Below are 57,671 nucleotides of genomic sequence, written 5' to 3'. Positions count from 1 at the left end.
CACCTGCAACTCCCGCCCCCGCAACGGCAACAACTGCCCCGGCATATCCTCCAGCAACCGCCGTGTGTAATCGCTCGCCGGCCGTTCGAAGACCTGCTCGGTCGGCCCGTGATCCACCAGCCGGCCCTGGCTCATCACCAGCACCTGATCGCTGATGCCGCGCACGGTGGCGAGGTCGTGGGAGATGAACAGGTAGGTCAGACCCAGATCCCGTTGCAGGTTTTGCAAGAGATCCAGCACTTGCGCCTGGACTGGCGCATCCAGCGCTGACAGCGGCTCATCCAGCACCAGCAATTCAGGTTCCGCAGCCAGCGCGCGGGCGATGGCGACGCGCTGGCGCTGGCCACCCGAAAGCTGACCGGGACGCCGATGCAGCAGGTTGCCCGGCAGGCCGACCCGTTCCAGCAATTCCAGCACGCGCTCGCGGTCGTTGCGGCGCTGGCCGATGGCGAAGGCGCGCAAGGGCTCGCTGATGATGTCGAGCAAATCGTGCCGTGGATCGAGGGCCGCCCAGGGGTTCTGGTAGACCAGTTGCACCCGCCGTCGATAGCCATGCAGTTGCTTGCGCCCGGCGCCGAGGATTTCCTCGCCGTCGAAACGCACGCTACCGGCGCTGGCCTGCTCCAGGGCAAGGATGATTCGTGCCGTGGTCGATTTGCCCGAGCCGGACTCGCCCACCAGGCTGGTGGTGGTGCCCCGTTGCAGGCTGAAACTCACGTCTTCGACCGCTGCCGGTCCATGACGGTTGAAGCGCCGTTGCAGGCTGCTGACCTGCAACAGCGCTTCGCCTTGTGCCACGGCCGGCGCTGACCGTCGTTGTTGCAGCCGCGCCAAGGGCGAAGCCTGGAGCAACTGGCGGGTATAGGGGTGTTCCGGCGTATGCCACAACTGGCTCGGCGTGCCGCTTTCCAGCAGGCGGCCATGGCGCATCACCAGGATGCGGTCGGCGCGGTCGAGCGCCACCGCCAGGTCATGGGTGATCAGCAGCAAGCTGCCGCCGCGTTCGCGCACCAGTTGTTGCAGGCGGTCGAGAATCTGCCGCTGCACGCTGACGTCGAGGGCGCTGGTGGGTTCGTCGGCGATCAGCAGTGGTGGGTCGTTGGCCAGGGCGATGGCGATCAGCACCCGCTGGCACATGCCGCCAGACAATTGATGGGGGTAGCGCTTGAGCAATTGCTCGGGATCTTTCAGGCCGACCTGATGCAGCAGCGCCACACCGCGCAGCCGTGCTTCAGTCTTGGCCACGCCGTGCACGGTCATGGCTTCGACAAGCTGGGCGCCGATGGTCTTGACCGGGTCCAGCGAGGTGCCCGGGTCTTGCGGGACGAAGCCGACCAGGCGGCCGCGACGCTCGCGCCAGTCGCGTTCGTCGAGCTGATCGAGGGCCTGGCCTTGCAGCCATAGCTGGCCGGTCTGCTGCACACCGGGCGGCAGCAAACCGGCCAGGGCCGCGGCGGTGGTGGATTTGCCCGAGCCGGACTCGCCCACCAGACAGACGATTTCGCCGGCGGCGATTTCCAGGTCCAGACCTGCCACGGCGGCTTGCGGACTGCCGGGGTATTCCACGCCGAACTGGTGGATACGAACCAGTGGTGCGCTCATGAGGCTTCTCCCTGAAGACGTTGCAGGCCGCGGGCCAGTTGCTGGGTGGCGAGGACCACGGTGGCCACCACCAGCCCCGGCAGGGTGGTGTACCACCAGGCCACCACCATGTAGTTGCGCCCTTCGGCGATCAGCAGGCCCCATTCCGGTTGCGGCGGCGGTGCGCCGAAACCGAGGAAGCTCAGCGCCGACACCGCCAGCACGGCGCTGGCAAATTCCAGCGCGGCCAAGGCCAGCAGCGGCCCGGCGGCGTGGGGCAGCACATGTCGGCGCAGGTTGGTCCAGGAACCGACGCCGGCTACCTGCGCCGCCTCGACAAAGGTGCGGCTGCGCCAGCGCAGCACTTCGCCACGGGCCAGGCGGGCGAAGATCGCCACGGATGACAGCCCCACCGCCAGGGCGATTTCCAGGGTGCCGAAGCCCAGTGCGGTGACGATGGCCATCGCCAGCAGCAGCGCCGGGATCGCCATCAGCACTTCGACGATGACCGCCAGAATGCGGTCGGCAACCCCGCCAAACCAGCCGGCAATACCGCCCAGCAGGCTGCCGGCGACCAGCGCGATCAGCACGGCGATGCTGGTCGCCTGCAACGACAGCGCCGCGCCGTGCACGCAGCGGGCGTAGAGGTCGCGACCGAGGTGGTCGGTGCCGAACCAGTGGCGGGCGGACGGGGCTTGCAGGGTCTGGGTCGGGTCGGCCAGCAGCGGGTCGGCGCTGCTGAACAGGCCGGGCCAGAAGGCCCAGCCGAGGACCACCACAAACAGCGCCAGGCTCAGCGCCACGGACAGTCCGGGCCAGCGCAGCGGGCGGCTGGCGGCGTAGGCGGGTTGCAGGATCATGAACGGCTCCCTTGGCGGATGCGCGGGTCGAGCAGCGGGTAGAGCAGGTCGGTGGCGAGGTTAGTCAGCACATACAAGGTCGCGGCCAGCAGCACCACGCCCTGGACCACGGCAATGTCCTGGCTGGCGACGGCGGCCTGGGCCAGACGGCCGACGCCGTCGCGGGAGAACACCGTTTCGGTGACCACCGCGCCGGCCAGCAGGTTGCCGAGCAAGGTGCCGGCGAGGCTCAGCATCGGAATCGACGCGTTGTGCAGGATGTGCCCGCAGAGCAGGCGCCAGGGCCCGACGCCTTTGCTGCGCAGCGCCTGAACGAACGGTTGCTGGCTGACGCTGGCGATCGAGCGACCGAGCACCTGGGCGATCATCGCCGCGCAGGGCAGGGCCAGGGTCAGCGCGGGCAACACCAGGCTGGCAAGGCCGTGATCGCCCATCGCCGGCAGCCAGTGCAATTTGAAGGAGAACAGTTGCAGCAGCACCAGCCCGACCCAGAAGGTCGGCAGCGAGACAACCACCGCCGGCGCATTGTGCAGCGCGCTCTGCAATGGCTGCCGCCGCACCTGATGCGCCGCCAGTGCCAGGCCGATGCCCAGCGGCACCGCCAGCAGCAACGCGGCGAACGCCAGCGACAGGGTCGCCGGCAGCGCTGCGGCGAGTGTCAGCGTCACGGGCTTGCCGGTTTGCAGCGAGGTGCCGAGGTCCAGGTGCAGCAACCGCCACAGCGCGCCGCCGTACTGCTGCCAGAGACTGCCGTCGAGGTGATAGCGGGCGCGCAGTTCGGCGACCTTGGCCGGGTCCACCGCGCCCGGCTCGCCGCTCTGGGCCAGGAGGATCGCCACCGGATCACCCGGCAGTGCGTAGAGGATGGCGAACGACAGGGTGAATGCGGCCCACAGCACCAGCGCGGCCTGGGCCACGCGCCAGAGCAGTGCGCGGTGGTTGGTCTGGAGGGTCATCGGTCAGTGGCTCCCCGGTTGTGCCAGCCAGGTGTCGTAGAACTGCAGGCGGGTCGAGGCCTCGTAATGCAGGCCGTGAACGACGTCGCGGAACGCCGTCACTGTGGCCGCTTCCACCAGCGGAATCACATGGCCCTGATCGAGCAGCTCGGCGCTGGCCTGCTGGATCAGTGCGCTGCGCTTCTGCTGATCGAGGCTGGCCGCCGACGCCTGCAGCGTCTGGTCCAGCGGCGCCGGACCGCGGACGTTGACGTTGCGCCCGCTGGAGAGGAACACGGTGCGCAGCACGTCCGGGTCGGCGCGGGTCAGGTTGAAGAACCACAGTTCGTAGTTGAGCGAGGTCTGCAACAGGCTGACCTGGCCGATGGTGGACTTGTTCAGGCGCAGCTCGACGCCGGCCTGACGGAGTTGCTGCTGCGCCAGTTCCAGCACCGGAGTGGTCGCCTGCCAGTAGTCGAGGGCGAAGCTCAGGCGTTTGCCGTCACGCTGGCGCCAGCCATCGGCGCCCTTGTTCCAGCCGGCGGCGTCGAGCAGTTGGCCGGCGCCTTGCGGGTCATAGGCGAGCTGGGCGCTGAGGTCCTGGTAGTACGGCGTGCTGCTGGCCAGCACCGAACTGGCCGGTTTCTGGTAGCGGGAAATCACGCCCTTGAACTGGCTGCGGTCGATGGCCTTGTTCAGCGCGCGGCGCACATTCACGTCGTCCAGCGGCGGGCGCGATTCGTTGGGCGTCAGGCTGAAGACGATGCCGGGATTGGGCCGGGCAATGGACGGAATGCCCTGGCTGTCCAGCACGGCTTCGTCCTGCACCGGCACGCTGGTGTTCACGTCGATCTGCCCGGAAACCAGGCTGCCCAGGCGCACGCCGGACTCCGGCAGGATGTGGAACTCGATGGCGTCCAGCCAGGCGCGGCCCTTGTGTTCGGCCAGGGACGACGGCCAGGCATAGTCGGCGCGGGCCTCGATGCGCACCAGTTTGTTGTGCTCGAAACTCTTCACCGTGAACGGCCCGGAACCGACCAGCGCACCCTGGCAACGTTCCTCGGCGCTGCGCTTGAGGGTGGCGGGCGACAGCAGCCCCAGGCTCATGGTCGAGCTGGCTTGAAGAAACTGCGCGTTGGCCTGTTTGAAGTTGATCTGCACGCTGAGCGGCCCGGTCACTTCGACCGATTCCAGCCCGGCCAGGTAAGTCCCGGCCAGTTGCGCCAGGGCGCCGAGGGCGACGATGGCCTCGATGTTGGCTTTTACTGCCGCCGCGTCGAGCACGCTGCCATCGGCGAAGGTCGCGCCCTCGCGCAGGTGGAAGGTGAACTGCCGCGAGTCGTCGCTGACCTCCCAGCGCTCCGCCAGCCAGGGCACGATCTCGGCGGTTTGCGGGTCCTGGTCGGTCAGCGAGTCCACCAGTTGCCGGCCGACATTGAGCGCGGTGTTGTTGCCCGCCTGTTGTGGGTCGATGCAGTTTGGATCGCCGTCGAAAGCCACCCGCAACACGCCGCCCACCTTGGGCTGCGCGGGGGCGCCGGAGTTGGCCTGCTGCCCGGATGGGTTATCGCAGCCGGCGAGGGCCAGGGCGATCGCCAGGCTTAGTGAAGCCAAAGGTCGAGTCATGGGCGTTCCTTAGAAAAAGCGGTTGGTGCGGTACGGCAAACCGAGGTTTTCCCGCAGCGTGGTGCCGGCGTATTCGCGCTGGAACAGGCCGCGGCGTTGCAGCTCCGGGACCACGCCGTCGACGAAGTCGTCGATGGCCGAGTGCAGGCCGCTGAACATGATGTTGAAGCCATCGGCGGCGCCGGCTTCGTACCAGGCCTGGAGGTCGTCGGCGATGCTTTGCGGGGTGCCGATCAGGATGCGATGGCCGCCGGAGGTGAGCTGGTTGAACAGTTGGCGGACGGTTGGCCGCTCGCGGCGGATCAGATCGAACACCAGTTTTTGCCGGCTCTGGTGGGTGTTGGTGGTGAAGGATTCCGGGGGCAGCGGCACCACTTCGTCGAACGGCAGTTCGGAGAGGTCGTAGCCGAGGCTGACGAATTTCGAGATGGAACTGAGAAACGCCTTGGGCTCCAGCAGTTCTTGCTGGCGGTCGTATTTGGCCTGGGCTTCGGCGAGGGTCTTGCCGACCACCGGCGACACGCCGGGAAGGATTTTCAGTTCGTTGGCGCCGCGCCCGAAGCCAGCGGCGGCGAGCTTGGTTTCCTGGTAGAAGGCCTGGCCCTGCTCGATGGTGTGCTGGGCGGTGAAGATCAGTTCGCCAACCCGCGCGGCGAGGCGCTTGCCGGAGGTCGAGGCGCCGGCCTGGGCCACCACCGGGTGGCCTTGCGGCGAGCGCGAGACGTTGAGCGGACCGCGTACCTGGAAGTGCTCGCCCTGATAGTCGAGGACATGCAGCTTGTCGATGTCCAGCCAGGTGCCGCTGGCCTTGTCCTGGATGAAGGCGTCGTCGGCCCAGCTATCCCACAGGCCGCTGACCACGTCGTAAAACTCTTCGGCGCGGGCGTAGCGGTCTTCGTGATCGACGTGGTCCTGGCGGTTGAAATTCTCGCCGCCGCCCAGCGAGGTGACCAGGTTCCAGCCGGCGCGGCCGCCGCTGAGGTGGTCCAGCGCGGCGTATTTGCGCGCTACGTTGTAGGGCTCGTTGTAGGTGGTGCTGGCGGTGGCGATCAGGCCGATATGGCGGGTGCTGGCGGCCAGCGCCGGGGCCAGGATCAGCGGGTCCCAGCGCACGCTGTTGGGGCCGCGCTGCAAGGCCAGGTCGATCTTCACGTCGAGGGTATCGTTGAAGAACAGCGAGTGAAAACGCCCGGCTTCCAGCTTGCGGGCGATGTACTGGTAGTGCTCCAGGCTCTTGAAGGTGTCCAGCGGCGCTTCCGGCAGACGCCAGGCGCTGCCGCTGAGGGTGCCGGGGATAAAGGCGCCGAGGACGAAGGGTGCTTGAGTCATGGGGTGTTCCTCCGGGCGCCCGCGCCACTGCGCGAGCGCCGCTTGCGTGGGCTCAGAAGTTGTAGGCGATGCGCGTGTACCAGAAGCCGCCGTAGGGATCGAACGGCGAGATCGAGCCGAATTTGGCGAATCCATTGACGTCGCCTGCCGGGAACGCGTTGTTGTCGGCGCGCACGTCGAACAGGTTGTTGGCGCCCACGGCGATATCGAAGTTGTCGGTCAGGGCGTAGGCCACTTCCAGGTCTGTCAGCCACTTGGCGCCGTAGGTCACGTCGTAGTTGGGGTTGGCGTCGAGGGCGGTGACCTTGTCGTAGCGGGTCAGGCCCGCGTTGACGGTGAAGCGGTCGATCTGCCAGTTGGCACTAAGGATGACCTTGGTCTTGGGGTTGGCCACGGTGAGGTAGCCCTGGGCGACGCGGTCGAACAGTTCCAGGTTGTTGCCCGCGGCCCTGAGCGAGCCCGGGGTTTCCTTGATGCCATCGATTTCGGTCTTGTTGTAGTTGACGCCCACGCCGTACTTGACCTTGCCAAACTGGCCGTAATCGACGCGGTAATCGGCCACCAGGTCGACGCCACGGGTGGTGGTGTCGGCGGCGTTGGTGAAGTACTTGATGCGGTAGCCGGGCTTGAAGCCGTTGGCGATCAGTTGCTGGTCGACGCCGTTGCCGTAGAGGAAGCCGGTGAGGGCGATGCGGTCGCGGATTTCGATCTGGTAGGCATCGAGGGTCACGCTGGCCTGGGGCAGCGGCTGCCAGGTCAGGCCGAGGCTGAAGTTGCGCGATTTCTCCGGGCTCAGGTCTTCGGCGCCAAGGGCCTTGGCCAGCGGTGAGTCGACCCGCACGGTCTTGGCTTCGACGAACTGCGCGATGCCGTTGACGGTGGTGTACTGGTTGGCGGTCTGGGCGTACACCGACTGCGACAGCGACGGTGCGCGGAAGCCGTTGCTGATGGTGCCGCGCAGGGCGAAGGTCGGGGTGAAGTCATAGCGCGCGGAGAACTTGCCGCTGCGGGTGTTGCCGCTGCTGTCGTCGTATTTCTCGAAGCGCGCGGCGACCCCCAGCCAGAGTTTTTCCGTGGGGTTCACGCCGAAGTCGACATAGCTGGCGTAGCTGTTGCGGCTGAGCTGGCCGGCGTCCTCGGGGGTGAGGGTGATCGCGCCCTGGGCGCCCACCGAGCCGGGCTGCCCGGCCAGCGGACCGCTGGGATAGATGTAGCCGCCGTTGATGTACGAAAGCGGGTCGTCGGACTCGGTCTTGTAGCGTTCGTGCCGGTGTTCCAGGCCCCAGGACACTTGCAGCGGCTTGCTCAGGCCGACGTCGAAGGCTCGGGTCAGGTCGAGGTTGTTGGTCCACTGGTCGAAGTAGTTGGTGTAGGTGTCGAAGCGCGTCGGGCTGGTCGGGCCAAGGGAGGCGTTGAGGGTTTCGTCGGCGCCGGCCTGGCCCTTGTCGCGGCCGAAGGTGGAGCTGAGATCCCAGTGCCAGTCGGCGATCTCGCCCTTGCCGCCGGCGGCGGCCTGGTAGTCGGTTTCTTCGAGGGTGTAGAACGGTGCGGTGCCGTCCGGGTAAATCTCGGGAATGATATTGGTGGAGTTGGGCCGACGGTAGTTCTGGCCGCCACGGGCGTCACGTTTGCTGAAGGTGGAGAACGAGTACAGGGTCAGGTCGTCGTTGACCGGCAGTTCGGCGTTGTACGACAGGTTGATGGCCTTGATCTTCGGCAGGCCGTTTTTCTGCACTTCGCGGTCGGCGGTGGCGTTGCGCGGGTCGCCGGCGAAGTACAGGTTGCCGGTGGCTTCACGCGAGCGGGTGGCGGTCTGCACCGATTTTGCGTCCAGCGCGTAGTTGAAGAAGCCGCCGTCGCTGCCCAGGGGCAGGCCCTGGTTGAGGGTCTGGCGCAGGTTGCCGCCGTCGCCGTTCTCGTAGTATTCGCCGTACTGGGTGCTGACCGAGCCGCCGTTGTCCTTCTGCTTGAGGATGATGTTGATCACCCCGGCGATGGCGTCGGAGCCGTATTGCGCCGAGGCGCCATCGCGCAGCACTTCGACGTGGTCGATGGCGCTGATCGGGATCAGGTCCAGGTCCACCGGGTTGGTGCCGTAGGCGGCGGTGGAGTCGAGGTTGATCACCGCGCTGTTGTGGCGGCGCTTGCCGTTGACCAGCACCAGCACGTTGGAACCGTTCAGGCCGCGCAGGCTGTAGGGGCGGGCGATGCTGTCGTTGGAGGTGCCGGAAGGCCGCTGCGAGAACGACGGCAGGGTTTTCTGCAGGGCGCCGCGCAGGCTGGATTCGCCGGTCTTTTCCAGTTGTGCGCTGTCGATCACGTCGATCGGCGCCGGGCTGCTGGTGACGGTGCGCACTTCGCTGCCGCGTGAGCCGGTGACGATCACCGTGTCGAGTGCGGTGTCTTTGTCGGCGGCGACGGCCAGCGGGGTGAGCAGATAGCCGGCGAGCAACGCCGGCGCCATGGACAAGTGGGTGAACACAGACTTCATGATTGTTCCTTGGGTTCGATTGGCAGATCAGGCCCTGGATGTGCGATCGAACGGGCTCTCATAGGTTTTTCACGCATCACGGGCGCGGCCGGGCTCGCGCAAGGTCCATTGCTTGCGTGGCTGGCGTGCCTGTTGGTCGTCCGGCGCGCGCCGGTGCGTTGTGCTGCGGCAGGTCCCTAGCCGCTGAGCAGGAGGTTGAAGCGCTCATCCCAGAAACCGCGTACGTCCAGCGACTGACGGATCAGCCCGCTGTCATGGAACAGGTCGGCGATGCGCTGCTGGGCGAGGATGTCGGCCTCGCTCACAGGCAACAGCCGGCTGGGGCGCTGGCGCTGGTTGAACTGTTGCAGGTACAGCTCGCGGGATATCCCGGTGAGTTTTTCGTTGCGCTCGGCCCAGGCCTGGGGGTTGTGCTCGACCCAGTCCCAGGTGGCTTTTTCCCGGCGCAGGAAGTCGCTGATGGCGGCCTGTTTGCCGGGTTGTTGCAGGACCCGCTCGGTGGTGGCGATCAGGTAGTTGCCGCAGTGGTACTGGCTGGCCTGCGCGAGGATCACCCCATCCATGCCGGTCTGCGCCTGGAGCGCGCCGATCCCGCCGGCGACGATGGCGTCGACATGGCCGTTCTGGAACGCCACCAGCGCATCCCGCGCCGGCATGGGCCGGGCCTGGATATCGGCGAGGGTCAGCTGGTTGTCGCGCAGCAGGTTGAGGATCAGGTAATGGGTGTCGGTAGCGCGGACAAAACTCACGCGCTTGCCCTTGAGGTCGGCGATCGACGCAATGCCGCTGTCGCGCTTGACGATCAGGCTGCTGCGGTTCTGCTCGCCCTGGTAACTGGCGATCAACACCAACGGGTTGCCGGCGGCACTGGCGAACAGCGGCAGCACCGGGCTCATGAAGGCGTAATCCAGGCTGCTGCTGGCGAAGGCTTCGAGCACCATGCTGCCGCCGGGCACGTCCACCCACTCCAGTGGATAAGGCGTTGTGGCCTGGCCGGCGTCGGCGAGAAAACTCGCGGCCTGGCCTTTGTAGCGCCAGACCCGCAGTGCTTCGCTGGCGTTGGCCAGGACGGGAGCGAGCCCGGCGGCCAGGCCGGCGACGGCACTGTGCTGGAGGAACGCGCGGCGGCTGATGCGGATCGCCATGACCGACTCCTCAGTCCAGCAGGTCAGGTTGCTGCTGGACGATGCGGTCCCACAGCGGCAGGAAGTTCAGCCAGCCGAACAGCTCGCGCTGCGCCGGGTTGAAACTGTCCTCGCCCAGTTCGGGGATCCGTGGCTGGCCGGCCGAATACGCCAGCAGATGGGCGCGGGCGGTGTCGTCGGCGAGGATGAAGCGCCACGCGGCGCTTTCCACGGTCTGGCCGGTGACCCACAGGCCGTGGTTCTGCCAGACCAGCAGGTTGTTGTCGGCGAAGGTTTCGACAAAGGCTTGCGCGACCAGATCGCGGTCTTGCAGCAAGCCGCCTTCGGCCGTGCGCAGGGCGTGCCGATCGAACAGCACCTGCTCGCCGACAAAGGCCGACGACTCGGCGGTAATCGGTTGGAACAACTGCGCCAGCGACGACCAGACGCGGCCATGGAAACCGTGCAGATGGGCGATGCCGACCACCTCCGGGCGGGCCCGTTGCAGTTCGTAGTGCAGTTCCAGGGCGCTGGTGTTGAGCAGGCCGTCGCCTTCCACCACCTGGCCTTCGCCGTTGACCCGCAGCAGGTCGCTGGTGCGGATCTGCGAGAAGGGCACGCCCAGCGGGTTGATCCAGTAATGGTCGGTCTCGATCGGGTCACGGGCGGTGAAATGCCCGGCCAGGCCCACTTCGAAACCCAGTTCGGCGAACAGCCGGTACGAGGCGGCGAGGCGTTGCTTGCGGTGCAGGCGTTCGGCGAGCGGGTCGGCGTGGACGGGCGGGGCGCTGAGTTGCAGGCGGTGGTTGTGGTTGGGCAGGGTGGTGATGCTGTGGCTCATCGGGCGGTACCTCACGGGAGATCAGGATGTGTTATCCCGGGCATCCGTTCTGCCGTGAGCGACCCGTTTCGGGAAGGCTCGCAGGTGGGATGATCGGGGCCTCCACCATGCGAGGGTCGGGTCTGAGGGGACTGTAACAAGGGGCGGGGAAGGGAAGAAATACCGTTTCGATCTATTTTTATTATTATTTTTCAGAATAAAAATTCTGCTGATTATTTAACAATTGCATTTTTAAGGGTGTGGCGGTCGTAGTCCTTCAGGTGCTTTCCCTGACAACCAGATTGAACCCCACATCCTCCGCCTGCTCGCCGCGTCCGAGACTGCCCTCGATCCGCTGCAGCAGCAGTTCCGCCGTTCTCAAGCCGATCCGCCCGCCATCCACATTCACCGTGCTCAGCCGTGGGTGAGTGTGGGCGGCGAACTCCAGATTGCCGAAGCCCATCACCGCCAGGTCCTGCGGCACTCGCAAACCCTGGGACTGGGCTTCGGCCATGACGCCCTGGGCGAGCAGGTCGATGCTGCAGATCACCGCGTCCATCGCCACCCCGCTGGCCAGCAGCCGGGCCATGGCTTCGCGGCCATGGCCCATGTTCACCGGCACCGCTTCCAGCTCGCAGCCAACGATTTCCAGTCCGGCCTGTTCCAGTGTTTCGATACAGGCCTGGCGCCGGCGGGTGGCACGGTCGTCGTCGCTCCACACCAGGCCGATGCGGCGATGCCCGCGTTCGATGATGTGCCGGGCCATGGCCTGACCTACCGCCTCGTGGGAGAAACCGACCACCGTGTCGATCGGCTCCGGCGCCAGTTCCCAGGTTTCGATCACCGGCACGCCGCGGGCCACCAGCTTTTCCCGCGCTGCAGCGCTGTGCAGGCGGCGGGTGAGGACGATGCCGTCGGGGCGGCGGGCGAGGATGCCATCTATCAGTTCGGATTCCCGCGCAGGGGAGAGGTCGGACTGGCTCAGCAGCAACTGGTAGCGCGCCGCCGCGAGGCGCTGGCCCAACTGGGTGATGGTGTCGACAAAGGCGCGGTTGGCGATGTTGGGTACAACCACGATGACCAGCCGGCTGCGCTGGGACACCAGGGCACCGGCCAGCAGGTTCGGTACATAACCGGTCTTGCGGATGGCGTTGCGCACCTTTTTCGCAGTTTTTTCCGACACCAGTTCGGGCCGGTTGATCACCCGCGACACGGTGATGGGCGAAACCTTGGCCACCTTCGCCACGTCATCGAGGGTAGCGAGTGCGGCGCGTTCGGGTTTCGGGCCGGCGGTTTCGGTGAGCGTTTCCAGCATGCGAAGCCTCAAGGCGGGAGGGTGGAGCGGATCGGCGGATTCTACCGCAACGGCGGCCATTTTCCTCTGCTTGAGAGGCTGTCCCAATGGATGGGAATTCGGCCTGTTTTCCAATTTGCAAAGGCGCAACCACGGCGCCTAGGATTAATGACAGCGCTGTCATTTGATAACGCTGTCATTGGTCGGGAACAGGTCGCTGCCGTGACCTGCGAGCCGCCAGAAGAAAGCGGGCGCCGTCCGGAAGGCCCTGCGCGAACCCTATAAAAACAATGAGGCACTCGCGATGAACAATCCTGACACCTTCGCCACCGGCCCCGCCGTCGGTGCCGTTGCCGCGTCGGCCAGCGCCACCCGTTACCGCTATCTGATCCTGGCCCTGATCACCCTGGTGCTGGCCCTGTCCAGCGGCGACCGCGCCGCACTGTCGGTGGCCGGCTCCGACATGAGCAAGGAACTGGGCGTCAGTTCGGTGGAGATGGGCTACCTGTTTTCGATCTTCAGTTGGGCTTATGTGATCTGCCTGATTCCGTCCGGCTGGCTCAGCGACCGCTTCGGCTCGAAGAAGACCATGGCCCTGGCCATTTGCATCTGGTCGGTCTTCACCGTGTGCATGGGCCTGGTGCACTTCGTCGGCATGATCGTGCCGCTGCTGCTGGCCCTGCGTTTTCTGCTCGGGGTCGCCGAATCACCGGTGGGGCCGGCGTCTACCCGGGTGATCGCCTCCTGGTTCCCGTCTTCGGAGCGGGGTATGGCCGGGGCCATCTTCAACAGTGCGCAGTACATTTCCCTGGCGTTCTTCACCCCGTTCATGGGCTGGCTCTGCTACGCCTTCGGCTGGGAATGGGTGTTCATCGTCATGGGCATCGTCGGCCTGGGCGTCGCCGCCGTCTGGTGGAAGCACTACTACCTGCCGATCAACCACCCGAAGATGAACGCCGAAGAACTGGACTACCTGCGCAAGGGCGAGGCCCTGGTCGATCTGGAAGGCCAGGCCGCGCTGCCCCGTGACAAGCGCCGCAGCTCGCTGGCCGAAATCGGCGTGCTGTTCAAGAGTCGCATGCTGCTGGGCATGTTCATCAGTCAGTACTGCGTCAGCGCGGTGACCTGGTTCTACGTCACCTGGTTCCCGATCTACCTGGTCAAGGAGCGTGGCTTCGACATCCTCCAGGCTGGCCTGGTGGCCTCGATCCCGGCGCTGTGCGGGCTGATCGGCGCGGTGTCCTCGGGCTTCTTCTCCGACTATCTGCTGCGCCGTACCCAATCCCTGAGCATCGCCCGCAAGACGCCGATCATCACCGGTGTGCTGCTCAGCTCGACCATGATGCTGTGCAACTACGTCGACGCCCAATGGCTGGTGATCGCGGTGATGAGCCTGGCGTTCTTCGGCAAGGGCTTCGGCAACCTCGGCTTCAGCGTGGTGGCCGACACCGCGCCGCGGGAAATGGTCGGCATGACCGGTGGCGTGTTCAACGCCCTGGGCAACACCGCAGGCATCGTCACCCCTGTGGTCATCGGCTACCTGCTGCACTCCAGCGGCTCCTTCACCAGCGCGCTGTTCTACGTCGGCGCCCATGGCCTGCTCGCCGCGTTCTCCTACCTGTTCATCGTCGGCAAGATCCAGCGCCTGCAGCTCTCTGATCTGACCGGCAAGAAAACCTCCAACGCCCAGTGATTCGAAAGGACTGTTCCTATGATCGAAAGCAACGTCTACATCGACCCGAAGATTGCCGCCCTGCAACCCGGCGCAGCCACGACCGACAGCATCGCCTGGATCAAACTGTCGTACACCGTGCTACCGCTGGGGGCGCCGATCAGTGACGCCAAGGTGCTCACCGGGCGGCAGAAACCGCTGACCGAAATCGCCTTTATCTTCGCCGAGATCCGCACCCGCGAAGGCTATGAAGGCATCGGCTTCGGCTACTCCAAGCGCGCCGGTGGCCCGGGCATGTACGCCCACGCCCAGGAAATCGCCCCGGTGCTGCTGGGCGAAGACCCCAACGACATTGCCAAGCTGTTCAACAAGCTGCTGTGGGCCGGCGCCTCCATGGGTCGCAGCGGCCTGACCACCCAGGCCATCGCGCCGTTCGATATTGCCCTGTGGGACCTCAAGGCCAAACGCGCCGGACTGCCGCTGGCCAAGCTGCTTGGCGCCCACCGCGATTCGGTGCAGTGCTACAACACCTCCGGCGGCTACCTGTCGACGCCGCTGGAGGCGGTGCTGGACAACGTCGACAGCTCCCGCGCCAACGGTATCGGCGGGATCAAGATCAAGGTCGGCCAGCCCGACACCGCCATCGATTTCAAGCGCGTGCAGGCCGTGCGCGAACGCCTTGGCGAAGGCTTCCCGCTGATGGTCGATGCCAACCAGCAATGGGACCGGGTCACCGCCCAGCGGTTCTGCCGCAAGCTGGAGCAGTTCGACCTGACCTGGATCGAGGAGCCGCTGGACAGCGCCGACGTCGAAGGCCACGCCGCCCTGGCCGCGTCGCTGGACACCGCCATCGCCACCGGCGAGATGCTCACCAGCTTCAACGAGCACGCCCAACTGATCCGCGCCAACGGCTGCGACTTCGTCCAGCCGGATGCGCCGCGGGTCGGGGGTATCACGCCGTTCCTGCAGATCATGAGCCTGGCCAGCTTCCAGGGCCTGAAGCTGGCGCCGCATTTCGCCATGGAAATCCACCTGCACCTGGCGGCGGCTTACCCCGAGGAGCCATGGCTGGAGCATTTCGAATGGCTGGAGCCGATGTTCAACGAGCGCCTGGAACTGCGTAACGGCCGCATGTGGGTGCCCAACCGTCCGGGCCTCGGCTTCAGCCTCAGCGAGCAGGCACTGGCCTGGACCCAGCACAGCGTCGAATTCGGCAAGCGTCCCTGAGTCATCCGTGGCGGCGGTGCTTCTGCCATCGCCGCCACGCGAGTTACCCCCACAGGAAAACAGATCATGAGTCACCGTGAAGTCAGCCCCGTCATTCGCCTCGATGCCGCCGACAATATCGTCGTCGCGCGCCTCGAGATTCCCGCCGGCACCGCCATCCCCGGTGAAGGCGTCACCACGCAGCAACCGGTGCCCCTGGGACACAAGATCGCCGCCCGCCACATCGCCAGGGGCGAAGCCGTGCTCAAGTACAACACGGTGATCGGCTACGCCGCCGAGGACCTGGCGCCGGGCACCTGGATGCACAGCCACAACATCGCTTTTGGCGACACCGAGCGCGACTACCGTCACGGCCTCGACTATCAGCCCACTGAGCTGCTGCCGGCGGCGCAGCGTGCGACCTTCCAGGGCATCGTGCGTGACGATGGCCGCGTCGCCACCCGCAACTACCTCGGCGTATTCGTGGTGGGCAACTGCGGCGCCACGGTGGCGCGCAAGATTGCCAACCACTTCGATGCCTCGCGCCTGGCCGGTTTTGCGCATATCGACGGCGTGGTGCCCTATGTCCACGAAATCGGCTGCGGCATGGAAATGACCGGCGAGCCCATGGACCTGCTGCGCCGCACCATTGCCGGCTACATCAAGCACGCCAATACCGTCGGTGCGGTGGTCATCGCCCTCGGTTGCGAGCGCAATAACATCCACGGCTTCTTCGAGCAGGAAGGGCTGGTGGAAGGCGAGATGCTGAAAAAGCTGGTGATCCAGGATGTCGGCGGGGTCAAGAGCGCCACCGAGCAGGGCATCGCGCTGATCGAAGGCATGCTGCCCCGGGCCGACGAGGCGCGTCGCCAGCCGGTGTCGGCCGAGCACCTGATGATCGGCATGCAGTGTGGCGGCAGCGATGGTTTCTCCGGACTGTCGGCCAATCCGGCGCTGGGCGCGGCGGTGGACATCCTGGTGCGCCATGGCGGCACGGCGATCCTGTCCGAGACCTCGGAAATCTTCGGCGTCGAACACACTCTGACCGCCCGCGCCGTCACCCCGGAGGTCGGGCGCAAGCTGGTCGCACGCATCGACTGGTGGCTGGAGTACAACCGCGGTCGCGACACCCAGATCAACGGCCGGGTCAGCCCCGGCAACAACGCTGGCGGCCTGGCCAACGTGTTGGAAAAATCCCTTGGCGGGGCCAAGAAGGGTGGCAACGCGCCGCTGATGGACGTGTACGAATACGCGCACCCCGTCACCGCCCGGGGGCTGGTGTTCATGGACACTCCGGGTTACGACCCGGTCTCGGCCACCGGCCAGATTGCCGGCGGCGCCAACATGATCGCCTTCACCACCGGCCGCGGTTCGTGCTTCGGCTCGGTGCCGGCGCCCACCTTCAAGCTCGCCAGCAACTCGCCCATGTACCAGCGCATGAGCGACGACATGGACATCAACTGCGGACAGATCATCGACGGCGACAAGACCATCGCCGAGATGGGGCAGGAGATCTTCGAGCGGCTGCTGGCCCATGCCTCGGGGGAGCAGACCCGAAGCGAGTTCAATGGGCTGGGGGAGGATGAGTTCTGCCCCTGGCAGATAGGTGTTCTCGCCTGATTTTTCAGTACCGCTGACGGCATCAGCGTCGGCAAGCGGTTCCGATCAACACCACCAACAGAAAAGGCCGGGCTCCGATCCGGCCCAACGGACAAGTCATGCACAACAAAAACAACATCCTGTCTGCCGTCACCCTGCTGTCCCTTTCGGTCCAGGCCCATGCCGCCGGCTTCCTGGACGACAGCCAGGCCACGTTCAAGGCCCAGAATTTCTACCTCAACCGCGATTTTCGCGAAGGGGCCGGCGTGTCCAAACGCGATGAGTGGGCCCAGGGCTTCGTCCTCGATTTTCGCTCCGGCTACACCCAGGGCACGGTCGGCTTGGGCCTCGACGCCATCGGCATGCTCGGCATCAAACTCGACTCCGGCCCTGATCGCAGCGGCACCGGCCTGTTGCCGGTGGGCGGCGACGGGCGTGCTCCAGACAGCTACAGCAAGTTCGGGGTTGCCGCCAAAGCGCGCGTGTCGAAGACCGAAGTGAAAATCGGCACCCAGTTGCTCAAGTACCCGACCATCGCCTCGAGCACCGGCCGCATCCTGCCGCAGACCTTTGAGGGCGGCGTGCTGACCTCGAAGGAACTGGACGGCCTGACCTTCACCTACGCCCAGATCGACCGCACCACCAAGCGCGATTACTCCCATAGCGAGGCCATGAGCCTGGTCAACAAGAACCGTCGTTTCAGCGGCGTGCCCGAGGCCGATGATTTCCGCATGGGCGGCCTGGATTACGCGGTCAGCCCGGACCTGATGCTCAGCTACCAGTACGGCGAACTGGACGAGGTGTACGGCCAGCACTACCTCGGCCTGCTCGGCAGCCGAGCGCTGGGGCCGGGCAAGCTGGCGCTGGATGCGCGCTATTTCGTCAGCGACGACACCGGCCAGGCACTGGCGGGGCGGGTGGATAACCGGACGCTGAACCTGCTGCTCAGCTACAGCCTTGGCGGGCACAACGTCGGCGTTGCCTGGCAGCGCTTATCGGGTTCCACCGCGATGCCGTACCTGCTCGGTACCGACGCCTACCTGACCAACTACATGATGGCCGCCGACTTCATGGAGCCCGGTGAGCGGACCTGGCAAGTGCGCTATGCCTACGATTTCGCCGCTGCCGGCTTGCCGGGGCTGACCTTCTCCACCCGCTACAACCATGGCGACCACGCCAACCCGGCGACATTCGCCGGCGAGGGCCGGGAATGGGAGCGCGATACCGACCTGGGCTACACCCTGCAGTCCGGGCCGTTGAAGAACGTCAATCTGCTGTGGCGCAACGCGGCGCTGCGCTCGAACTACCAGCGGGATATCGACGAGAACCGCCTGATCATCAGCTACAGCGTGCCGCTGCGCTGAGGGCGAGCTGAAACAGTCATGTACGAGGAATGACCGCTGATCATTGGTGGTAGAGCCGGCAAAGGTTTTTGCCGGCTTTGTTTTGCCTGGGGCTCTTGGGCGATCACGCCACCTCGGCCGCCTTCACACTGTGCCGATTCACCGGCACATCCAGCCCCAGATGATCGCGCAGCGTCCGCCCCTGGTATTCACTGCGGAACAGTCCGCGCTCGCGTAGAATCGGCACCACTTCGTCGGTAAACCGGGCAAACGCCGCCGGTGCACCGACGTGCACGTTGAAGCCGTCCACCGCGCCTTCCGTGAACCAGCGCTCGATCTCGTTCGCCACGGTCTGTGCCGAACCGGCAAAACCGGTAAATGGCCGGGCAAAGCGCAGCGCCGTTTGACGCAGGGTCAGGCCCTGTTCCCGCGCCACGCGCTTGATCTTCTCGGCATGCCCGCGATAACCGTTGCTGCCCAGTTCGCCGAGGTCCGGGAAAGGTGCATCGAGGTCGTACTGGCTGAAGTCGTGGTAGTTGAACGGCCGGCCCAGTTGCACCAGGGCCTTTTTCAGGTCCAGCTCGCCGGTGCGTTGCAGCAGCAGCGCCTGGGCCTCTTCGTCGGTGTCGGCAATGATCGGCGAGATACCGGGGAATACCAGCACCTGGTTCGGGTCACGCCCGGCCTCGGCGGCGCGGCGCTTGATGTCGGCGTAGTACTCGCGGGCGTCTTCGAAGTTGTCGACGCCGGCGAAAATCCCTTCGGCGATCCGTGCCGCCAGACCGCGCCCGGACTCGGACACGCCAGCCTGGAAGATCACCGGCTGGCCCTGCTCTGAGCGGGAGATGTTCAGCGGCCCGGTGACCGAGAAGAACTCGCCGCGATGGTCGAGGCGGTGTTGCTTGGCCGGATCGAGGAAGCGCTTGCTGGCGCGGTCGCGGGGGAAGGCATCGTCCTCGTAGGAGTCCCATAGCCCCTGGACCACCGCGACATGTTCGTGGGCGCGGCGGTAGCGCTCGCCGTGATCGATATGGTGCTCGCGGCCGAAGTTGCCGGCGGCGCCTTCAAGGCCGGTGGTGACCACGTTCCAGCCGGCGCGGCCATGGCTGATCTGGTCCAGCGAGGCGAACTGGCGGGCGACGTTGAAAGGCTCGGTGTAGGAGGTGGTCAGGGTCGCCACCAGGCCGATCTTGTCGGTGGCGCCGGCCAGCGCCGAGAGCAGGGTCAGCGGCTCCAGGCGGTTGAGGAAGTGCGGCGCCGAGTCCGGGGTGATGTAGGGGCTGTCGACGATGAACACCAGGTCGAATTTCGCCGCTTCGGCAGCGCGGGCCTGTTGTTTGTACCAGTCGATATCGATGCTGGCGGTGCCGGGGATCTGTGGGTCCAGCCATTCCTGTGGATCGGTGCCGACGCCGGTAAGGATGGCGCCGAGGTGCAACTGCCGTGTGCTCATGGTTCAGGTCCTGTCGGGGTTTGAAGGGGAGGGGCTCAGGCCCAGGCGTGCCGTACCAGCAGGCTGTCGGCATCCAGCGCGGCGTCCACCGCGTCGATGATCGGTTGTGCTTCGCTGCGCACCAGCCAGTCCGGGCTGACCTGGGCGAAGTGCACGCGCTGGTCGCGGCCGATCACCACCACGGTGGGTTGCGGCAACTCCCAGGTGCCGGTGCCGGTGATGGCGCCGATGCCCGGGCCTTTCGCCAGCGCCGCCTGGCGCGAGGCTTCGTCGAAGCTGTAGAGAATGCCGAGGCGCTGGCCGAGGGCGTTGTCCTTGTCGCTGGCCACTTGCAAGGTCAGGTGGTGCTTGTCCTTGATTTCTTTCAGGCGCTCCGGCACCTGCGGACTGATCGCCACCAGCGGCACGCCGCGCCGTTTCAACGCCGGTTGCAGGTTGCGTTCGTAATAGGGAATGGCGATGTTGCACGCCGGGCAGCCGGCGAAGCGGAAGAACACCAGCACCGCCGGGCCTTTGCTCACCAGTTGCTCCAGGCTGAGGCTGCCGCCCTCGACCTTGAGCAACTCGAACGGCGCGACGATATCGCCGGCGCTGACGAAGCGCGCGGGATCAGCCTCATCCACCAGGCGCTGGCGCTGGTCGACGTTGACCTTGAGGGCCTCCGGGGCCCAGGTGCGCTGGCGTTCGGCATGCAGTTCGGCCAGCAGGTGATTGACGGATTCGCTCATGAAAGGCTCCTGTTCGCTCAGCCGGCAACGGCTTCGCGGCGGGGTTCGAGAAAGGGGTAATCGATGTAGCCCTGGTCGCCGCCAACATAGAAGCTGGCTTCGTCCGGGGCATTGAGCGGCGCCTCCCGGCGAAAGCGTTCCACCAGGTCGGGGTTGGCGATAAACAGCCGGCCAAAGGCGACGAAATCGGCGCGGCCCTGCTCGACGGCCTGGTGCGCGCTGTCGCGGTCGAAGTCGCCGGCGAGAATCAGCGGGCCCGTGAACAGCTCGCGCAGGGTCGGCGCCAGGCGGCGTTCTTGCGGCGTGGCATCCGGTTCGATCAGGTGCAGGTAGGCGATGCCGCGCTGTTGCAGTTCGCGGCCGACATGGCTGTACAACGCCAGCGGGTCGCTGTCGCGGATGCCGTCGTACTCCACGTTCGGCGAGATACGCACGCCCACCCGCTCGGCGCCCAGTTCGGCGATGGCGGCGTCGACGATTTCCAGCAGCAGGCGCGCACGGTTTTCCACGCTGCCGCCGTAGCGGTCGTCGCGCTGGTTGGTGCCGTCACGCAGAAACTGGTCGATCAGGTAGCCGTTGGCGGCATGGATTTCCACACCGTCGAACCCGGCGCGCCCGGCATTGCGCGCGGCGATGCGGAAGTCTTCGACGCGTTGGGCGATTTCCTCGGTCTCGAGGGCGCGTGGTACCGGGAAGGGCTGTTGGCCGCTCGGCGTCGAAATCTCACCGAGCGCGGCGATGGCCGAAGGCGCCACCGGCAGCAGGTTGCCCGGCAGGCGGTGCGGATGCGCCTTGCGTCCGAGGTGGAACAGTTGCTGGAAGATCCGCCCGCCTTCGGCGTGCACGGCGGCGGTCACCGGTTTCCAGGCCTCGACCTGGGCGTCATCGTGGATCGCCGAGCCACCGGGCCGGCTGACGCTTTCGCTGGAGACATGGGTGGCCTCGGAAATGATCAGCCCGGCACTGGCGCGCTGGCGGTAATAGGTCGCGACCCGTGGCAGCGGCTGGCGCGTCTGTTCGTCGGAGCGGGCGCGGCCCAGCGGGGCCATGACCACTCGGTTGGCCAGGGTCAGGTTGCCCAGCGGTGCGGTGCTGAAAAGACTCATGGGTGACTCCTGCTCAGGGGAAAACGGGTTCAGTGGGTGGCCAGTTCACGTGCGAGGACGAAGATGCCTTCCATGCGCCAGTGCTGGTTTTCGTAGCGCGGGTCGCTGGCGAATTCGTCCCAGCCGGAGTCCCGGCGGTACTGGCCGACCAGGCCGCTGGCGAGCACCTGCGCCGGGTCGAGGCTGACCGGCTGTTCGCAATCGGGGTGCACGTAGAGCGCGTCGCTGTGGCAGTACAGTTCGCACATGAAGCAGGTCTGGCAGGCCGACTGATCGGCAATCCGTGGCTTGCCGTCGCTGCCCACCGCCAGCACGTTGCTGGGGCAGGCCGTTACGCACTGGCTGCAGCCGTTGCAGCGGTCACTGAAGATCAACTCGATCATGCCGGCACCTCGCTGGCGTGAAGGGTGGGCAGGGCGTCGCGGCGCACCCAGGGCGTGTCCAGCCCGGCGCTGCGCAGATGGCTATCGAAACTGGCGAGGCGGGTAGGTGCGTCGCTGCGCTGGTGCATGCCGCGGCTCTCCTTGCGCGCCAGGGCGCTCTGGTAGCACCAGCGGGCGCTGGCCAAAAGCGCTGCGGTTTGCCGCCAGTGCAACAGCGCCTCGGGACTGTCGACGCTGCGCTGTTCGCGCAGGCGGTCCCAGTGGTTTTCCAGCACGCCGAGGGAGCGCTGCAGCTGCGCGCCGTGGCGGAACAGGTTCTTGTCGTAGGGGTGCAGTTCGTCCTGGATGGCGCGGACGGTCTTGCGGTGATCGTCACCCGCATTGCCATTTTTCAGGAGTCCGACCTGTGCCACGCTACGTACCACGGTATCTTTCGCCGGCTGCGCCAAGGCATGCCGCGCTGCGCCGGCGCCGGCCCACTGGCCGCTGGACAATGCCCACGACGAGTTCACCGCGCCACCGCCGGAGATCGCTCCGGTCACCGCTTCGCGACTGGCCGCGTCGCCCGCGGTGAACAGGCCGGGCACGCCGGTCTGGCAGTCGTCATCGACAATCCGCAGCCCACCGACACCGCGGATGGTGCCTTCGCCGTGCAGCGTGACCTGGAATTTGTCGCGGTACGGATCAATGCCCTGGCGGTCGAACGGCAGCATCAGGTTGGGCTGCACATACGGCAGGCGCGCGCGGATATCTTCGGGAATGCGGTCCAGTCGGCAGAACACCGGGCCTTGCAACAGCGCGCGGGCGAGGGCGTCGTTGAAGCCGGGGCCCTGGGTGATCTCCAATTCGCGGCCGGCGGCATCGAAATAGCGGCCGAAGCTGTAGACCATCGAGCGGGTCATGGTGCTACCAGCCGGGGCGATGCAGTAGTAGTTGGAAAACTCCATCCCCGACAGCTCCGCGCCGGCTTCGACGCCCATCAGGTAACCGTCGCCGGTGTTGGTGTGGCTGCCGAGCAGCCGGGACAGAAAGCCGCAACCACCGGTGGCCAGCACCACGGCCGAGGCGCTGACCTGCCATTCGCGCTTGGCCTGGCGCTGCCAGCCGCGCGCGCCGGCCAGTTCGCCGGCATCGTTGTTCAGCAGTTCCAGTGCCGGGCTCTGATCCAGCAGGGTGACGCCGTGTTCCAGCGTCAGTTGGCGCATGGCCCGCATGTATTCCGGCCCGCGTAGGGCGCGGTACTGCTTGTTGCCACGCTCGTCGCGAGGGAAACCGTACAGGCGGTCCAGTTGCGGCAGCGATTGCCAGGTGGTGTCGAGAATCCGCGCCATCCAGCGCGGATCGCCCAGCGCTTCGGCGCTGAGGGTGCGTTTCTCGATCACCGCTTCGCGTTGTTCAGGCGGCACCCACCAATGGCCAGGGCCGGCAGTCGCGGTCACGCCGCTGGTGCCGCAGTAACCCTTGTCGGCGAGGACCACCTTCGCGCCTTTGCGCGCTGCGGCCACCGCCGCCCAGGTGCCGGCCAGGCCGCCGCCGATCACCAGCACATCGGCGCGCAGGTGGAGCGGGGCGGGGGCGTTGTGAAACAGGGGAATCATGGATGCGCAGGCTCCTGCAGAGGTCGTTGGGGGACGGCCTCCGCCAGGAGTGGGGTCGGGTCTGGTAGAACGATATGCCTGCGTTCGGCGCGAGGGAAAGGCTTTTTGGTTCTAAGCTAATTATGTGAGTTTGGTATTTATCGTAACCTTAAAATTAGTTTTCGTTATTTTTGTAGGGCATTCGTTCGCTTCTGTGAGGGTGTCCGCGACCTGTTTCCGGGCTGTTTCCCCACGTGCCGGTAATGGCATGAAGCATCTTCCTCAACAATACTGAAACCTGTGCAGGGAATGGCCATGACGGCGGATAACAGATGAATACGTCTTTGTTCAGGAACACCCCGACGGTCACAGGGTTCGACAGTCGCGGCCTCAGGGTGCGCGACATCACGTACCACCGTCACCCGGATTCCCCGAATGACACCAGCGAGCGTATTAGCCGCCATGTGTTCAACGCACAAGGCTTCCTGGTCCGCAGCGCTGACCCGCGCCTTCATGAGAAGGGGCTGGCGAACTTCATCTACCAGACTGACCTCGTTGGCAAAGTGCTAAGCACTGTCAGCGCCGACGCAGGCATTACCCTCGCCTTGTACGACGCTGCCGGACGGCCCGGCCTGGCTATCAGCAATCTCTCTGTGGCCGAAGATGGCGCGCCCGACACGAGCGAGGTAGTGACCCGTATCTGGCAATACGAGGAGGAAGATATGCCGGGCCGCCCGCTTGCCGTTACCGAGGTGTCGGCAGACGGAAGCGTTCATGTCACCGAGCGGTTTGTGTATGGGGCAAACAGTCCGGCGGAGCAGGCAATGAACCTGGCTGGGCGATGCGTTCGTCACTACGACACCACAGGTCTGCTGCAGACCGACAGCGTGGGGCTCACCGGCGCCTCACTCTGTGTAACCCGCCACCTGTTGAGCGAGGTGGAGAATCCGACGGTGGTGGCGAATTGGCTGCCAGAAGGGATGGCGGCCTGGGAGGGTCTCCTGGCTGAAGAAAAATTCAGCACCGTAACCACCACGGATGCGACGGGTGCCGTCCTGAGTATCACCGATGCGAAAGGTAACGTGCAGCGCGTGACGTATGACGTGACGGGGCAGCTGTCGAGCAGTTGGCTGACAGTGGCGGGCGGCGCGCAGCAAATCATCGTTGGCTCGCTGACTTACTCGGCTGCCGGGCAGAAGTTGTGCGAGGTCCACGGCAACGGCGTAATGACCACGTATACCTATGAACCAGGGACACAGCGCTTGTCGGGTATTCGAACGGAGCGTGCCGGTGACCCCTCGTCTGGAGCAAAAGTGCTGCAGGACCTGCGCTATAAATACGATCCTGCAGGCAACGTGCTGAAGATGAGTAATGCGGCCGAGGAAGTTCGCTTCTGGCGCAACCAGAAAGTGATGCCGGTCAACGCATATGGTTATGACAGCCTTTATCAACTGGTCGCCGCCACCGGACGGGAGATGGCGAACGCAGGCCAGCGAAACAGCAGGCTGGTGACCAGTACAGAATTCAATAACACGACCTATGCGAACTACACCCGTACGTATACCTATGATCGCAGCGGTAACCTGACCCGAATACGCCATAGCGCGCCGGGCACGAACAATAGTTACACAACGGACATTACCGTAAGTGATCGCAGCAATCGGGGGGTGCTGAGTACGCTGACAGAAAGCCCGGCGCAGGTGCACGCTCTGTTTACAGCAGGTGGACGACAGTTGTTGCTGCAGGCGGGGCAGTCCCTGAACTGGACGCCTCGCGGGGAGTTGCAGCGAGTGGTGCCGGTGGCGCGCATCGGGGCGCCGGATGACGTGGAAAGCTACCGGTACGACAGCGCCAGCCAACGGCTATTGAAGTTCAGTACGCAGAAAATCAGTTCATCCATGCAAACGCAGCGAGTCGTGTATTTGCCAACGCTGGAGTTGCGTAACACAACCCGCGCAAGTGCGCCGACAGAATCCCTGCAAGTGATTACGGTCGGAGAGTCCGGGCGTGCACGGGTTCGGGTTATGCATTGGGAAATCGGCAAGCCTGAAGGCATCAGCAATGATCAGGTGCGTTATTGCTACGAGAATCTGCAGGGGAGCAGTAGCCTGGAAGTTGATGGCAACGGCAGAGTCATCAGCCAGGAAGAATATTACCCTTATGGCGGAACTTCCGTGCTGACAGCCTCCAGTGACGTGGAGGTGGCCTATAAAACAGTACGTTACTCAGGCAAGGAACGTGATGCCACGGGGTTGTACTACTACGGTTATCGCTACTATCAGCCGTGGGTGGGTCGCTGGTTATCCGCTGATCCCCTGGGTGCAGTCGACGGCCTGAACCCGTTCTGTTTCTGCGGTGGCAACCCCGTCAGCTATATCGATAAGTCCGGCCTGGTGGGTGTCCCCATTACTCAACGTTTGAATAATGCCGAGAGCCATTGGGGAGTAGCAGGAATGGAGGTCTTGCAGGGGTGGGCTGATTTTGCTCAACGGCATGCTTTTGAAGTCCAGGGCAATCAGGTAAATGCAAGGGATGTTGTGGTCAGCCAGGTAAGAGACGTAATGCTGAACCAGCCGTCAGAGCATTACAATGCTCGCTTTCAGCCGGGTACTCACTACATCAATGAACAGTCTTTGATTGAACGGGCCAGTATCGGTCGAATTTATCGATTGGACTGGAGTTCGCCAAGTGAACTTCTCAGTAGTGGATTCAGGGCAAGTTCTGATTTCACTGCAGTAGAGAATATGCTTCATGGAGGTATTGTTGATCAGTATGAAAACGGCTCTGAGGATTCAAATCATTCAGATGATTCTCTTGCTCGGTCTGATGCGGAAATAAGAAGACAACAGGAAACCCTTATTGCATCTACTGAAATTACAGGTGTTGATTATTATGTTCGGGTTGGCCAGGCCAAGGGTAACCTGTATGAAATTGATGCGACCGGTATCTCCGGTGTTTCAGTCACTGACAACGTCATCAATAATCCAGGGGGGGTTATCAAGTTCTTTGATGACAGTCAGGATCATCCCGTTACCCGGGAAAGCGCATATGGCATCCTGAGTAACTTTGGAATTGATATTGAGCTTGAAGAGGTGCACGTCGATGTTTCTCAATTGAATGATGCCATTCGAAGGACTCCTGACAGGGTTCGCTTTATCCATCGGTATGGCTAGCTCCGGGAGAACGAAGCGCCATCGTTTCCATCGCCCCATGAATTGCTCGCCGTCTTTTTGCTATCATCCTGCCATCACTAGAGCCTGCGCACGCGAAGGCTGCTGACACAAGGATTGAAGGTAATGGCGTTATTCGTACAAAAGCCGGTTTTCTGGAACACCAACAACTACGTGGCCCCCTCTGGCGCCTTTGCCACCAGCGGCTACCCCAAGGAAAACGGCTACGGCCACGAAGAGTGGAACAACTCCCCGCGCCTGTTGCTGCGGCGCGGCGCTGAGCGCTTCCGCGTCTTCCATACCGAAGGTTTTGGTACTGCGCCGCTGATCGACAACGCCGGCCAGACCTTCGTCTTCATGACCGCCGCGCACAACGGCATCCTGCAACTGGTCGGCATCGCCGGCAACGCTGTGGGCCTGTTCGATGAACGCCTCCAGGCCCAGCGTGAAGAAATCGTCCAGAAACTTGCCCTGAACGACCTCTGGGAAGAAGCTTGGTCCGTCACCAAAGTGCGCAGGATTCACGAGGATGATCGCCACCACTTCCTCAAGAACTGGAAACAGCACCTGCACTGGATCCCCAACTGGGTCTGCCCGGACGACTACTTCTGGTGGTTCGACGAGCCCGTAACCCTCGACCCGAATATCGTCGCCGGTAAGCAGAAGAGCTACACCGAGCTGGACCTGGCGCTGGTTGGCCGGATCATGGATGCAATCCCGCAGGAGCAGCGCGGCGACAAATGGGTCCGCCTGATGGACGCCATTCAATGTGCGCCAACTGAACCCGTGGCAGCTTCGGAGCGGGATGAGTTGCTGGAGGGCACCGAGCACGTTACCGAGGTCATGGCCCAGATCCAGGCCCGACGCGGACGCGGGAAATTCCGCCAGGACTTGCTTGAAGTCTGGGGCAGCGCGTGTGCGGTGACGGGGCTGGCCTGTACCGAGGTATTGCGCGCCTCGCATATCAAACCCTGGGCCGAATCGACGGCGAAGGAGCGGCTGGACAGCAGCAATGGCCTGCTGCTGGCGGCGAACCTGGATGCGCTGTTTTATCGCGGCTTGATCAGTTTCGATTCACGCGGGCAGATGTTCGTCTCGAAGCGGTTGTGCGAGGCGAGTTGCGCGGCCTTGGGCTTGCCGCGCGGGCTGCGGTTTGTGCCGGATGGGGTGGGGGACTACCTGGATTATCATCGGGAGCAGGTGTTCCAGCACTGACGTGTCGGCGAGGGGCGTGCATCAGGTTGACAGTTTCAATGCTCTTGAGATCGAGTATCACGCCAGCGGCGCCCGATCTCAACCGCGTTCACCGCCACGTCCCGCCACCCACCGCCGATATTGTCGTGCGCGCAGCGCTGTCCCTGCTTGCTGCACCAGCAGCGCCCACAACGGCGCCACCGCCGGTATCGCCGCCTGGCCCCGACTCAGCCTGCGTAGCTGGTACTTCACCGCCGCCATGTTCCCCAGCGACGCCAGCACCTTGTTCTTCCAGGTAATGGGGCGCAGGGCCGGGGCGGTTTCCTGGCCGTTGCGCCAGGCGTTGGGCAGACCGGGGTCGATCGCCAGTGCGGTGCCGATGCCCGCCATCGCGAGGCCGGAGGCGATCACGCTTGCTGCCACCGGGCGGCGACGGATGCCGCCGGTGACCATCAGCGGCATCTTCGCGACGGTTTGCAGGTCCTTGGCGAACTCGATGAAATACGCCTCTCGGGCCAGCGTGCGGCCGTCGCGGGCATCGCCTTGCATGGCCGGGGCTTCGTAACTGCCGCCGGAGAGCTCTACCAGATCCACCGCCAGCGGGTTGAGCAGTTGCAGCACGGCGCGGGCATCGTCGGCGCTGAAGCCGCCGCGCTGGAAGTCGGCGGAGTTGAGCTTGACCGCCACGGCGAACTGCGGTGAAACCACCGCGCGTACGGCCTTGACGATATCCAGCAACAGGCGGGCGCGATTTTCCAGCGAACCGCCCCATTGATCACTGCGCTGGTTACTCAGCGGCGACAGGAACTGGCTGAGCAGATAGCCGTGGGCGGCATGGATCTGCACGCCGTTGAAGCCGGCCTGTTCCGCGAGGCGGGCACTGTTGGCGAAGCGTTGGATCACCTCATCGATCATCTCGGCGCTCATGGCCTGAGGCAGGGCGAAGTGCCGCGACATATTGCCCAGCGCCAGCGGCACTGCCGACGGCGCCCAGGTCGGCTGGCCGAGGTTGGCGGGCATCTGCCGGCCGGGATGGTTGATCTGCAACCAGAACTGCGCGCCATTGGCCTGGCCGGTCTGCGCCCATGCGCTGAAGCGCTGCAGGTGCCCGTCGTCTTCCAGTACCACGCCGCCGGGCCCGGTCATCGCACGGCCGTCGACCATCACGTTGCCGCTGATCAGCAGCCCGGCGCCGCCGTCGGCCCAGGCGCGGTACAGGCGAATCAAGTGGTCGGAGGGCGCATGGTCGTCATCCGCCATGTTTTCTTCCATGGCGGCCTTGGCGATGCGATTCACAATGATCGCGCCGTTGGGCAGGGGCAGTGGATCGAACAGGCTCATGCGGGCTCACCTCGGTTGGTCGTGGAGCAACCTTAGGTTTAAAGTGAACTTTAAGGTCAAGCATTTTTCGGTGAAGTGAGCATGAAGATCGGACAACTGGCAAAACGTAGCGGGTTGGCAGCCTCGCGGATTCGCTTCTACGAGGCGAGTGGTCTGTTGAGCGCGGTCGAGCGCACGTCCAACGGCTATCGGACTTATGGGGCGGAGGCTGTGTGGATTCTGGAAATCATCACCGGCGCGCAGCAGGCCGGTTTTTCCCTGGAGGAGATTCGAAGCCTGCTGCCGCTGTCGGCCAGCGGTTGGCAGCACGATGAGCTGCTGGCGGGCCTGAAGCGCAAGGTGGCGGAAATCGAGGTACTGCAGCAGCGCCTGGCACATAACAAGGCGCAGTTGCTGGTCGCAATCGAAAGCATCGAGAATCCACCGCCGGGCCAGGCGTGTGTGGACAATGCGCAGCAGTTGCTGGAGCGGCTGCGTGAGAGGGGCGACGCGGGCGATCGCTGAGGGTCAGGGTATTGGCAACACCCTGAAACATCACTGTCATCCCCACCTGCCAGCATCCCGGCGCCCGCCACCAAAAGGTTGATGACCCAGGTGATTTCCGCCCCACCCCGCAAGCAGTTCCTGATCCGCTCGGCGGACCTCAGTGCCGACGAGTTCGGCGCGCTCTTTACCCGCATGTTCGGCAGTCTTTATGCCCATCTGCCGCGCCTGGACCGCAAGGTGGTCATCGCCGGCGTTTATGGCCGTTACGAGGGCGTCAGCTTTCGGCGGATGAGTTACCGCGGCGATTTCACGACGCAATTGCCCGATATGGATGACGAGATCACTTTTGTCTTTCCTACGGCGGGGCGGATCGTTTTCGCGCTGGGCGACGATCAGGTGGGTACTCCGCGCTATGGCCTGGCGGTGGAGAAGGCCGAGGTGCGCTCGGTGAGTTTTGTCGATGGCCATCAGCAGTACGGCATTTCCGTGCGGCGCGAGTTGTTCGCCCGGCGGCTGGCGACGCTGCTCGGCAGGCCGGTGATGGACAAAGTGCGCTTCCAGCCGGTGGTGGACCTGACTGCCGACAGCTTCCAGGGCATCCGCGCGATTATCTCGATGGCCACCGGCAGTGCGTTCGACGGGCTGATCAATTCCAGCGCGCTGATGCCACTGCGTCTGCAGGAGATGCTGGTGGACGCGGTGCTGGAGGCCTGGCCGCACAACCACAGTGAAGCGCTGCACGCACCGGCGCCGCAGATTGCGCCGCGTCATGTGAAGCTGGCCGTCGAGTACATCCGTGAGCATCCGGATGCGCTGGTGAGCGGCACCGAGCTGGCGGCACTGAGCAACGTCAGTCTGCGGGCGTTGCAGGACGGGTTCCGGCGTTTCGTGGGCAATTCGATCGTCGGCTACCAGCGGCAGGTGCGTCTGGAGCGGGCGCATGCGGCGCTGCGCGGGGATTGCGGCCAGTCCATCAGTGAGCTGTCGCTGAGCCTTGGATTCAGCAACGTCGGACGTTTCTGCCAGTACTTCCAGAATGCCTATGGTGTGAGTCCGTCAGAACTCAGAAAGGGACGCTAGCCCGGCTGTGAGGCCGGGCTAGCTTTCAGTCAGAACTGATAGCTGGCCTTGAGGTTGCCACTGACCCCGTGGCTTTCACCGCCGGCGATAGCACCGACCTCGGCTCCAATGCTCAGGGCATCGAGGCTGGCGGTCAGGCTGAAGGCACCGTTGAACTGGTCGCGGTTGTCGAAGGCTGCGCGTTGCTGGATATCCAGCCCGAGCAGGCGGCCATCGCTTTGCACTTGATGATCGCCGAGGGCATGGTCGTAACCCAGTTCGATGCCCGGCACCAGTTGCCAGCCGCCGCTCAGGTCGACCGCGGCGAAGGTGGCTTTCACGCCTGCCGTGGCGCTGCGCCGGGTGGCCTGGAGGACATCAACGTCCAGCGCCAGTTCGCTGCCTTTTTCCTGGAAACCGGAGAGGTCGAGGTGGCTGACGCGCAGCCCCAGGCTCGGTTCCAGGGTCATGCCGCTCAATGGAATGCGATAGCCCAGCGCGAGATTGGCGCCGCTCAATGTCCCGTGGGTGTCGCCCTTGGCGCTGCCGAGGCCGGCGCCCAGTTCCCGTTTGCCGCTGTAGTCGAGCCAGCCGGCGCTGATCCCGGCGTCGATGAACAGGCCCTGTTCCAGGCTGCCCGGTGCATAGCGGGCGCCGGCTTTGAGGAAGGTCAGGTCGGTGTCGACATCGCCGCTGCTGCTACCGACGCTGCCACGGCTGTAGCCGAAACCGGCATGGCCGCTGAGCTGTTCGGAGAAGCGCTGGGTCAGGCCGAACAGCGCGCCCTGGGTGTGTTCGTTGCTGCTGGCTGCTTTGGCCGAACCGTCGGTGCCGAGGTAGCCGGCGAGGGCGGTGGTCCACAGGCGGGTCTGGCCGACCTTGAGGTCCAGGCCGCTGGTGTAGCTGGCGGCGGCCCGGTCGATCAGCGCGCCCTGGCGCAGCAGGTAGCTGGCGGCGTCGGCATGCACCTGGCCGCCGACGCTGGATTCGACACCGCCGAGGCTGCCGGCATCGATGGCCGATTGCAGGTAGTAGTTGTAGGCGCTGTAGGTGCCGGACAGTTCGCTGTTCTGCAGTTGCTGCAACAGCAGGGCGCCGGCGGCGGCGTTGCCGGCGAACCCGGTCATACCGGGCAGGCTGTTGTAATAGACCATCTTGCCGCGCAGCACGTAGATGGTTTCTTGCGACAGGCCCAGGCCTTCCTTGAGGTAGTTGTCCATGCTGCCGTATTGCGCGGTGACTTCATCCAGACCCGCTTGCAGGTAGCTGGCCTGCACGCCCAGCATTGGCCCGTAGATGGCCGCCATGCTCGACGGCATGGCGGCGAGGGTCGCGGCGACGCGGGCGGCGGTGTAGTCGTTGGTGGCCAGGTAGTCGGACATGATCGTGCCGCTGTCGACTCCGGCGATGTTCAACAGTACGGCGGCGGTCCAGCCGGTGCGGTCCTTGCCGGCGGTGCAGTGGAACAGCGCGGCGCCGTCGGCACTGGCCAGTTCGTTGAACAGCACGGAGAACTGCCCGCGCATGCCGGCATCGCTGACGAAGGCGCGGTTGGTTTCCTCCATCATCGCCACCGCCTGGGCGGCGCTGCTGATGGAAATGGTAGTGATATTGGAGCCGGAAGTGGTGCTGCCGATGATGTCGATGTTCTGGTACTGCGCCCCGCTGGGCAGGGTATCCGGCGTGGTGGCTATCTCGCTCGGGGTGCGCAGGTCGTAGACGTTGCTGATGCCCAGGCCGTTAAGGATGGTCAGGTCCGACGCGGTGGGCGTCAGCGCGTTGGAGCGGTAGAACTGCCCGGCACGCATCACTCCGTCATTGCTGGTGGTGTAGGCGCTGGTGGTGCCGGCGACGTCGCGGAAATTGTCGATACCCTTCAGTCGTGGCGTATCGAGGAGTTCGCCGGCCTGGACCTGGGCGGCGGCGATGGACAGGCTGAGCAGGGACAGCGAACACAGGATGCGATGGAACACGGTGTAGCCTCTGGAAAACCTTGGGGAGGGCTACTATCAGCGGCGAACGGGAAGCGAATGTGACAGAAAAGGGGGTTGGCGAAATGCTTGCGCGATTGGTCCGTGGCGTGCGTTTTTGGTCTGTAAACAGGCTGGTTCAGTGATGTTCGGCATCGATAGAAGAAGGGAAAAACGACAATGCTGATTGTGTTCAGCGGACTCCCGGGAACGGGCAAGACCACGATTGCCAAGCGCCTCGCGTCCAGGTTGGGCGCGGTCTATCTGCGGGTTGATTCGATCGAACAGGCGATCCGTCGCTCGGGAATAACGGACGTGGGCGTCAGCGGATACGCCGTGGCCAATGACCTGGCGCTGGGCAATCTGCGCCTTGGCCATCCGGTGGTGGTGGACTGCGTGAACCCGGTCCGCGAAAGCCGCGAAGCCTGGAGCGCAATCGCCGGGCAGGCTGGTGTGGCTCTGCTGAATGTCCAGGTGGTGTGTACAGACCACGAAGAACACCGTCGCCGCGTGGAGCACCGCGAAGTCGATGTGCCGGGGTTGGTACCGCCAGACTGGGCGGCGGTGCTGAAGCATGAATACGAGCCGTGGCAAGAGGTGGTGTTCACGGTGGATACGGCGCGGGTTTCGGCGGAGGCGGCGGTTGATCTGATTACGCAGCGGTTTATGCCTCGCGGATGACTGGAGTGTTGGGGGACCATGACGAGCACGCTCGCTCCTACGGGGAGTAGCATCGTCTGGTCCCACAAAGGTGGTCATGACGCCAGTTGCACAGCTATTTGAACAACGGACTCAAATGCTCGCTCAGGTACACCCCCTCCGGGTCCAGTTCGCGGCGCAGGGCGCGGAAGTCTTTGGCCCGTGGGTAGATCGCCGCCACATCCTCACCGGTGAGGAAGTGCAACTTGCCCCAATGCGGCCGCCCCCCATAGCTGCGCAGGATGGCATCCACCGCACGCAGGAATCCCCAGTAGTCCGTACCCGGTTCTCCGGAGACCGAAATCGTCACGCTGTCCTGCTCGAAGAACGGGCTCATCCAGGCCCCGTCGCCCGCAGTGAAGCGGTACTCGATCGGGTAGATCGCTTCCGGGAAGTCTTCGAGCATGGTCTTGCGCACGGCCCGCAACGCTTCCTTGGCGTGGGCCAGCGGCACGGCGTATTCCAGTTCATGGAAGTTGGGCAGGTATTCGATGGGGTAGACGTCGGAGCTGTAGGCGATTTTTTCGAAGGCACTTTCAAGCGGCGGCCGGTCGGTGATGTCCATCACCTTGACCTCGCAGACATCGGTGGTGCGGCCGCTGCTGGAGGTGGCCGCGGTGTCGGGCAGGCAGTAGCAGTGACGGCTGCGTTCGGTAGGGCACCAGAAGAAGCTGAAGTGCCGGTGCGTCCTGGCCAGTTCGTCATGCTTTTCCATCACGCTTTCGAAGTCTTCCCGCCAGATGCGTTCGTGCAGGTGGAAGCTGTCGGTCACCTGCATCGTCAGTTCGGAGACGATGCCCAGCACGCCCAGCGAGACCCGCCCGGCCTGGAGCAGGTCCGGGGTGGTTTCGTCGACGACGATGATACGGCCGTCCGGCTGGACCAGCTTCATGCCGACGATCGACGACGCCAGGTTGCCCAGTTGCAGGCCGGTGCCGTGGGTGCCGGTGGTGAGGGCGCCGGCGATGGACTGACTGTCGATATCGCCCTGGTTGATCATGGAAAACCCGGCATCCCGCAGGGCCTTGCCGAAGGCGTTGACGGTGGTTCCGGCACCGGCGGTAACCCGTTTGCGCTCGTAGTCGATATGGCGGATGCCACTGAGGTTGCCCAGGGTCAGGTGCAGGCCGTTGGTCAGCGCCACGGGCGTGAAGGAATGCCCGGACCCGGCGACGCGCACGTTCAGGCCCCGGCGCGTTGCGTCGCTGACCAGGCTGCACAGTTCGTCTTCACTGGTCGGCGCGCCGCGCTCGGCACGGATGCAGGACTGGTTGCCGGCCCAGTTACGCCAGTGGGCGTGCTCCAGCCCGAACTCATTGATGTGCATGTTGTTCGACGAGGTGGTCACGATAGATCTCCTGCTTGTTGTTCTGGTCAGAGAGCGGTGTAGGCGTTGTCGGCGAACAGGTGCGCGCCGTTGACGAAACTGGCGTCGTCGCTGGCGAGAAACAGCGCAGCGGCGGCGATTTCTTCGGGACGGCACAGGCGGCCCTGGGCTGCGGCGATTGCCGCCTCGGTGACATCTACGCCGTATTTGCCCAGGGTGTCGATTTCGCGCAGGCCGTGAGCGGTGGCGATAAAGCCGGGGCAGATGGCGTTGGAACGGATACCGCGATCACGGTACTCGACCGCGATGGCCCGGGCGAACATATGGGTGGCGCCCTTGCTGGTGCAATACAGCACCTCCATCGGCGTACCCACCACCGCCGAGATCGACGACGTGCAGACGATGCTGCCGCCACCCGCCGCGAGCATTCCCGGCAACACGGCCTTGGTCACGAGGAACATGCTCTTGACGTTGACCGCCATGATCCGGTCCCAGTCCTCTTCGGTGGTGTCGAGAAAGGGCTTGGCGCAGAGGATGCCGGCGTGGTTCATCAAGACGGTGATCGGGCCGAACGCTTCTTCCACACTGGCCACGGCGGCGGCCACTTGCGCCGCGTCGGACACATCCGCCGCTGCGAACACCACGTCTTGACCGGCCTCCCGCAGGGCATGGGCAATGCGGCTGCCATCGCTGCTCGGCAGGTCGACAATCCCTACCCGTGCGCCCTCGGCGGCGAACAGTTCCGATGCAGCCAGGCCGCAGCCTCCCGCACCACCGGTGACAAGGGCAACTTTGCCGTTGAGGCGTCCACTCATTGTGTTTCTCCTGAACGTGGAACAGGCCACGTAATGAAGTGCTTTTATTGGAGGGCAGCAACTGGCGCTGTGGTATCGAGAATGAACGGGAAAGTTGTGGAAGACCATATACCTGGCGGTATAGAGGGGGTGATTTAAATCGATTGGAAGTTGCACCGGATTCGCGCACGAAAAAGCCCCGGTGCCTGTTGCAGAGGCCCGGGACAGTAACGGTCGCTGTTCAGGAAGTTCTGGCGATGTAGTTGATGAATAAACGGAAAAGTTCCGCGTAAGTGGAGATCTCCAGGCGCTGGTAGATATTGTGCTTGTGCACTTTTACCGTGCCTTCGGAGATATTCAGGGTGCGTGCGATCGAAGTACTGCTGTGCCCCTGCAACACCAGTTTGGCCACATAGCGCTGGGTATCGGTCAGTTGCCCCTGGAGCATGTCGATGAAGGCGTCTTCGAGCATCACATCGCTGCGTTGCGGGTCCACCAGTTGGTCGCCGAGGGCCAGCCGGCAATGCAGTTCGAAGACCGCTGACAGCACCGGCGCCATCCGCCCCAGTTCCGTCAGTTCGTCGTCGCTGAACGGCCCTTTGGCGAGATTGCGCATCAGTGAATAGACCACCGCGACCTGTGGGCGGATGGGCACGATGAAGCCGACTTCCTCGATCTCGCTGCCTTGTTCGGACGACACACAGGGATGCAGGTCCCTGGAGATGGCGAAGCCCGATGAAAAGAAGCTGTCGGGGGCCAGGTCGCTCATGCGCCAGAGGCCGGCGGGGTGTTCGTTGATACAGGCGACATAGAACGGATCAAGCAGATAGCCGCCGCGCAGGTAGGCGGCCAGGGTCTTTTCCGGCACCGACTGGTTGTAGCCGTTGTGGATCAGCAGCGCGTTGTGGTTGAAGCGGAACAGGTAGGCGCAGCTCATATCGAATGCCAGCGTGTCGCGGACCATCTCATCTAGCGCACCGCCCAGTGCCTCGCTGCCTGCCGCGCGTATGACCGCCGACAGGCGTGTCGCTTCTTCAGCTCTCATTGTGATTGCCACGCCTTCTGGTTTCGGGCTCAAACAAGCCGGGGCGCGGCCTCGAAGTGCGCTTGCCCGGCGATGTCCGAAAGATCCATTTCCACGGCTTTCGGCACCGCCAGCCAGTAAGCCAGAAGCATGCCAAGGGCGCCGCCGGTCAATTTGCCGATGATCAGGGGCAGGATCAGGGTGGGCTGGAAGTTGGCCGAGAAGGCCATGTGGTCGCCGAAGGTGAAGGCGGCGCAGACCGAGAAGGCGATGACCAGCACCTTGTCCTTGGCCGGCATGTCCTGCACCAGGCGGAACATCGCCAGGATATTGCACGACGCGGCCAGCACACCGGCGGCGCCCACTGCGGACAGGCCCAGGCGTGTCGCGACCTTCTCGATCGGCCGGGACAGGAAGCGCTTGATCAGGTACACCATCGGGAACGCGCCGCACAGCATGATGCCGATGTAGCCGGCGATTTCCAGGGCGCGGAACTGGTCGGCCTGGTCGGCAATGATCGGCGCGAAGCCCCAGCCGCCGAACAGGTGGCTGAAGGCGGAGGTGAAGTACTCGACGATGGAGGCGACCAGCACCAGTGTTACCAGCAGATACATGAGCTGACCCAGTTTCAGGAACAGCGTCACCATCAGTCCGGGCAGGTAGCGCAGGGCGGCGGCGAGGGCGAGGCAGAACAGGATCAGCGGCATCAGGTTGCGCAACAGCATCGGCAGGGTGAAGTGCAGGGCCTGGGTGGCGGCGCCGGTGGTGGCGACATCCGCCCGCACACCGAGGCCGAGGAACTGGGTCACCAGGGCAATCACCAGGATGCTCAGGGGGATGGTCAACAGCCCGGCCATGACCCCGAGCGCCATGTACTTGTGATCGACCTTGCGCAGCATCGCCAGCCCCACCGGAATGACGAAGATCACCGTGGCGCCGGACTGGAAGCCGGTCAGCAGGCCGAGGATCCAGCCCTCGGGGCTTTGCGCGAGGCTGTGGGCCAGTTGATAGCCGCCCATGTCGGAGGCGATGAAGATCGGCCCGGCTATCCCCGGGTCGGCGCCCATCCACTGGAATATCGGCGCGATGAAGGTGGCGATGAAGCTGGAAATATAGGGAATCGACGCCATGATCCCGGCGACCGGAATAAAGATCGGGCCAATGCTGTGCAGCCCCGCAGTGAACTCCTTGCCGAGCGCCGACTCGGCGTCGACGATCGAGGCGATGGCGCCAATCACGGCGCAGGCCATGATCAGGTAAATGATGTACGTGCCGATGTTTTCCATGATTGCTGCCTCTTCTCTTGTTCGGTTTATTGGCAGTTGGACAGGGATGCTGCAGGGCGACGCCGAAGCGCAAGGCTGGCGCCGGCTCCGGGGGCGGGATTGTTGTGAGGGACGCTTGCCGGAGTGATAGGCAAGGTACGGCGGCGGGCGCCGTTCTGTACATATACCGGGGGGTATAGGAGGGGGGATGAAATTTTGCTGGAATTGCTGGCGATGAGGCCGGCCGCAACAACCCTGTTGCCGGCCGGCCGCTATCGCTGGCTACGTCAAAGCGCAGCCTTTACCTGCAATCCAAACACCAGCGCATTATCGATATCACTGCCCGAGAAAGCCCCCGGTTCGATGATGTACTGCACATCCGGGCGCAGCATCAGCCATGGGGTCGCCTGGTAGCCGTAGCTCAGTTCGATCAGGCGCTCGGCGTTGCCCAGGTTGGGGAAGTCCTGGCCATTGGCGAGGGCGTTCTGTTCCTGCACTTCGCGGCTGCGTGGATTAGGCACCGCGCGGCCGAAACCGAGTGCCACCGTGTCATTGGGGCGGCTGGCGAACGGCTGCTTGAGCACCACGCCGGTGCTGTACCACTTGCTGAACGGCGACGCCGCCGAACTGGCCGCCGCAGCCTGGCCGAACACATGCAGGCTCTGGCCGGACAGCGCGCCGGACTGCCACACGGCCTGGTCCAGCAGCAGGTAATGGCCGCCGCGACCGGCGACTTCTTCGTTGCTGCCGATGCGCTTGGCGTCGGAGCTGTCGTAGTACCAGCCCAGTTTGTATTCGCCCGCCAGGCCATCGAGTTTCTTGTACACCAGCTCCACCGGCACTACGGTGCCGGTCTTGTGCTTGGGCATGACATGCCAGGCACGGCTGGAGTTGCCGTTGCTCTCCGGGTCGACGGCGAACGCCGCGACGCGTACCTGCCAGGCCGGGTTGAAGCTGTACTTCAGGCGCACGCCGAGGCGGGCGTTGGGGTAGTTGGTCCAGCCGCTGCCGCCAGACATGTTCAGCGGATGCCCGCAGAAACCGGCGTTCATGAAGTTGCACAGGATGCCGCTGTCGAGGCCGCCGAGGTCGTTGCCCATGGCCATGTAGCCGAGTTTCACGTCCAGCGCCGGGGTGAACAGGCTGCGCTCGTAGCTCAGCTCGGTAAGGCGGGTGTACAGGCCACCGAAGTTTTCCTGCACCGGCAGGCGGTTGCCGACCAGGTCGCCGGAGCCGTCGTTGCCGCGTCGGTCGTTGATGGTCAACTGCACCACGCCGGCGTTGTCGACGCCGTAGAGTTTATCCAGGTCGAAGCGCACGCCGAGCTTGAGGTTCTGCGAGTAACGCGCCGAACGCTTGAGGCCGCCATCGGCGTTGTACACGGTCTCGCCGCTGTAGTCGCCGGTAAAGCGGATGCCGTCGGTTTCCAGTTGGTTGCGCAAGCCGCCCCAGTCGCCGGTCAGGGTCGAGCGGTCGAACACATCGGAGGCGTTAGCGAAGGCGGGGGTCAGACAGCAGGCCGCCAGCAGCAGGGCAGCACGGCGGTCGGAAAGAACAGAAAACATGAAGGAGGTTCCCGGTAAAGCCAAAACAGAACGCGCGGCCTAGGCCGCGCGGGAAAACGCGCGCCCGCCGCAAGGGCGGGCGCGGGGTCAGGTCACGGCAGGGCGTAGGAGATGACGTAGTCGCCGCGGTCGGTCGACTGACGCGCACCACCGGCGGTGATCACCACGTACTGCTTGCCGGTCTTCGGCGAGACATAGGTCATCGGGCCGCCCTGGCTGCCCACCGGCAGACGGGATTTCCAGATTTCCTTGCCGTTGCCGCTGTCGAAGGCGCGCAGGTAGAAGTCCTGGGTGCCGGCGATAAATACCAGGCCGCCCTGGGTCGACAGGGTGCCGCCAAGGGTCGGCAGGCCGATCGGCAGCGGCAGGTGCATGCGGATGCCCAGCGGGCCGGTGTCTTCCACGGTGCCGACCGGGACCTGCCAGGCAACCTGACGGGTCTTCATGTCGATGGCGGTCAGGGTGCCGTAAGGCGGGGCCTGGCACGGAATGCCGGCAACCGACAGGAAGCGGTTCTTGTTCACCGCATATGGCGTGCCTTTGAGCGGTACCGCGCCCATGCCGGTGTTCAGCGCTTCACCACCACCGGCGGCCTTGCCCTGGTTGGCCGACGGGATCATCTGGATCCACAGGCCCAGGCGCATGTCGTTGACGAAGATGAAACCGTGCACCGGATCGGTGGACAGGCTGCCCCAGTTCATCCCGCCGAGGGAGCCTGGGAAACTCAGCGACAGGTCGGTGCCCGGAGCGGTGTAGAGGCCGTCGTAGCGCATTTTCTTGAAGTCGATGCGGCACAGCAGTTGGTCATACGGGGTGGCGCCCCACATGTCCGACTCGGTCAGGGTTTGCGCGCCGATCTGCGGCATGCCGACCGAGCGTGGCTGGGTGGCCGAGTACTGCTCGTCGGGGATGCCGGCGGCTTTCACCGGGACTTCTTCGACCTTGGTCAGCGGCTGGCCGGTGGCACGGTCGAGCACGTAGATCTGCCCGGCCTTGGTGCCGATGACCAGCGCAGGGACGGTGTTGCCATCGTCCTTGGTGAAGTCGATCAGGCTTGGCTGCATCGGCAGGTCGAAGTCCCAGAGGTCGTTGTGCACGGTCTGGTAGACCCACTTCTCGGCGCCGGTGCTGGCGTCGACCGCGAGGATCGAAGCGCCGTACTTGTGGTTCAGCGCGGTACGCTCGGCACCATAGATGTCGGTGGACGAACTGCCCATCGGCAGGAACACGGTGTTCATCGCCGGGTCGTAGGACATCGGCGCCCAGCTGTTCGGCGTGCTGCGCACGTAGGTGCTGTCGCCGTTCGGCGCCTGCTTGTCTTCCGGGTTGCCCGGGTCGAAGGCCCAGCGCATGGCGCCGGTGATCACATCGAAGCCACGGATCACGCCGCCGGGCATGTCGGTCTGCACGTTGTCCGCAACGCGACCGCCGACCACCACGGTGGTGCCGGCCATCAGCGGTGCCGAGGACAGTTGATAGTAGGAATCGGGCACGTCGCCCAGGCCGGCCTTGAGGTCAACCTGGCCGTTGTTGCCGAAGCCCTGGCAGAACTCGCCGGTATCGGCGTCGACTGCGATCAGGCGGGCGTCGATGGTGTTGGTCAGCAGGCGACGCTGGCAGTTGGCGCCGGCCGCAACCGTTGCCGCGATGATCGGCGAACTGTTGGGCTGGGTCGGCTGCGCGACGGCCTGGGTGGCGTCGAAATAGGCCATGCCGCGGCAACGCTGCCAGACCTTGGACTGGGCGTTGATCTGGTTTTTCCAGAGCTCTTTGCCGGTGTCGGCGTCCAGTGCGATCAGGTTGTTGTGCGGGGTGCAGATGAACACCTTGTCGCCGATCTGCAGCGGGGTGAGCTGGTCTTCGGCACCGTTGCCGTCGCTGATGGCGACGTCGCCGGTCTGGTAGGTCCAGGCCACTTTCAGCTTGTTGACGGTGTCGCGGTTGATCTGGTCAAGCGCGGCGAAGCGGCTGCCGCCCTCGGTGTTGCCGTAGTGGGCCCAGTCTTTTTGCGCCTTGGCCGGGTCCACCGGGGTCAGGCCCGGACCGTTGCCGTTGGCGGCGACGGTTGGGTGCGCGACGAACATATTGCCAACCGCCCACACCAGCGCGATCGCCAGCACGCCCGCGACGCCGTAGGCACCGCGCCCGGCGGTACCGCCAGAAGCGCGCACCAGCGTCGGATAGACCAGCGCGACGACGAAGCCGATGGCGCTGAACATGAACAGGCGGGAGAACATCGGCCAGAAGCTACGGTCGGTGTCCACCAATGCCCAGACGGCGGTGCCGACCAGGAACGCGGCGAACAGCCAGGCACCGGCCGCTTTGCGCAGGGCGATCAACACCCCCGCGACCGCCATGGCCAGGCCACCGATCAGGAAGTACCAACTGCCGCCCAGAGAGGTCAGACGAACCCCGCCCGCGGCCAGTGCAAGGCCGAGCAGGGCGACGACCACGCCCAGCCCGATGAGGATGAATTTGCTGAGGCCAGAGGCCTGAGAAGGTTGTTTCATGCGGAACATCTCGCTGTGTGAATGCGGGCGATTATACGCTTAGCTAGCTAATTAACTAGGTGGTCCATTAAAAAAGCTGCGACAAATGCACGCAATTGGTCGACTTGACAAAGGGGAGATTAGACGGCGGCGGGGTGGTTTGCTGGTTGGCGCTTGCCAATGGTGTTGCGGCGTTGTTGAGATCGAGCGCCGCTGGTGCGGCGCATCGCGGCTAAAGCCGCTCCTGCAATTTTGCAACGTGCCATGGTCTGGGGGGCAGGCTGGAGAGGGGGCGTCAACGGCTTCAGTTCGATCGATGAAGCCACTCCTCCCGCGTCATCTCCCACACCTCTTTCAGCATGGCGCCTGACACGAAACGTCCTTCCTGTGTCGCCACCAACCGCATCCGCTCGCGAATGGAAACCTTGCGCGAGCCCTCGTTCTCCACCGCCTTAGGCACTTGCATGACAGGCCGCCCCAGAGTCTCGAACCAATAAGCATTGATCACCTCGCACGCCTCCCGCATGTAGCCCTGACCCTGCCATTGCGGCGCGAGCCAAAAGCCGCGGTTGTTGCCGGGCTCGTCGTACAGGCAGATGCTGCCGATCTTCTGCTCAGGCTCCGCCGCGAGACAAATCATCCAGTGCCATACGCGACCTGCGGCAATGGCGGGGAGGGCGATGTCGCGGACGTAGGTCAGCGCACCGTCATCGGGATAAGGCCAGGGCACGCGGCTGTCTAGGTAGCGAACCACTTCCCAATGGGGAAAGAGCTGCTGAATGGCGGAGGCGTCGGCCAGTTGCAGCGGGGTCAGTAGCAGACGGGCGGTTTTGAGGATGGGGGTGCTGTGCATGGCGCAGGATCCTTTGCGGGGGCGAGGGGTAGTTTCGCAACGCAAGGGCGGTGATGTCGAGGGGCCACTTGACATCACCGAAGGGGTGGCGGCTATGCGCAGGTTGGTAGACCGGACCTAGGCACCCGGCGCGCGCGAAGGCGCCCTGTGCATAGCCGCCATGAAGGTGTGAGCTACTTTACTGAGCAGTCACCGTCCACGTCCGGTCCAGGTTGTAAGTAACGTTGAATGTGCTTTCTCCGGTGCTGGCATCGCAGACAGCGGCGCCCTCGGCTGCGATAGGGAAGTTGAGCCAGGCGCCTTGTTGGAATGCTCCGATCTGCACGTAGAACTGCAGGTTTGGTTGGCAGTCAACGGTCAGGTTGGGCGCTGCCTCGAGCAGGCTTGATATGGCTATGGAACCATCGCGGGGAAATTTGACGGCCAGGCCGATATTGATAATTCCGTTCGTCTCGGCGTCGTAGGCAGGCGTGACGATTCTAAATGCACCTGGCATCACGCCTGCTTGCGGGTAGGCGGGCGACAGGCCCAACGGATTGACGCTCAAATTGGTCGAATTGTTGTCCGAAGGGCCTGCTGGCAGGGCCAGCTCGATCGGCTGGCTGGAGGTGATGCCGTTGAACGGGATGTTCGTTGCGGCTGTCGGAAGTTCGGTCTGGGCACACGCGTAGTACTGTTGCGAAACGCAGAATGTCAGCACCGATCCCGAGCTCGCGTAAGCCGGCAAATTTGCCTGGAACAGGGAGTGTGACTGCGCCGCCCCAACGGTAGAACTGATCGGCGCCTGGAAGAAAAAGAAGCCCTGGCCTGAGTCTGAATTGTTGGTGACATTGATGGTGTAGTAGGTGCTCATAAGACTCCCCTTCAGGATGGATGGTTGCTCGCTGATATGTTGGGTTTCTTTTCTTGCCGGGTTCGGCTGCCGGATGGCGGGGCGTCGCGCGGTTGCAGCGGGAGCAGCAGGCGCGCTGTCTTGAGGGCTGAGACGCTTTCCATGGCAGAGGATCCCTTGTGTGAACGAGAGGCAGTGTGGCAAGGCGAAGGGGCTGATGTCGAGTGGCCATCTATCGATCCTGCGACGGGTCAAGCTGCGCCCCGGTAATCTGCCTCCAGCATCCGTCGCGCAAACGCGATCACAGCATCTCAAGGGCTCACCCTGTATCCTGACCGCGTCATATCGCTACCAAGGACCCTGGTATGTCGCTTCCAAGCGAACTAAATGCGTTCTCCGATACAGACTCGTTTTTCATGAGGCAGGCGCTCGATCAAGGACGACGCGCGCTTCCTGATTGTCTGCCCAACCCTCCCGTCGGATGCGTCATCGTGCGCCATGGCTCCGTCATTGCCAGTGGCTACACCCAGTCACCAGGACAGCATCACGCAGAAGCGATGGCCCTTTCACAATTGGAGCAGGGGCTCGATGACCTGACGGCTTACGTCACGTTGGAGCCTTGCTCTTTCGCCGGCCGGACACCTTCATGCGCCCTGGCGTTGATTGCCACACGTATCGCGCGGGTGCATGTCTCGATGCTCGATCCCGACCCCCGTAATGCCGGAGCCGGCGTTGCCATGCTCCGACAAGCTGGAATTGAGGTCACGGTAGGGTTGCTTGAAGACCAGGCTCGTCGGGACCTGGGCCCGTACTTGCACCGCGAGCAGCCCCTCAAAGCCCTGTCCATCGTGAGCCCCAACGGCGGGCGCATTGCATCTGGCCAGAAAACCCTCGAAGTGCGCCGCTGGCACCCGCATCTGGACCCAAACGAGGACCTGCTGATTGTTGAAAACGAGCGCTTCCTTCACGCAGATGGCGATGAAGACGATGGTCATGCCGTCGCGATCGTTCGGGTCAGGGCGGTTCGCCCTTTCGTTGAGGCCGACATCCCGGCCGCCTGCGCCAGCAGTTACGCGCAGGGCTGGCTTGCCTGGGAACTGATCGATGTCCGGCCAATCACGCCGCCGGTGCCGGTCCGGGCAGCGCGGGGCATTTACGAAGTGGATTTCTCTGGCTTGAGCCATTGCCTGTCTTCGTAAAATGTTTCGCTCTTGAACTCAATCGCACAAAAAGCCTCTGTCGAATGACAGACTTACGCCACTTTCACTTTTTACAGAGATCACCATGCTTCGTGTTTTCGAACGACGCCTCGACCCGTTTCCCCCTGACGAACTACCTCCGCCCCCCGTCGGCCTGATGCGTTTCCTGTGGGCCTGCACGCGCGGCGCCCGTGGCTACATCCTTCTCTTCGCGCTGCTGAGCGCCGCAGTGTCGATCTACGAGGCCTGGCTGTTTGCCTTTCTTGGCCAGGTCGTGGACTTGCTTTCGGCCTGGAAGGCCGGCGGCGCTGAAGCGGGGCAGGAAAGCCGTGTGTTGTGGGGGATCGCCATCGTGCTGGTCACCAGCATCGGGATCGTGGCGCTGCGGACCATGGTCCAGCACCAGGTCCTGGCGATCAATTTGCCGTTGCGGCTGCGCTGGGACTTCCACCGCCTGATGCTGCGGCAGAGCCTTTCCTTCTTCTCCGACGAGTTTTCTGGCCGCGTCACCACCAAGGTGATGCAGACCGCCTTGGCGGTGCGCGAGGTGTTGTTCACCCTGATCGAAATCCTCCCCGGTATCGGCGTGTATTTCATCGCGATCATCGCCCTGGCCGGCGGCTTCGCCCTGAAGCTGATGCTGCCGTTTCTTGCCTGGATTGTCCTGTTCGGGCTGGCCATGCTGTATTTCGTGCCGCGCCTGGGCAAGGTCGGGCAGGAACAGGCCAACGCGCGCTCATCCATGACCGGTCGGGTGTCGGACGCGTACACCAACATCACCACGGTGAAGCTGTTCTCCCACTCCAAGCGCGAGGCGCACTTCGCTCGCGCGGCGATGGAAGACTTCAAGGAAACCGGCTTTCGCCAGATGCGTCTGGTCAGCTTGTTCGAGATCGTCAACCAGACGCTGGTGGTGGGCTTGATCCTCGGCGCCGGCGGTTATGCACTGTGGCTGTGGCACCAGGGCGATGTCGGTACCGGCGCGGTGGCGGCGATCACCGCCATGGCCTTGCGCATCAATGGCATGTCGCACTGGATCATGTGGCAGATGACCTCGCTGTTCGAAAGCATCGGCACCGTGCAGGACGGCATGCAGACCCTGACCCAGGGGCCCAAGGTGGTGGATGCGCCGGACGCGGGCCAACTGGTCACCAGCGGCGGTGCGGTGAGTTTCGATAACGTCAGTTTCAACTACGGCGGCGAGCGTCAGGTCCTTGATAGCCTGAGCCTGACTATCCGTCCGGGTGAAAAGATCGGCCTGGTGGGCCGTTCCGGAGCGGGCAAATCCACCCTGATCAATCTGCTGCTGCGCTTCTACGATGTGGACAGCGGCGCGATCCGCATCGACGGGCAGGACATTTCCCGGGTCACCCAGGACAGCCTGCGCAGCGCCATCGGCATGGTCACCCAGGACACCTCGCTGCTGCACCGCTCGATCCGCGACAACATCGCTTATGGCCGTCCCGACGCGACCGATGCGCAAATCCGCGAGGCTGCGGCCAATGCCCAGGCTGCGGGCTTCATCGACCAGCTCAGCGACCGGCAGGGCCATACCGGCTATGACACCTTGGTCGGCGAGCGCGGTATCAAGCTGTCGGGCGGACAGCGGCAACGTATCGCCATCGCCCGGGTGATGCTCAAGAACGCGCCGATCCTGTTGCTCGACGAAGCCACCAGCGCCCTGGATTCGGAGGTCGAGGTTGCCATTCAGGAAAGCCTCGATGAAATGATGCAGGGCAAGACGGTGATCGCCATCGCCCACCGACTGTCCACCATCGCGGCCATGGACCGGCTGATTGTCATGGATAACGGGCGGATCATCGAACAGGGCACCCACGCTCAATTGCTCGAAAAGAACGGCACTTATGCGCGGCTTTGGCAGCACCAGAGCGGTGGATTCCTGGGCGAGGATCAGGGTGTGGTCGAGGCGGTCGACTAGAAAACAAGCGGGGCGTCGATAGCTGCGGCTCAGGCTGGCAGCTATCGGTCGCCCTTCAGCACTCGCTCCTGTTCAGTCAACCAGCTCGACGTAGCTCGACTCTCCGCCCCCGGATGCCCCCGACAGCCAGCCCCAGACAAAGCTCAGCGTGGTCCGCCCTGTGTCATCGACCCCCACCGTCCCCCGCGACCAGCCGGCAAGCATTTCACCCTCTGTGGTCAGGCAGTGGAACAGCAGTTCGATACTGTCGGGCCCTGTCACCCGGCCAACCTGATTGCCGATGCGAATCCGCCCGCCCTGATAGGTGCTGGAAATGCCGTTGTCCTCGACCAGGTAATGAAACACCGTGCCGCTGCCGGAGAGTCCGCTGGCATTGGCGGCGACGGCGAAGCGGCGGTTGTGCAGGCGGTCGCGGAGTTGGGGGAAAGCGCTATCCATGAATGACGTGTCCTTGGTGGTCTGTGCTGTGGGTGATCAGAGCATGAAATGCTTGTGCGGGAAACCTGTGGCTTGTCCCGTAAAAAATTAACCGGTGTTGTTGAGCCCGGGCCTTGTATGCAGGTCGGCCGATGCGTCTCGACTGGCAATGCCCCGTTCGGCATACTTCCTGCCCGGAAATGCCCGATCCTACGTAGCCATGGAGAAAGTGAGGCGTGCTGCTGATTCGTGATTCACAGATGGCGATCCTGGCGCAGCCGGTCTACCGTGCAGCGGCGCTGCGCATCGCCCAGGCGGCGATCGAACACTGGCCGCAAAAACTGGGCAAGGTGAGCGCTGAAGAGCTGGTCCCCCGAGTCCTCGCCAGCATGGATGAAGCCCGCGAGTGCGGGATGGGCAGCGAGGAAGAGTTCATGCGCTTCTTCAATTTGCAACTGGCCTTGGGCGAGCGCTTTCACTTGGCGCCGGAAGGCGAGTGGGCCCGGCGCATTCTTCGCAACGAACGCCTGACCTTCGCCACCAGACTGGACCAGCTCACCGACGGTGCCGCGCAGCGCCTGAGGGCAAGGGCGTGAGTGCCTGGGACAGTCAGCCGGGTGTGTATGAAGACGTACCACCCGTTCGCGCTACGGATTCGTTGCAGGCGATGGATTCCGCCGCCAGGACGACCCGGGGCGCGAGTGCGACGCTGGAGCCGGTGTTGCCGTGCCAGCAGGGCAAGGTCTGGCTGGAACTCACGGTGCTGGACAACAGCGGACAACCCGTCGCGCAGGCCGATTGCACGCTGAAAATTCCCCAAGGCGACGGTCTGACGCAAAAGACCGACGACAAGGGCTACGTGAAGTTCGAGGGCATCAGTGCCGACCCTGAGACATTCACGGTCAGGGTGGAAGCATCCGACAGTACCGAGGGCGCTTACGCGATCAGCGTCGTGCCCAGAACGCGGAGTGCTGTGGCGCCGACGCAGGCTGACGACCCGGAGCAGGAAGACAGATACTTCGAGCCCCCCTGGGAGCGCGATTCGCTCATATGGTCAGAGTAAATCTCACCGGCAGGTGATCGCTGACTCCTGCGCTCCACAGCACCACGCGAAAGATGGCGTTCCATTCCTTCTGGGTAATGGTGTTCACAGCGGCGGCTTTCGGGACATAAGTGGCGTGTTCGACGACCAGATCGGCCACCGCTAGGTTGGTGATGTCAGTGCCCTGGAAGCCGTTGGTGAATACGTGGTCGAAAGCATTGCGCTTCCACTCATCCTTTAAATCGTCGTCCGCATTGCCGCCAGCGAAAACGGCAAGGCTGCTCCTGGGGTTGGCTGGCATGTGCCTCACAAACGTTGTCGCCATGCTGGTGAAGGCCTGATGATCATCCTTGGTGGCGCAGCACGTTCGGTCACAGACGTTGTAGTCGCCCACCAGCACGGTGTTGGTCTGCAGCCGCTCGGTAGTGATTTCCCGCAGGTCGTTGAGTTTCTTGACCATCAGGATATTGGCGTTGTTGACATAGTTCTTGCCCGCCTGCGGCGGAGCGTGCAGGGCCACCAGAAAGAACCCTGGATAGCAGCTCGCCTCGAATGTCAGGTTGAAGGTGCCCGATGCCGTCGGCGTGCCCTCGAGGAGGCCCGACCTGGACAGTTCCAGCCCGGCGGGCAGCATGCTCGAGGTGGTCCAGGCGGTTGGCCGATATCCGCCCGTGGCGCCCAGCTCCACGAAGTAAGGCTGGTTTTCCGTGCCGTCCGGCAAGTGGGGCGTGGTGATGGTCAAGGCGTTCGTCACGGTAATGGTGCAGGTCTGGGTTGCCTTGACCAGGTTGTCATCGGTGACTTCGATATCGAACGTCTGCGTGGTGGCTGTGTCGTCCACGTTGCCGTAAATCACGCCGTCGTTTGTGTCGATGCCCAGCCCTGAGGGTAATGCCCCCGCGATGCTCCATTTCGGGGTGCCCCGAACCCATTCGGCTCGCGGCTCGAACAGGTAGTAATTGTTCTGCGAAGTGCTCGGCAGCGCCGCGGACGACGTGAGGGCAATGGTCTTGACCTCCAGCGTACAGCTTTGCGAACGGGTAGCCGAGGAGTCCGTTGCTTCTACATCGAAGGTGAAGATGCCAGTAGCGGGAGGCGTTCCCTGAAGGGCGCCCGTGGCGGTAGTCAGGTTCAACCATACGGGCAGCGTCGAGCCGGTCTTCACCTTCCAGGTCACTGCGCCTGTGGCACCGTCACTGGCGAGCAGCGTGTTGTAGGCCTCAGCGCAAGTCGCTGTTGGCAGCGCGGCGGGGGAGGTGATAGTCAGCACCGAAGCGGGCACGACAGGTGCTGGCGCCGCCTTGATGGTCAATGTCGTGACCCAATTGGTTGTCTCGGCCACTGCCGTTACTTCGCGGAACTTCATCAGGTAGGGGTTGCGCCCCTGGAAGTTCAACTTTGCTCCCGTAAGGTCGCAGTGTTTTATCTGGCCGGGGTGAACATCCTTCCACGGCGGATTCACCGGGCGAGGTTCGGGGCAGACCACATCCAGGTTCGGGCCGTCGATCGCAACTTTGCTTGAGTCGTAATACACAGCGACACAATCAACCCGGGTGTCGTTACTGGACATCAGGGGCGGCACCATCTTCCAGTTGCCACTTTTCAACGACAGCCAGTCGAACAGCGTCAGCATGGCCTTGTAACCCGAGCCTTTACTTACCACTTGTCCCAGCTTGCCTTTGCTCACACCGGGTTTGGGTTCAATGATGACGAAGATGTCGCATAGCTGGTTTACGCCGTCATACAACTGCTCCTGGATCTTGTTGCAGTTCTTGGTGTAGCGCGTATTGGCAAAGTCCTTGATGTTCCAACTGATGATTCGCAGATCGGTCATTGGTTCGGCTTCCTTGGCACAGGCCTTCTGCGACGAGCAAGAGGTCTTGGCCAACTGACCACGCCCGCCTGGTTCAGCACGATCGGCCCGTCGGGTGTGTCGTCATCTTCGTCGCCCTCTGCGCTCATGTCTTTTGCCTGGTAAAGCGGCTGCATCGACAGCCGGGGTTTCCAGTCGGGCGGCAGAAACTCTATTCGGTAATCGGCAATGCCAATCATCTCCGGGTCGGGCTCGGGCATTTTGATGTCAAGTGTCGCCAGGAGGTTTTCAGGGGGCACACCATCACCGTCTGCGGTCAGGGCGACCTCGGTTCCCCAGGTAATGCTCACCGGCATCTTGAGGCCTGCGATGCTGCCAACCCCCTCGGCCCAGAGCGAGGCGGCGTGCTTCGTGTCCGGAGCGCCTACGTTGCAGTGGAGTTCCATTTGCTCCAGATCGACCCGTACGCCGCCCGGCGAGACAGATGCACCCGTATTCAGGAGCGCCAACTGAATCGACAGGCTATAGAGCGTCTGTGTGTACAGGTCGTAGAAGTACTCCATGGAGGTGATGTGGTACTTCCAGTCCTCCACGTTGTTGATGACTGAGGCGAAGGCGTCCTGGGTCGCCGAATTGCCAGCGAACAGCGGTTTCAGCTCGCCGAGCGTCCAGGGAAGGCGGTATTGGGTGCCCGCCAGACGAAATGCGATCACTTCATTGTCGGCAGGTACTTCCGCCCATAGGGGCACATAGTTGTTGTCGGCCCAGACCTGGCCGCCAAGATTGAGCTGTGCGAAGGGGGCCGGTTCTCCGTGGACCTTGGTTTCAGCCTCGTCCTCTTCCTCCTCGCTGGAGGGTTGTTCCGGAGTCTTGGTGCTGATATCGAAGAAACAGCCTTGTAGTCGTATCGTCGCGCCGAGCTCAACCTGGAAGAAGGGAAAGCTCTTCAGATACATCGGCACCCAATTGAAGTCGCCATCCAGCAAGAGCCCGTACATGTACAACGGTTCCGGGCCTTTGATTATCTTTTTGAGGTTATCGCCAGGTATGGCCTTCAAGATCATGCTGACGCCAGCCTTGAGGGAGAAACAGATGTTCCCGTGGCAAAACGACGATGCCGTCGAGCTGCAGACTATGACGGGTTCGTCCAAGGCGATATTTTCCAGTTGCGGTTGCCAGGTGTCGCTTGCCCACTGCTCAAGGAAGCCCTCACCGTCGGTGCCTTCAATGACCAACGTGGTCACCGGGCCGAAGACGTTCTCCGTGAACTCGATGTGTACCCGTAAAAGCGTGCCCTTGTAATTGACTTCGGCATCGACCCTTACAGTGGTTACGTCCAGGCCGGACTCGCCATCACCCATAAGGGTTTCTTCTGCGTTGGAACTGCGAGCTACCCAGTTGAACAGCAGCGGTTGACCTTCCTCCAGATCGGTATCGTCATCCAGAGTGTAGGGGATTTCCGATCTGTGCTTCTTTCGTGGCTGATCCTCGATGTCCTCGTCATCATCGTAGAAAGCCGACTCTGTCTTATCGACGTTCAACGATGTGAGGACAGCATCCGCCCCAATAAACCAGGCCGCATATTCCGCCACAGACGCCAGGTTTTCATCCTTGAGGTCCGCCTGGTCGGCATGACGAAAGTGATTGTAGATCTGCATCAGTTCGACGGACACGGGACTCTCCTGTTGGCTGTGTGGAGGGAGGGACGATGCTTTTGGGGACTTTGGAAGCGCTTTTTTTCAAAGACTATCCGGGTCTCCGAAGAGCATTTTGACAGGGCTCCAGGGCGGTATGTCCGGCTTGCAAAAGCTGAAATGCAGCCCCGGAAATTCCCTTCCATACCGCCAACAGAATGCGTGATCGAGAATGGCGATTTCTGACAGATGTCGGGGTGGTGCACAGATGTTGCCCGACAGGACGAATTGACTTTTCAGTGGCAGGAAGCAGACCAGGTCACGCATCCATCGCGGGGTTTGAAACGGTGTAATCCCTGACATGATCAACTCGTCCAGCTTCTATCCTTGGCAGGGTATTGCTCCTTGCGCGTATTTTCCAGTATTGCTGTCTGAAAGTTCAGCGCGTTGGATGGCAGCATTTCCGGAATGCCTCGATACCTCCCGCATACCGCGTAAGTAAGTGGCACGCCAAGTCTGTTTTGGCTCTAAAGCGGCTTGCCGACATGCCTCAAAATGGTCGATGCCGGCCTGTTTGGGACGCGCAATCAGGCTTTTGACGCAAAGTAATAGTTACCTGCGCTCAACCTTCCCCATCAAGCAGGCGCCAGGCCAGCGCCTGGCCTTCGACCAGGGTCGGCGCGGTTCGGTAGCGGACTCCAAAGACCTGCTCGCCCATTTGCCCCATCTGGTCGAAGTGCGACCGCCGTACGGCATCGTCGAGCACGCTGATGATGCCGCGGCACAACCCGGCGAAGGCCACCTTGTGCTGCTTGAGCCACTGGGTGCGCAGCTTGCGGTCCGGGTGCGGTTCGTCGTCCGCCGGTTCCCGGTAGATCAGCACGAACGGCTCGCCGCGTGCCATCAGGGCATCGAGCTCCTGCGCCCACTGCTGGCTGTAACCCGGTGCCACCACGTGCGGTTCGATCAGGCAGAGGGGGAAGGTGCGAATGTCGTGGACCTTGAAGTCTTCAGTGTTCATTTCGATCTCGTTCAGGTGAAGGGATGGACGCAGTGACTCGTCCAGCCAGGCTCAGGCCGTGGTGCTGTGCCCACGGCGCAGGTGCCAGTAGCGGGTGCTTTGCTGCTGCGCCCAGAAGCGCGCGTACAGTCCCCCGGCCGCCAGCAGTTGGGGATGGGAGCCGCGCTCGACGATGGTCTGCTGGTCCAGCACCAGGATCTGCTGCACATCGGTGAGGGTGTACAGGCGGTGGGCGATGACGATGACTGTCTTGTTGCGGGTCAGTTCGTTCAGGGCCTGGGTGACGGCGGCTTCGTTGTTGCTGTCCAGCGCCGCAGTGGCCTCGTCGAGAATCACGATCGGCGCGTCCTTGAGCAGGGCCCGGGCAATCGACAGGCGCTGGCGCTCGCCACCGGACAGGTTCAGGCCTTCGCCCAGACGGGTCTGGTAGCCGTCGGGCAGGGCCATGATGAACCCGTGGCAGCAGGCGGCGCGGGCGGCGGCTTCGAGTTCGATTCGGGTAGCTTCGGGGCGGGCGATGCGCAGGTTGTTCTCGACCGTGTCGGCGAACAGGTGGGTGTCCTGGAACACGAAGGCGATGCGTGCCAGCAGGTCTTCCTGGCGCATCTGGCGCACATCGACGCCACCAATCAGCACCTGACCTTCGTCGGCGTCATGAAAGCGCGCGAGTAGATGCGCCAGGGTGGTCTTGCCGGCGCCGCTGGCACCGACCAGCGCGGTGATGCTGCCGGCCGGTGCGTCGAAGGAGATGTCTTGCAGGACCAGTGCGCCACCTGGGTGGGTGAAGCGCAGGTTGCGCACCTGGATGCCGTGGGCCTGAGGGAGGCGGGCCTCGCTTGGCTCTTGCAGGCAAGGGGCCTGCAACAGCGTTTCGATGCGCTCAAGGCTCCTGCGGTAGAACGCCAATTGCGCCATGAGCGTGGCCGATTCGCCGAGCATGGCGAAGAAACGGTGCGCCAGCACCAGCATCAGAATCAGCATGGGTTGCGCCAGCTCGCCCTGTACCGCCAGGTACACCGCCAAGGCGAGCAGACCGAGCAGGCCGATATCCAGCAGCACGGCAAAGCCCACCGCCAGTAGCCCTGCCAGCACCTCGATGCGGATAGACAGCCGGCGCAGGTGCTGCATCGACGCTTCCAGCGCGCCGAAGCGCTCGGCCGACAGGCCGAAGGCGCGGATCACCTTGATGCCCTGAACGAACTCCAGCAGTTGCCCGGCCAGGGTCGCGCGCTGGGCATGCTTGGCCTGGCTAATGGCCGCGAAGCGCCGGCGCAGGGTCGTGACCAGAAGGCTGCCTGCGGTTGCCGCAGCCAATGCGGCCAGGCCCAGGCGCCAGTCGATCAGCAGCATCAGCGCGCCGGTGAGGGCGGCGATGCCGAGGCGGCCGAAGAGCTCGCCAGTCAAGTGAGTGAAGACTTCCTCGACCTGGGTGGCGTTCTCGCCCAGCACCGCGCTGAGTTCACCGCTGCGGTTGCGGTTGTAAAAACCCAGGGGCAGGCGGCGCAGGTGCGCGGCCAGTTGCAGGCGCAGGTCGCAGAGCATGCCGGTGCCGCCGAGGAAACCGTCGAGGTTGGAGGCCAGGTTGCAGACCAACTGCAAGGTCAGGCTGGCCAGCAGGATCAGCGTCAGCCCTATCAGCAGCGTACCGTCGAGGCGGGCGGCGAAGATCTCGCGCAGGGCGATGTACAGCACGGCGTAGGGCACGCTGGCGAACAACGCCTCGCCAAGGCGCCAGCCAATGCTGCGCCACACCCGCCGGTTGTCGGCGCTTTGGGTAATACGGAAAACCGCCAGGAGCATGTTCATGGGCGTGCCGCTTCCAAGCTGTGGTGGTGGGTCGGTTGCTGGCCCAGACGCCATTCGGCGTGGGCCTGCTGGGCTTGCCAGAGGTGCTGGTAGAGGGGGGCGTCGGCGAGCAGTTGGGCGTGGATGCCGCGGGCGCGGATACGTCCGGCGTCCAGCAGCAGGATCTGGTCGGCTTCGACGACGCTGGCGAGGCGGTGGGCGATCAGCACCACCGTACGCCCTGCGGTCAGGGTGGCCAGGGCTTGGAGGATCAGCGCTTCGTTCATGGGGTCGGCGAAGGCGGTGGCCTCGTCGAGTACCACGATCGGAGCGTTGCGGACCAGGGCGCGGGCGATCGACAGGCGCTGGCGCTCGCCACCAGACAGCCGCGCACCGCGCTCGCCGAGCAGGGTCTGGTAACCCTGGGGCAGGGCCTGGATGAAGTCGTGGGCCTGGGCGGCCTTGGCCGCTTCGATGACCTGGGCTTCGTCGATATCGGCGCGGCCCAGGCGGATGTTGTCGAGCACGCTCTGGTTGAACAGGTGCACCTCCTGCATCACGTAGGCCACCTGGTCGTGCAGTTCGCCCAGCGGCCAGGCGCGCACGTCGCGGCCCTGCAGGACGATGCGGCCTTGCCTGACGTCCCAGAAGCGCAGCATCAACTGCGCCAGGGTCGACTTGCCGGCGCCGCTGGGCCCGACGATGGCGGTCAAGCTGCCGTGGGGCAGGCTGAAACTGATGTCGTGCAGCACCGGGACGCCCTCGTCGTAGGCGAAGTCGACCTGCTCGAACGCCAGTGCGGCGCTGCTGGCGATGCCGGGTGGCGCCTCGCCCTCGGCCAGTTCGGGGGCGCGCAGCAGGGTCTGCACGCGGGTATTGGCCGCCTGCACCAGACGCATCAGATTGCCGAAGAACGCCAGGGCAAACAGCGGCCGGGTGATCCCCAGGCCCAGCAGCAGGCACAGGGTGAAGGCTTGCAGCGACAGGCTGCCTTGCAGATAGAAGTAGCCGCCTATGGGCAGGATGAACAGGCTGTTGGCGCTGATCACCACGGTGAAGGCCGACCAGCCTGGCACGGTGCTGGCGACCATCCGCCCGATCACCGCCCGGTAGGCGTCGATGGCGCCTTGCAGGCGGCCGGTGGCGTTTTCGCCGCCCAGGTACGTCTTGACCACGGCGATGCCCTGCACATAGTCGACGATGCTTGCCGAAAGCTCGGCGTTGACCTCGCCGTATTCGGCTATCACCTGCGGGATGCGCTTGAACAGCACGGCCTGAACCGCCACCGCCAGGGGCACGGTGACCAGGGTCGCCAGGGCCATGCGCCAGTCGAGCCAGAACAGCGCCACGGCACTGGCCAGTGGCAGGGCCAGGGCGGCAGCGGTGTCGTTGAGGTGGTGGGCGATGAATTGCTCCAGGCGGTCGATATCTTCGCGCAGCACCTGGTTGGCGATGCTGGCGGTGCGCGCGTCGATCCAGCCCAGCGGTAGGCGGGTGAGCTTTTTGGCCAGGGCCAGGCGCAGTTCGTGGAGGCAGTCGAAGGCCGCCAGGTGCGACAGCACTCCGCCGGCGCACAGCAGCCCCCAGCGCAGCAGCATGGCCGCGCCGCACCAGGCCAGGATCGGCAGCACCTCGGCAAACGGGGCCGTATCACCTTGGGCGTAGCGCAGCAGTACCCAATACAGGGCGATCAGCGGGGTGATCGACAGCACGCCGGACAAGGCGCTGCACAAGGCTGCGACGTACAGTCGGCGGCGCTGGCCGCCGACCAGCGCGAGCAGGGCGGCGAAGCCGGTTTCGTGGGTGAGGGAGGGTTGGCTCATGGTCACTCCGCAAGCGTGTGTTCGGCCAGCCGGCGCAGCCGGGCCTGAAACGGTGGGCGTTGATCACGGCTGCTCATTGAGCCGCCTGCACGGCGGCGCTGGCGCGGGCCTGGCAACGTGGCGCCAGCACCAGAGCCAGCAGGGCCAGCACGCTGGCTACGGCGAAACTTGCGGCATAGCCGTAGTGATGGGTGAACTGGGTGGCGGCCAGGCCCAGCACCAGTGCACACCAGGCATCGGTACATTGCAGCAGCGAGTAGTCGGTGCCGGCCTGGGCGGGGGAGACCCAGTCCATCATCAGGCTGTAGAGCACCACAAAGCCCATCGCCATGCTCAGGCAGAACGCCAGGAAAATCGTCGTCAACAGGGCCTTGTCCGTGTTGCCCTGGCTTTCCAGGGCCAGGTAGCCCAGTTGCAGCAAGAGGTAGCTGAACAGGCTTGCCCAGACCATGCGCCGGCGACCTGCCCGCTCCAGCAGCAGACCACCCAGACAGGCGCCGGCGATGCCGGACAGGGCGATGCCGCTACTCGACAGCAGCCCGACCTGCAGCACATCGAAACCGCGGTCGACTAGGTAGGTGAGCATGATCGCGGTAAACCAGCGTACCGGTGCCTGGAAACTGACCACGCAGGCCATGCCCCAGCGCACCGCCGGGTTTTGCCAGGCGCGGCGCAGGCTGGGCGGCTCGGACGGCTGTTCGGCGCAGCGCGCCGGCAGCGGCAGGGCACGGCGGCGCAGCAGCAACGCCGGCACCGCACACAGGCCCAGCAGCGCGGCCAGGTACAGACTGGCGAGCGCCCAACCGACGCTGCTGGCCAGGGCCACCCACACACCGCCACCGAGGATGTATCCCAGGTAGCTGCCACCGATCTGCATGATGTTGCCCAGGCCGCGTTGGCGGCGGCTCAGGCTCAGCACCGCGGTGCCATCGGTGACGATGTCCTGGGTGACCATCACCAGCATCAGCACCCCAAGCAGGGCCAGCAGCGGGGTCATCGCGGTGGCGGGTGGCAACATGATTGCCAGCAGCGTGCCCAGTACCAGCAACCCTTGCAGGTTGTTGGCCAGACGCAGCCGGTCGCCGGTGCCGTTTCCGGCCACGCGGTCGGCGCGCGCGGCCCAGAGAAACTTGATGGCCGTGGGCAGGAACAGCAGCGACAGCAGGCCGATCTTGTCCAGGCCCACGCCCTGGGCGCGCAGCAGCACCGGCAAACCTTCGTGGGCCAGGCCGCTGAGCAGGCCCTGGCTTGCGTACAGCCCGCCGAATGCGGCGAGCAGTCCGGGCAGTCCGGCGGCGCGGCGTGCGGCGCTTGCCCGTGGGAGGGTGGACTCGTTCATGTCAGAAGCTCAGGTTCAGGCGCACGCCGGCCAGCCGCCCTTCGCCCACCTGGTAGGCGGTGCCGATCGGCGCACCGGCGTCGAAGGCATAGACGGCGTAGGTCTTGTCCGCGAGGTTGTCGACGTAGAAGTCGGTGGACAGGTTGCGGTTGACCTGCCACGACAGCCCCGCGTCGAGCAGCGAGTAGCCGCCCTGGACCAAGTTGTTGGCTTCGTCGAAGTAGGTCTTGCCGATGTAGGAGAGGCCGATGTGCGGGATGAGCGCCATGCCGTTGTCCAGGTTGAAGGCATACTCGGCGGCCAAATTGGCGGTGCTGCGCGGGGCGTAGGGCAGGATGTTGCCCGACAGGTCGTTGCTGGAGGTGCCGGTGGGATCCTGGTAGTGGCTGAACTCGGACTTGTTCACCGCCACTCCGGCCTTGATACGCAGCGCCTCGGTGGCCTGCCACTTGGCGGTCAGGCTG

At 64.1% G+C, this 57,671-nt stretch carries 45 protein-coding genes and 1 pseudogene (2 of these 46 cut by a window edge); 13 read left to right on the top strand and 33 right to left on the bottom strand.

Translation table 11 applies throughout. The features are described from left to right. From HWV67_RS07840 to HWV67_RS07800, 9 genes are all read right to left on the bottom strand, one after another. Positions 1 to 1,602: the 5' portion of a dipeptide ABC transporter ATP-binding protein gene (locus tag HWV67_RS07840; protein WP_175650685.1), read on the bottom strand. The gene continues 9 nt to the left of window position 1, outside the view; 1,602 of the gene's 1,611 nt are visible here — the first part of the coding sequence; its start codon is at positions 1,600 to 1,602; its stop codon lies off the left edge, out of view. After that, positions 1,599 to 2,441, bottom strand: coding sequence for an ABC transporter permease (locus HWV67_RS07835; protein ID WP_175650684.1), 843 nt, complete (start codon positions 2,439 to 2,441; stop codon positions 1,599 to 1,601). Before HWV67_RS07835 ends, HWV67_RS07840 begins: the two co-directional genes overlap by 4 nt. Further along, complete coding sequence (locus HWV67_RS07830) at positions 2,438 to 3,397, bottom strand: ABC transporter permease (RefSeq protein ID WP_175650683.1); 960 nt, start codon at positions 3,395 to 3,397, stop codon at positions 2,438 to 2,440. The genes HWV67_RS07835 and HWV67_RS07830 overlap by 4 nt, the downstream gene beginning before the upstream one ends. A 3-nt stretch (positions 3,398 to 3,400) precedes the next feature. Continuing rightward, entirely contained in the window at positions 3,401 to 5,002 is a 1,602-nt protein-coding gene (locus tag HWV67_RS07825) for an ABC transporter substrate-binding protein (protein ID WP_175650682.1), read from the bottom strand. A 9-nt stretch (positions 5,003 to 5,011) separates the two neighbouring features. Then, entirely contained in the window at positions 5,012 to 6,331 is a 1,320-nt protein-coding gene (locus HWV67_RS07820) for an LLM class flavin-dependent oxidoreductase (protein WP_175650681.1), read from the bottom strand. A gap of 52 nt (positions 6,332 to 6,383) precedes the next feature. Next, positions 6,384 to 8,822, bottom strand: coding sequence for a TonB-dependent receptor plug domain-containing protein (locus tag HWV67_RS07815; protein WP_175650680.1), 2,439 nt, complete (start codon positions 8,820 to 8,822; stop codon positions 6,384 to 6,386). A 176-nt stretch (positions 8,823 to 8,998) separates the two neighbouring features. Further along, positions 8,999 to 9,967 (bottom strand): ABC transporter substrate-binding protein, encoded by a 969-nt coding sequence (locus tag HWV67_RS07810; protein ID WP_175650679.1) that lies wholly within the window; start codon positions 9,965 to 9,967, stop codon positions 8,999 to 9,001. Between the two features lie 10 nt (positions 9,968 to 9,977). Beyond that, positions 9,978 to 10,787 carry a class II aldolase/adducin family protein gene (locus HWV67_RS07805; RefSeq protein WP_175650678.1) on the bottom strand — a complete coding sequence of 270 codons (810 nt, stop codon included), beginning with the start codon at positions 10,785 to 10,787 and terminating at the stop codon, positions 9,978 to 9,980. A gap of 256 nt (positions 10,788 to 11,043) precedes the next feature. Then, entirely contained in the window at positions 11,044 to 12,081 is a 1,038-nt protein-coding gene (locus tag HWV67_RS07800) for a LacI family DNA-binding transcriptional regulator (protein ID WP_175650677.1), read from the bottom strand. A gap of 283 nt (positions 12,082 to 12,364) precedes the next feature. Here HWV67_RS07800 and HWV67_RS07795 point away from each other — a divergent pair, with 283 nt between their 5' ends. From HWV67_RS07795 to HWV67_RS07780, 4 genes are all read left to right on the top strand, one after another. Then, positions 12,365 to 13,753: an MFS transporter gene (locus HWV67_RS07795; RefSeq protein WP_175650676.1), complete on the top strand. Its 1,389-nt coding sequence runs from the start codon at positions 12,365 to 12,367 to the stop codon at positions 13,751 to 13,753. An 18-nt stretch (positions 13,754 to 13,771) separates the two neighbouring features. Next, on the top strand, positions 13,772 to 14,959 hold the full coding sequence (locus HWV67_RS07790; RefSeq protein WP_175650675.1) for an L-talarate/galactarate dehydratase: 1,188 nt from the start codon (positions 13,772 to 13,774) through the stop codon (positions 14,957 to 14,959). 66 nt (positions 14,960 to 15,025) lie between these two features. Then, positions 15,026 to 16,558: a UxaA family hydrolase gene (locus HWV67_RS07785; RefSeq protein ID WP_175650674.1), complete on the top strand. Its 1,533-nt coding sequence runs from the start codon at positions 15,026 to 15,028 to the stop codon at positions 16,556 to 16,558. 98 nt (positions 16,559 to 16,656) lie between these two features. Continuing rightward, a complete protein-coding gene (locus tag HWV67_RS07780; protein WP_175650673.1) occupies positions 16,657 to 17,901 on the top strand; it encodes an OprD family porin in 1,245 nt (414 codons plus the stop codon). Between the two features lie 103 nt (positions 17,902 to 18,004). On the opposite strand, the gene HWV67_RS07775 is transcribed toward HWV67_RS07780, so the two are convergent. From HWV67_RS07775 to HWV67_RS07755, 5 genes are read right to left on the bottom strand one after another with little or no spacing between them, the layout of a single operon-like run. Next, positions 18,005 to 19,333 carry an LLM class flavin-dependent oxidoreductase gene (locus HWV67_RS07775; protein ID WP_175650672.1) on the bottom strand — a complete coding sequence of 443 codons (1,329 nt, stop codon included), beginning with the start codon at positions 19,331 to 19,333 and terminating at the stop codon, positions 18,005 to 18,007. 35 nt (positions 19,334 to 19,368) lie between these two features. Next, on the bottom strand, positions 19,369 to 20,061 hold the full coding sequence (locus HWV67_RS07770; protein WP_175650671.1) for a peroxiredoxin-like family protein: 693 nt from the start codon (positions 20,059 to 20,061) through the stop codon (positions 19,369 to 19,371). Between the two features lie 17 nt (positions 20,062 to 20,078). Next, positions 20,079 to 21,167, bottom strand: a complete 1,089-nt coding sequence (locus HWV67_RS07765; RefSeq protein ID WP_175650670.1) for an alkene reductase — start codon at positions 21,165 to 21,167, stop codon at positions 20,079 to 20,081. A 29-nt stretch (positions 21,168 to 21,196) separates the two neighbouring features. Then, the gene (locus HWV67_RS07760) at positions 21,197 to 21,550 is read right to left on the bottom strand and encodes a 4Fe-4S dicluster domain-containing protein (RefSeq protein ID WP_175650669.1); all 354 of its coding nucleotides are present in this window, start codon (positions 21,548 to 21,550) and stop codon (positions 21,197 to 21,199) included. Further along, positions 21,547 to 23,148 carry an FAD-dependent oxidoreductase gene (locus HWV67_RS07755; protein WP_175650668.1) on the bottom strand — a complete coding sequence of 534 codons (1,602 nt, stop codon included), beginning with the start codon at positions 23,146 to 23,148 and terminating at the stop codon, positions 21,547 to 21,549. Before HWV67_RS07755 ends, HWV67_RS07760 begins: the two co-directional genes overlap by 4 nt. Positions 23,149 to 23,459: 311 nt before the next feature. On the opposite strand from HWV67_RS07755, the gene HWV67_RS07750 reads away from it, so the two are divergent. Together HWV67_RS07750 and HWV67_RS07745 are read left to right on the top strand one after the other, a co-directional pair. Continuing rightward, positions 23,460 to 26,300, top strand: coding sequence for an RHS repeat domain-containing protein (locus HWV67_RS07750; protein WP_175650667.1), 2,841 nt, complete (start codon positions 23,460 to 23,462; stop codon positions 26,298 to 26,300). Between the two features lie 123 nt (positions 26,301 to 26,423). Continuing rightward, the gene (locus HWV67_RS07745) at positions 26,424 to 27,512 is read left to right on the top strand and encodes an HNH endonuclease (RefSeq protein ID WP_175650666.1); all 1,089 of its coding nucleotides are present in this window, start codon (positions 26,424 to 26,426) and stop codon (positions 27,510 to 27,512) included. A 78-nt stretch (positions 27,513 to 27,590) separates the two neighbouring features. Here the strand turns inward: HWV67_RS07745 and HWV67_RS07740 are convergent, their stop codons facing one another. Further along, positions 27,591 to 28,832 carry an NADH:flavin oxidoreductase/NADH oxidase family protein gene (locus tag HWV67_RS07740; protein WP_175650665.1) on the bottom strand — a complete coding sequence of 414 codons (1,242 nt, stop codon included), beginning with the start codon at positions 28,830 to 28,832 and terminating at the stop codon, positions 27,591 to 27,593. Between the two features lie 81 nt (positions 28,833 to 28,913). On the opposite strand from HWV67_RS07740, the gene HWV67_RS07735 reads away from it, so the two are divergent. Both HWV67_RS07735 and HWV67_RS07730 read left to right on the top strand, forming a co-directional pair. Then, the gene (locus HWV67_RS07735) at positions 28,914 to 29,336 is read left to right on the top strand and encodes a MerR family transcriptional regulator (protein WP_175650664.1); all 423 of its coding nucleotides are present in this window, start codon (positions 28,914 to 28,916) and stop codon (positions 29,334 to 29,336) included. 81 nt (positions 29,337 to 29,417) lie between these two features. After that, complete coding sequence (locus HWV67_RS07730) at positions 29,418 to 30,398, top strand: helix-turn-helix transcriptional regulator (RefSeq protein WP_175650663.1); 981 nt, start codon at positions 29,418 to 29,420, stop codon at positions 30,396 to 30,398. Positions 30,399 to 30,427: 29 nt separating this feature from the next. On the opposite strand, the gene HWV67_RS07725 is transcribed toward HWV67_RS07730, so the two are convergent. Then, positions 30,428 to 32,350 (bottom strand): tyrosine-protein phosphatase, encoded by a 1,923-nt coding sequence (locus HWV67_RS07725; protein WP_175650662.1) that lies wholly within the window; start codon positions 32,348 to 32,350, stop codon positions 30,428 to 30,430. A gap of 177 nt (positions 32,351 to 32,527) precedes the next feature. Here HWV67_RS07725 and HWV67_RS07720 point away from each other — a divergent pair, with 177 nt between their 5' ends. Then, positions 32,528 to 33,028, top strand: a complete 501-nt coding sequence (locus HWV67_RS07720; RefSeq protein ID WP_175650661.1) for an AAA family ATPase — start codon at positions 32,528 to 32,530, stop codon at positions 33,026 to 33,028. Positions 33,029 to 33,122: 94 nt separating this feature from the next. On the opposite strand, the gene HWV67_RS07715 is transcribed toward HWV67_RS07720, so the two are convergent. The 8 genes from HWV67_RS07715 to HWV67_RS07680 all read right to left on the bottom strand — a co-directional run bounded on the left by HWV67_RS07715 (position 33,123) and on the right by HWV67_RS07680 (position 43,216). Further along, on the bottom strand, positions 33,123 to 34,394 hold the full coding sequence (locus HWV67_RS07715) for a D-arabinono-1,4-lactone oxidase (protein ID WP_175650660.1): 1,272 nt from the start codon (positions 34,392 to 34,394) through the stop codon (positions 33,123 to 33,125). Positions 34,395 to 34,420: 26 nt separating this feature from the next. After that, on the bottom strand, positions 34,421 to 35,188 hold the full coding sequence (locus tag HWV67_RS07710; protein WP_175650659.1) for an SDR family NAD(P)-dependent oxidoreductase: 768 nt from the start codon (positions 35,186 to 35,188) through the stop codon (positions 34,421 to 34,423). 220 nt (positions 35,189 to 35,408) lie between these two features. Continuing rightward, entirely contained in the window at positions 35,409 to 36,212 is an 804-nt protein-coding gene (locus HWV67_RS07705; RefSeq protein WP_175650658.1) for a helix-turn-helix transcriptional regulator, read from the bottom strand. A 29-nt stretch (positions 36,213 to 36,241) separates the two neighbouring features. Then, positions 36,242 to 37,477 (bottom strand): ethanolamine utilization protein EutH, encoded by a 1,236-nt coding sequence (gene eutH, locus HWV67_RS07700; RefSeq protein WP_175650657.1) that lies wholly within the window; start codon positions 37,475 to 37,477, stop codon positions 36,242 to 36,244. 266 nt (positions 37,478 to 37,743) lie between these two features. Further along, positions 37,744 to 39,021, bottom strand: coding sequence for a carbohydrate porin (locus HWV67_RS07695; RefSeq protein WP_175650656.1), 1,278 nt, complete (start codon positions 39,019 to 39,021; stop codon positions 37,744 to 37,746). A 92-nt stretch (positions 39,022 to 39,113) separates the two neighbouring features. Then, complete coding sequence (locus tag HWV67_RS07690; RefSeq protein ID WP_175650655.1) at positions 39,114 to 41,531, bottom strand: glucose/quinate/shikimate family membrane-bound PQQ-dependent dehydrogenase; 2,418 nt, start codon at positions 41,529 to 41,531, stop codon at positions 39,114 to 39,116. 283 nt (positions 41,532 to 41,814) lie between these two features. Then, complete coding sequence (locus HWV67_RS07685; protein WP_175650654.1) at positions 41,815 to 42,363, bottom strand: GNAT family N-acetyltransferase; 549 nt, start codon at positions 42,361 to 42,363, stop codon at positions 41,815 to 41,817. 178 nt (positions 42,364 to 42,541) lie between these two features. After that, a complete protein-coding gene (locus HWV67_RS07680; protein ID WP_175650653.1) occupies positions 42,542 to 43,216 on the bottom strand; it encodes a hypothetical protein in 675 nt (224 codons plus the stop codon). A 344-nt stretch (positions 43,217 to 43,560) separates the two neighbouring features. Here HWV67_RS07680 and HWV67_RS31635 point away from each other — a divergent pair, with 344 nt between their 5' ends. Together HWV67_RS31635 and HWV67_RS07670 are read left to right on the top strand one after the other, a co-directional pair. Continuing rightward, positions 43,561 to 44,394, top strand: coding sequence for a deaminase (locus tag HWV67_RS31635; protein WP_175650652.1), 834 nt, complete (start codon positions 43,561 to 43,563; stop codon positions 44,392 to 44,394). A gap of 85 nt (positions 44,395 to 44,479) precedes the next feature. After that, a complete protein-coding gene (locus tag HWV67_RS07670) occupies positions 44,480 to 46,333 on the top strand; it encodes an ABC transporter ATP-binding protein (RefSeq protein WP_175650651.1) in 1,854 nt (617 codons plus the stop codon). 72 nt (positions 46,334 to 46,405) lie between these two features. Here the strand turns inward: HWV67_RS07670 and HWV67_RS07665 are convergent, their stop codons facing one another. Beyond that, positions 46,406 to 46,771, bottom strand: coding sequence for a hypothetical protein (locus HWV67_RS07665; protein ID WP_175650650.1), 366 nt, complete (start codon positions 46,769 to 46,771; stop codon positions 46,406 to 46,408). A 215-nt stretch (positions 46,772 to 46,986) separates the two neighbouring features. Here HWV67_RS07665 and HWV67_RS07660 point away from each other — a divergent pair, with 215 nt between their 5' ends. After that, on the top strand, positions 46,987 to 47,346 hold the full coding sequence (locus tag HWV67_RS07660) for a hypothetical protein (RefSeq protein ID WP_175650649.1): 360 nt from the start codon (positions 46,987 to 46,989) through the stop codon (positions 47,344 to 47,346). Next, complete coding sequence (locus HWV67_RS07655; protein ID WP_175650648.1) at positions 47,343 to 47,813, top strand: hypothetical protein; 471 nt, start codon at positions 47,343 to 47,345, stop codon at positions 47,811 to 47,813. The genes HWV67_RS07660 and HWV67_RS07655 overlap by 4 nt, the downstream gene beginning before the upstream one ends. Here HWV67_RS07655 and HWV67_RS07650 read toward each other — a convergent pair. The 8 genes and pseudogenes from HWV67_RS07650 to HWV67_RS07620 form a co-directional block, all read right to left on the bottom strand. After that, complete coding sequence (locus HWV67_RS07650) at positions 47,797 to 49,626, bottom strand: putative Ig domain-containing protein (RefSeq protein ID WP_175650647.1); 1,830 nt, start codon at positions 49,624 to 49,626, stop codon at positions 47,797 to 47,799. The genes HWV67_RS07655 and HWV67_RS07650 overlap by 17 nt on opposite strands. After that, positions 49,623 to 51,278: a hypothetical protein gene (locus HWV67_RS07645; RefSeq protein WP_175650646.1), complete on the bottom strand. Its 1,656-nt coding sequence runs from the start codon at positions 51,276 to 51,278 to the stop codon at positions 49,623 to 49,625. Before HWV67_RS07645 ends, HWV67_RS07650 begins: the two co-directional genes overlap by 4 nt. Before the next feature lie 228 nt (positions 51,279 to 51,506). After that, positions 51,507 to 51,602: pseudogene (locus tag HWV67_RS31630) on the bottom strand (hypothetical protein); the annotation flags it as partial. Between the two features lie 259 nt (positions 51,603 to 51,861). After that, complete coding sequence (locus tag HWV67_RS07640; RefSeq protein ID WP_175650645.1) at positions 51,862 to 52,260, bottom strand: hypothetical protein; 399 nt, start codon at positions 52,258 to 52,260, stop codon at positions 51,862 to 51,864. A gap of 51 nt (positions 52,261 to 52,311) precedes the next feature. Further along, complete coding sequence (locus HWV67_RS07635; RefSeq protein WP_175650644.1) at positions 52,312 to 54,066, bottom strand: ABC transporter ATP-binding protein; 1,755 nt, start codon at positions 54,064 to 54,066, stop codon at positions 52,312 to 52,314. After that, positions 54,063 to 55,868, bottom strand: a complete 1,806-nt coding sequence (locus tag HWV67_RS07630) for an ABC transporter ATP-binding protein (protein ID WP_175650643.1) — start codon at positions 55,866 to 55,868, stop codon at positions 54,063 to 54,065. Before HWV67_RS07630 ends, HWV67_RS07635 begins: the two co-directional genes overlap by 4 nt. A gap of 73 nt (positions 55,869 to 55,941) precedes the next feature. Continuing rightward, positions 55,942 to 57,207, bottom strand: coding sequence for an MFS transporter (locus HWV67_RS07625; RefSeq protein ID WP_175650642.1), 1,266 nt, complete (start codon positions 57,205 to 57,207; stop codon positions 55,942 to 55,944). 1 nt (position 57,208) lies between these two features. Beyond that, a protein-coding gene (locus tag HWV67_RS07620) for a TonB-dependent receptor (protein WP_175650641.1) crosses the window boundary here: on the bottom strand, positions 57,209 to 57,671 show its 3' portion. It continues 1,544 nt past the right edge of the window; 463 of the gene's 2,007 nt are visible here — the last part of the coding sequence; the start codon falls outside the window, past its right edge; the stop codon is at positions 57,209 to 57,211.

This window comes from Pseudomonas sp. Marseille-P9899 (assembly GCF_903166565.1).
In the GTDB taxonomy this organism is placed as follows: domain Bacteria; phylum Pseudomonadota; class Gammaproteobacteria; order Pseudomonadales; family Pseudomonadaceae; genus Aquipseudomonas; species Aquipseudomonas huaxiensis.
Note: the sequence above shows the minus strand (reverse complement) of the source record. Positions and strands in the feature narration are given on the sequence as shown.

Bases quoted from the DNA above. Each gene is read 5' to 3' on its own strand.
- HWV67_RS07835 (WP_175650684.1), bottom strand. From the start codon at position 2,441: ATGATCCTGCAACCCGCCTACGCCGCCAGCCGCCCGCTGCGCTGGCCC.
- HWV67_RS07830 (WP_175650683.1), bottom strand. From the start codon at position 3,397: ATGACCCTCCAGACCAACCACCGCGCACTGCTCTGGCGCGTGGCCCAG.
- HWV67_RS07825 (WP_175650682.1), bottom strand. From the start codon at position 5,002: ATGACTCGACCTTTGGCTTCACTAAGCCTGGCGATCGCCCTGGCCCTC.
- HWV67_RS07820 (WP_175650681.1), bottom strand. From the start codon at position 6,331: ATGACTCAAGCACCCTTCGTCCTCGGCGCCTTTATCCCCGGCACCCTC.
- HWV67_RS07815 (WP_175650680.1), bottom strand. From the start codon at position 8,822: ATGAAGTCTGTGTTCACCCACTTGTCCATGGCGCCGGCGTTGCTCGCC.
- HWV67_RS07810 (WP_175650679.1), bottom strand. From the start codon at position 9,967: ATGGCGATCCGCATCAGCCGCCGCGCGTTCCTCCAGCACAGTGCCGTC.
- HWV67_RS07805 (WP_175650678.1), bottom strand. From the start codon at position 10,787: ATGAGCCACAGCATCACCACCCTGCCCAACCACAACCACCGCCTGCAA.
- HWV67_RS07800 (WP_175650677.1), bottom strand. From the start codon at position 12,081: ATGCTGGAAACGCTCACCGAAACCGCCGGCCCGAAACCCGAACGCGCC.
- HWV67_RS07795 (WP_175650676.1), top strand. From the start codon at position 12,365: ATGAACAATCCTGACACCTTCGCCACCGGCCCCGCCGTCGGTGCCGTT.
- HWV67_RS07790 (WP_175650675.1), top strand. From the start codon at position 13,772: ATGATCGAAAGCAACGTCTACATCGACCCGAAGATTGCCGCCCTGCAA.
- HWV67_RS07785 (WP_175650674.1), top strand. From the start codon at position 15,026: ATGAGTCACCGTGAAGTCAGCCCCGTCATTCGCCTCGATGCCGCCGAC.
- HWV67_RS07780 (WP_175650673.1), top strand. From the start codon at position 16,657: ATGCACAACAAAAACAACATCCTGTCTGCCGTCACCCTGCTGTCCCTT.
- HWV67_RS07775 (WP_175650672.1), bottom strand. From the start codon at position 19,333: ATGAGCACACGGCAGTTGCACCTCGGCGCCATCCTTACCGGCGTCGGC.
- HWV67_RS07770 (WP_175650671.1), bottom strand. From the start codon at position 20,061: ATGAGCGAATCCGTCAATCACCTGCTGGCCGAACTGCATGCCGAACGC.
- HWV67_RS07765 (WP_175650670.1), bottom strand. From the start codon at position 21,167: ATGAGTCTTTTCAGCACCGCACCGCTGGGCAACCTGACCCTGGCCAAC.
- HWV67_RS07760 (WP_175650669.1), bottom strand. From the start codon at position 21,550: ATGATCGAGTTGATCTTCAGTGACCGCTGCAACGGCTGCAGCCAGTGC.
- HWV67_RS07755 (WP_175650668.1), bottom strand. From the start codon at position 23,148: ATGATTCCCCTGTTTCACAACGCCCCCGCCCCGCTCCACCTGCGCGCC.
- HWV67_RS07750 (WP_175650667.1), top strand. From the start codon at position 23,460: ATGAATACGTCTTTGTTCAGGAACACCCCGACGGTCACAGGGTTCGAC.
- HWV67_RS07745 (WP_175650666.1), top strand. From the start codon at position 26,424: ATGGCGTTATTCGTACAAAAGCCGGTTTTCTGGAACACCAACAACTAC.
- HWV67_RS07740 (WP_175650665.1), bottom strand. From the start codon at position 28,832: ATGAGCCTGTTCGATCCACTGCCCCTGCCCAACGGCGCGATCATTGTG.
- HWV67_RS07735 (WP_175650664.1), top strand. From the start codon at position 28,914: ATGAAGATCGGACAACTGGCAAAACGTAGCGGGTTGGCAGCCTCGCGG.
- HWV67_RS07730 (WP_175650663.1), top strand. From the start codon at position 29,418: ATGACCCAGGTGATTTCCGCCCCACCCCGCAAGCAGTTCCTGATCCGC.
- HWV67_RS07720 (WP_175650661.1), top strand. From the start codon at position 32,528: ATGCTGATTGTGTTCAGCGGACTCCCGGGAACGGGCAAGACCACGATT.
- HWV67_RS07710 (WP_175650659.1), bottom strand. From the start codon at position 35,188: ATGAGTGGACGCCTCAACGGCAAAGTTGCCCTTGTCACCGGTGGTGCG.
- HWV67_RS07705 (WP_175650658.1), bottom strand. From the start codon at position 36,212: ATGAGAGCTGAAGAAGCGACACGCCTGTCGGCGGTCATACGCGCGGCA.
- eutH (WP_175650657.1), bottom strand. From the start codon at position 37,477: ATGGAAAACATCGGCACGTACATCATTTACCTGATCATGGCCTGCGCC.
- HWV67_RS07695 (WP_175650656.1), bottom strand. From the start codon at position 39,021: ATGTTTTCTGTTCTTTCCGACCGCCGTGCTGCCCTGCTGCTGGCGGCC.
- HWV67_RS07690 (WP_175650655.1), bottom strand. From the start codon at position 41,531: ATGAAACAACCTTCTCAGGCCTCTGGCCTCAGCAAATTCATCCTCATC.
- HWV67_RS07685 (WP_175650654.1), bottom strand. From the start codon at position 42,363: ATGCACAGCACCCCCATCCTCAAAACCGCCCGTCTGCTACTGACCCCG.
- HWV67_RS07680 (WP_175650653.1), bottom strand. From the start codon at position 43,216: ATGAGCACCTACTACACCATCAATGTCACCAACAATTCAGACTCAGGC.
- HWV67_RS31635 (WP_175650652.1), top strand. From the start codon at position 43,561: ATGTCGCTTCCAAGCGAACTAAATGCGTTCTCCGATACAGACTCGTTT.
- HWV67_RS07670 (WP_175650651.1), top strand. From the start codon at position 44,480: ATGCTTCGTGTTTTCGAACGACGCCTCGACCCGTTTCCCCCTGACGAA.
- HWV67_RS07665 (WP_175650650.1), bottom strand. From the start codon at position 46,771: ATGGATAGCGCTTTCCCCCAACTCCGCGACCGCCTGCACAACCGCCGC.
- HWV67_RS07650 (WP_175650647.1), bottom strand. From the start codon at position 49,626: ATGACCGATCTGCGAATCATCAGTTGGAACATCAAGGACTTTGCCAAT.
- HWV67_RS07640 (WP_175650645.1), bottom strand. From the start codon at position 52,260: ATGAACACTGAAGACTTCAAGGTCCACGACATTCGCACCTTCCCCCTC.
- HWV67_RS07635 (WP_175650644.1), bottom strand. From the start codon at position 54,066: ATGAACATGCTCCTGGCGGTTTTCCGTATTACCCAAAGCGCCGACAAC.
- HWV67_RS07630 (WP_175650643.1), bottom strand. From the start codon at position 55,868: ATGAGCCAACCCTCCCTCACCCACGAAACCGGCTTCGCCGCCCTGCTC.
- HWV67_RS07625 (WP_175650642.1), bottom strand. From the start codon at position 57,207: ATGAACGAGTCCACCCTCCCACGGGCAAGCGCCGCACGCCGCGCCGCC.